Below are 55,110 nucleotides of genomic sequence, written 5' to 3'. Positions count from 1 at the left end.
CGGCCGCCCTGCGGCCGCCACGCCGGGGCGATCGTCCGGTGCAGGCCCGGTGGCGCCAGCGGTCGCACGCCCGGCGCCACCGCGGCGTCCCCGGCCACCATCCGCGGCACCAGCCCGGCCCCCGGACCGGCGCCCACCAGCGCGCACACCGTCACGTAGGCGGGCGTCCCGCACACCACCGGCATGCCCACCCCCGCCGCCCGCAGCGCCGCCTCGACGGCCCGCCGGTTCGGGTACGCCGCGGGGCTGCTGACCCAGTGGCTGCCCGTCGAGTTCCGGCCACCGCAGCGGCAGCGGGTCCGCGGACAGCGCGTGGCCGGGCGCGGTGATCGGTACCGGGCCCTCGACCAGCAGCGGCTCGACTCCTGGCAGGCGACTTGGCGCCGCCGCGGTGACCCGGCCGATGCCCTGCCGCGCCGGCCGGCGCGACCGGTCCGCACGCCGCCGGGCGCTCAGCCCCTGGCCGCGACCGACTCCACGAGCCGCTCCAGGTCGGCGACATCGGCCTCGAACTCGGCGTCCCAGTCGACCGGGCGCTCGAGCCAGGTGGCGAGCGCCTCGTGGCCGGGCAGCGGGCCCTGGTGGAGCCGGCCGCGGCGGCCGCGCGGGTCCGTCCCGCCCGGACCGAACCGGCCGCCGGACTCCGAGGCGATCCAGCCGAGCACGAAGGTGCCCACCAGGCGTTCCAGCCGCGGCACTTGGGCGGGCGGGACGCCGGCGTCGAGCAGCGCGCCGTAGAGCAGGTCGATGGTGGTGACCGCGTCGGCCGTGACCGCGGGCCGGGAGAAGACCAGGCTCGCGACCCAGGGGTGGCCGACGGACAGGGAGCGCGCGGTGAAGGCGAACACGCGCAGCCGTTCCCGCCAGCCGGTGTCGCCGGCCATCGCGGGGGCGGCCGCGTAGACCCCGGCGAGCAGCCGGCCCAGCATCGCGTCCAGCAGCCCCGCCTTGTCCTTCACGTGCGGGTACAGCGCCATCGGTGTGACGCCCACCGCCTGCGCCACGGCGCGCATCGACACCGCCCCGAGCCCGCGCTCGTCGGCGATGGCCAGGGCCGCGTCCAGGATCTCTTCCCGTTTCCCGCTCATGGCTCTACACTGTAGATCTCTACAGTGTAGATCATTTACTGGACCGGCGGATTCCAGGCAGGGGAGGACGGATGCTGAGGACCGAGGGGCTGGTGAAGAGCTACGGCGGCCGGCGGGTGCTCGACGGATTCGGTGTCGAGGTCGCGCCGGGTGAGATCGCCGGCCTGATCGGGCACAACGGCGCGGGGAAGACCACTTTGGTGGAGGTCGTCTCCGGACTGGTCAGGCCCGAGGCGGGCGCCGTCACGGTCTGCGGCGTCGACGCGCTGCGCGAACCGCGGGCCGCCCGCGCCCTGCTGGGCGTGGCGCCCCAGGAGCTGGCGCTCTATCCGACCGTCACGGTCCGCGAGCACCTGGGGCTCTTCGCCGGGCTCGCCGGGCTGCGGCGGGCGGCCGCCCGCCGGGCGGTGGCCACCGTCGCCGAGGAGCTGATGCTCGGCGACGTGCTCGACAGGCGGTGCGCGGTGCTCTCGGGAGGCCAGCGCCGGCGCGCGCAGGCGGCGTCGGCGATGGTCGGCGCACCGCGCCTGCTGCTGCTCGACGAGCCGACGGCGGGCGCCGACCCGCAGACCCGGCAGGCGCTGCTCACGGCCGTACGGGCGCGCGCCGCCGCCGGCGCGGCCGTCCTCTACACCACTCACTACCTGCCCGAACTGGTCGACCTGGACGCCACGTTGGTGGTCGCACGGGACGGCAGGGTGGTGGCGCGCGGCGACCGCGCGGCGCTCACCGCCGACCTGCCGGGGGAGATCCGGATCACCCTGGACCCCGCGCGGACCAGGCCGCGGCTCACCGACGCCCTGCGCCCCCGCACTCGCGAGGACGGAGACGACGCGCTGCGCGTCGCCACCTTCGACCCGCCGGCCGACCTCGCCGCACTGCTCTCCTGCGGCTACGCGCCGCTCACCGTCGACGTCCGCCGCCCCGACCTCGACGACCTGTACGCCGCCCTCGCCCAGCCCGCCGGCTGACGGACGCGCGGGTCCGCGTGCCGGACGTCCGGGCGCGACCGCCGCTTCACTCGATAGGGGACTGCTCATGCGTGTCGACACCAGCCCGGTCCGCGCCGCCGAGCCGCGGAAGGAGCACCGGGACGCCCGTCGGGACCACGTCCGGAACCGAGACCGGGAGGGGGACCTCGGCCGGGACCGGCGCACGGCGGCGTGGCGGGACGCCGCGCTGCGGACGTCCGTGCTGATCCGGCACAACACCGCCGTGCTGCTGCACGAACCCGGCCCGCTGATCGGCCGGCTGGTGATGCCGCTGATCCTGCTGCTCGCGCTGCGCCCGCTCTACGAGGCCGCGCGGGGGCCGAGCGGCACCGCGGACGCGGTGGTCGGCTCGCTGGTGACGTTCTCGCTGCTGGCCCTGTCGATCGTCGGGTCCTCGATCCTGTCCGAGCGCGCGTGGCGCACCTGGGACCGGCTGCGCTGCACCCCGGCGCGCCCCGCCGAGCTGCTGCTCGGCAAGGCGGTGCCGGTGCTCGGCGTGCTGGCGCTCCAGCAGACGGTGGTGCTCGTCTTCGGCGCGCTCGTCTTCGGGATGCCCGTCGCCGCGCCCGGTCTGCTGGTGCTGGCCTGCACCGCCTGGGGCCTGGCGCTGCTGGGCATCGGCACCGCCGCGGGACTGGTGGTGCGCAGCTACGGCCAGCTGTCCGCGGTCTTCGACATCGGCGCGCTGGTCCTCACCACGCTGGGCGGCGCGCTGGTGCCGCTGTCCACGCTGCCCGGCTGGGTGCGCGCGGTCAGCCCCGCGTCCCCCGGCTACTGGGCGGCCGACGGGCTGCGCCACGCCGCCGAGGGCGACACCGGCCGTACGCTCGTGTGCGCCTCCGTGCTGCTCGGCGTCGCGGCCGCCACCGGCGCCGTCGCGGCCTGGCGGGTCAGCCGCGGCTGGGGGCGCGCGCTGGCCGTATGACGCCGCCCGGCGACCGGGCCGGCCGGCTCACCCGACCCGCCCGTACCAGACGTCGCCGGTCCAGATCTTCTCCAGCCGGACCCGGGCGCCGGTCCTGGGCGCGTGCCAGATGCGGCCGCTGCCGGCGTAGATCCCGACGTGGTAGACGGACGCACCGGACCGTCCGGTGTGGAAGAACACCAGGTCGCCCACCCGGCGGGAGCCCGCGGTGACGTGCCGGGTGCTGTTGTACTGGGCCGCCGCGGTCCGTGGCAGCGCCTTGCCCGCGCTCTTGAACGAGTAGAGGGTCAGCCCCGAGCAGTCGAACCGGTAGGGCCCGGTGGCGCCCCACTGGTAGGGCGCGCCCCTCTTCGACGCGGCCACGTTGAGCGCCTTGACGGCCAGCGTGGCCGCCTCGGCGGACTGCACGGACCCCGGCAGCAGGGACGGCACCGCCACAGCCGCGGCGGTCAGCACCGAGGCGGCGCCGAGCCGGGACAGCCGTGTGCGGGCCGGATGACAGGAACGGCGGACCGCGGTCATGCGCAACCCTTCGTCGTCAGCCTGCGAAGGATGACCTGTCGGGTTCGAGCAGGCGAAGATGCCCGGCCGCGGAACTGCGGCTTCACCCCAAGGGGCGGTCCGGATCGGCTCCGGACCCGCCCCGTCGTGCTGGGTCCTCCGCTCCTGCCGTTGCACTCGTGTCGACCTGACATCCGCCGCGTCGGCAGGACTGGGCGTCCGCGCGGATCGCCCCGTCACGGCGACGGGGGCTTGTCGTCACCACGGATGGTTACGCACGGAACCGGCCGATGCGGCGCTGAAAACGCGCGGTGTGAGTCTCGTCACGTTTCACCTATCCGAGTGAACAGACGCTGCGGTGACGCTCTCCGGCCCCCATGGCACGTCGCTGACCAGGCGAGATGAGGTGATGATCCGACAGGTCCAGAGGACACGCGCAATTCCGGGCGCGAAAGTCAGGGCCTGTTCCGTACCGCCAACGGACTGATCAACTCGCGCCGCGTGTCGGGCGTGTCGCATCCGGACGGTGACGGATGCTCGGCAGGGCACGGATTCTGAGCGGCTCTCAGAGATCCGGCGGGGGCGCCGCGGGCTCGGGGAGCACCGTCACCAGGCCCGACCGGCGTTCGCCGTCCAGCACGCGCAGCGCCCGCGCGAGCGTGCCGTGGTGCAGGTCGGTCTCGCCGCGCAGGTGCATCACGGTCAACGCGTCCTTGAGCGCGGCGGCGCGGCCCACGAGTGCCTGGGCGGCCCGCAGCGCCGCGTAAGTGTCAGTGGTGCGCGAGGGGTTGATCCGGCCCAGCAGGTCGACGACCTCCAGGTAGCAGTCGACCAGCTCGCCCTCCGAGCGGGTCAGTGCGGGCAGCGGGGGGAGTTCGGGCACCACCGCGGGTCACCGCAGGCCGTACGGGACGGGGTTGGCCTTGCGGCTGGTGGTCAGCCGGTCCACCAGCCCGTAGTCGACGGCCGCCTGGGCGTCGAAGACCTTGTCGCGCTCGATGTCGGCGCTGATCCGCTCCGCGTCCTGGCCGGTGTGCAGGGTCAGCAGCGTCTCCAACCGCTCCCGGGTGCGCAGCAGTTCGTCGGCCTGGATCTCCAGGTCCGAGACGTCGCCCTGGACCACGTCGCCGAGCGACGGCTGGTGGATGAGCACACGGGCGCCGGGCGTCGCCATCCGCTTGCCCGGCGCGCCGGCCGCCAGCAGCACCGCCGCCGCGGAGGCGGCCTGGCCGATGCACACCGTCGCGACGTCGCAGGTGACGAACTGCATGGTGTCGTAGACGGCCGTCATCGCCGAGAAGGAGCCGCCGGGGGAGTTGATGTACAGGTGGATGTCCTGCTCGGGTGCGGCGCTCTCCAGGTGGACGAGCTGCGCCATCACGTCGTTCGCCGAGGTGTCGTCGATCTGCGTGCCGAGGAAGACGATCCGCTCCTGGAGCAGCTTGGAGTAGGGGTCCAGGGTGCGCACGCCGTTGCTGTTGCGCTCGGTGAACTGGGGCAGGACGTAGCGGGCTGTGGGTCCGGTCATCACGCACACCTCCGTCGATACAAAATGTACAGGACGTACATCTCGTTATGATGGGGAGCATGACCCACGACGTCCCGGTGACACAAGCGCGAGCGCAGTTCGCGGACCTCATCAACCGCGTGGTCTACGGCGGTGAACAGGTCGTCCTGACCCGGCACGGCAAGCCGCTCGTGGCCCTGGTCTCCGCGTCTGACCTGCAACGACTCCGCGATCTCGACGCGCAGGAAGAGGAGCAGGTGATCAGCACGGTCTCCTCGGTGGGCGGCCGGGCGTCCGCCACGGGCGAACGCCGCAGGTTCGGCATCGCCGCCGAGCACCGCGGCCCCGCCATCGGGGACTCCCGCCCGTAACAGCGGTTAACGCAGCCGAAACCGCGGCGAACTAACGTCGCGCACCCGACGACGGTGCGAGGTGCGGCTGTGCAGTTGACCCCCCACGAACAGGAACGCCTGCTCATCCATGTCGCCGCGGACGTGGCGGAGCGGCGGCGGGCCCGCGGCCTGCGGCTGAACCACCCCGAGGCGGTGGCGCTGATCACCGCGCACGTCCTGGAGGGCGCCCGCGACGGCAGGTCCGTCGCCGAGCTGATGGCGTCGGGACGGACCGTGCTCGGCCGCGCCGACGTCATGGACGGCATCCCCGAGATGGTGCACGACGTGCAGGTCGAGGCCACCTTCCCGGACGGCACCAAGCTCGTCACCGTGCACGAGCCGATCGTCTGAGGGGGCGGAGATGATCCCCGGAGGAATCCGTTACGGCGAGGGGCCCGTCGTGCTCAACGAGGGCCGCCCGGTCACCCGGCTGACCGTGCTCAACGCCGCCGACCGCCCGGTGCAGGTCGGCTCCCACTACCACTTCGCCGAGGCCAACCCCGGCCTGGACTTCGACCGCGCCGCCGCCCGCGGCCTGCGGCTGAACATCGCCGCGGGCACCGCGGTCCGCTTCGAGCCCGGCATCCCGCTGGACGTCGAACTGGTGCCGATCACCGGGCAGCGGATCGTGGCCGGACTGCGCGGCGCGATCGGAGGCCCGCTCGATGCCTGAGCTGTCCCGCGCCATATACGCCGACCTCTACGGGCCCACCACCGGCGACCGCATCCGGCTCGCCGACACCGACCTCCTGGTGGAGGTCGAACGCGACCTGGCGGGCGGCCCCGGCCACGCCGGCGACGAGGCCGTCTTCGGCGGCGGCAAGGTCATCCGCGAGTCCATGGGCCAGGGCCGGGCCACCCGCGCGGACGGCGCCCCCGACACCGTGATCACCGGAGCCGTCGTCCTGGACCACTGGGGCGTCGTCAAGGCCGACGTCGGGATAAGGGACGGGCGGATCACCGCGCTCGGCAAGGCCGGCAACCCCGAGACGATGGACGGCGTCCACCCCGACCTGGTGATCGGACCCGAGACCGAGGTCATCGCGGGCAACGGCAAGATCCTCACCGCCGGCACCGTCGACGCCCATGTGCACTTCATCTCGCCGACCCTGATGCACCAGGCGCTGTCCTCCGGCGTCACCACCGTCGTCGGCGGCGGCACCGGACCCGCAGAGGGCAGCAAGGCGACGACCGTCACGCCCGGCGGCTGGCACCTCGCCCGGATGTTCGCCGCGCTGGAGGCGTACCCGCTCAACGTCGGGCTGCTCGGCAAGGGCAACACGGTCTCCGAACGCTCCATGGAGGACCAACTGGCCGCCGGAGCGGTCGGCTTCAAGATCCACGAGGACTGGGGGGCGACGCCCGCCGCGATCGACGCCTGCCTGCGGGTGTGCGAGCGCAGCGGCGCCCAGATGGCCCTGCACACCGACACGCTGAACGAGGCGGGGTTCGTCGAGGACACCCTCGCCGCGATCGCGGGACGCGGCGTCCACGCCTACCACACCGAGGGAGCGGGCGGCGGGCACGCGCCGGACATCATCACCGTCGTCTCGCATCCGAACATCCTGCCGTCGTCCACCAACCCGACCCGCCCGCACACCGTCAACACCGTCGAGGAGCACCTCGACATGCTGATGGTCTGCCACCACCTCAACGCGGCGGTGCCCGAGGACCTGGCCTTCGCCGAGTCCCGCATCCGGCCCTCGACGATCGCCGCAGAGGACGTCCTGCACGACCTCGGCGCGATCAGCATCATCAGCTCGGACTCCCAGGCGATGGGCCGGATCGGCGAGATCGCGCTGCGCACCTGGCAGACCGCGCACGTCATGAAGCGGCGGCGCGGATCGCTGCCCGGCGACGGGCCGGCCGACAACCACAGGGCCCGCCGCTACGTCGCCAAGTACACCATCAACCCCGCCGCCGCCCAGGGCCTCGACGCCGAGATCGGCTCGGTGGAGGCCGGCAAGCTCGCCGACCTCGTGCTGTGGGAACCGGCGTTCTTCGGTGTCAAGCCGCAACTGGTCATCAAGGGCGGCCAGATCGCGTACGCGCAGATGGGCGACGCCAACGCGTCCATCCCCACGCCCCAGCCGGTGCTGCCCAGGCCGATGTTCGGCGGCGTGGGCGCGGCGCCGGCGGCGAACTCGGTCAACTTCGTCACCCAGGCCGCCCTCGACGACCGGCTGCCCGAACGCCTCGGCCTCGGCAAGCGGTTCACCGCCGTCCGGAGCACCCGCGGCGTCACCAAGGCCGACATGCGGGAGAACGACGCACTGCCGGACGTGCAGGTCGACGCCGACACCTTCACCGTGACCATCGACGGCGAGGTGGTGGAACCGGCGCCTGCCGCCGAACTCCCCATGGCACAGCGGTACTTCCTCTTCTGACCCCTTCTTGCCCTTCCTGCTCTGCTGACCCTTCTCACGTCGCTGACCGCTCTGACCGCTCTGAGCGCCGACCCGGACGGACCCCGCCATGACGACCAGCCGCGCCGCGCTCCTGCTGCTGGCCGACGGCCGCTTCCCGGCCGGCGGCCACGCCCACTCCGGCGGCGCCGAGGCCGCCGTCGCCGACGGCCGGATCACCGACATCGCCACGCTCGCGGACTTCTGCCGCGGCCGGCTGCACTCCACAGGACTGGTCGCCGCCGCACTGGCCGCGGCGGCGACCGCCGGGGTCGACCCGCTCGCCCTCGACGACGAGGCCGACGCGAGAACCCCCTCGGCGACGCTGCGCGCGGTGTCACGGCGGCTCGGCCGCCAGCTGATGCGCGCCGCGCGCGCGGCCTGGCCCGCGCCGGAGCTCGACCGGCTCGCCGCGGCCCGGCCGCGCGGCGCCCACCAGCCCGTGGTCCTCGGCGTCACCGCCCGCGCCGCCGGCCTGTCCCCGATCGACGCCGCCCACGCCGCCGCCTACGAAGCCGCGGGATCGCCCGCGACGGCCGCCGTCCGGCTGCTCGCCCTCAACCCCTTCGACACCACCGCCGTGCTGGCGCGCCTCGCTCCCGAGATCGACCAGGTCGCCGCCGCGGCCGCGCGGTCCGCCGCCCGCGCCGCGGCCGCGGCCGACCTCGGCGCCCTGCCGGCCGTCTGCGCGCCCCTGCTGGACCTCGGCGCGCAGGCGCACGCCGTCCGGCCCGTCCGCCTCTTCGCCTCATGACCGCCCCTCGCCTCGACGCCGCGGCAGGGCGCGCCGTCCGGCAGCACCGAAGGAGCTGAGCCATGCATCTGGACCATCCGCAGGTCTTTCCCGAGCGGTACACCCACTCCCGGCCCGACACGTCGCGGGCGCTGCGGGTGGGCCTCGGCGGCCCGGTCGGGTCGGGGAAGACGGCGACCGTGGCGGCGCTGTGCCGCGCGCTGCGCGACGAGGTGCGCATCGGCGTCGTCACCAACGACATCTACACCCGCGAGGACGCCGACTTCCTGCTCCGCAACGCCGTGCTGCCGCCGGAGCGCATCGTGGCCGTCGAGACCGGGGCGTGCCCGCACACCGCGATCAGGGACGACATCTCGGCCAACCTCGAAGCGGTCGAGGACCTGGAGCACGCGGTCGGGCCGCTGGACCTGGTGCTCGTGGAGTCCGGCGGCGACAACCTCACGGCGACCTTCTCCCGGGGCCTGGCCGACGCCCAGATCTTCGTGATCGACGTGGCCGGCGGCGACGACATCCCCCGCAAGGGCGGCCCCGGCGTCACCACCTCCGACCTGCTCGTGGTGAACAAGGTGGACCTCGCCCCGCACGTGGGCGCCGACCTGGACCGGATGGCGCGTGACGCCGCGGCGTCACGCGGCGGGCTGCCGGTGGTGTTCACCTCGGTGGCCCGTGGCGAGGGCATCGCGCCGGTCGCCGCCTGGGTCCGCGCACAGCTGGGCGCGTGGGCGCCCTGAGCGGCGTGCGGGCGACCGCACGCGTCCGCGCGGTGGCCGATCCGCCGCGCGGCACCGTGCTGCCGCTGCTGGCGGGCGACGGTCCGCTGGCGCTGCGCAGGACCCGGGCCGCGGGGCCCGGCGCCGCCGTCACCGTCGTCGGCGCGATGAGCGCGCCGCTGGGCGGCGACCGGCTGCGCATCGAGGCCGAGGTCGGCTCCGGCGCGCGGCTGACCGTGGGCTCGGCCGCCGCCACCGTCTCGCTGCCCGGCCGCGACGGCGAACCCGCCGCGTACGAGGTGCACCTGAGCGTCGGCGAGGGCGGCGTGCTGCACTGGCTGCCCGAGCCGGTGATCGCGGCCCGCGGCAGCGACCTGCTGCTGACCACCACCGTGGAGCTCGCCCCCACCGCACGGCTGGTGCTGCGCGAGGAGCAGATCCTCGGCCGCCACGGCGAGACGCCCGGCCGGCTCACCACCCGCCTGACCGTACGGCTCGGCGGCCGCCCCCTGCTCACTCAGGAACTGTCCTTCGGCCCCGGCGCCACCCCGGGCTGGGACGGCCCCGCCTGCCTGGGCGGCCACCGCGCGGTGGGCCAGCTGCTGCTCGTGGCACCGGAGTTCGCCGACAGCGCGCCCCTGCTGCTCGGCTCCGACCCGCGGCACGGGCAGGCGGTACGCACCGCGCTGCCGGGTCCCGCCGCGGTGGTCACCGCCCTGGCCCCGGACGGCAGGCGGCTGCGCGCCCTGCTCGACTCCGCCCTCGGCGCGGAGCACGATCCGCCGCGGTCCGGGCCCGCGGCGGCGTCAGATGCCCCCTCCTCGTCACGCTTTGATGAAGAATCACCCACTCGGCCTGTTCACAGCCGACACACAGGGGAAAGGATTCGCACCTCGTCACTGTGACGTCCGTGGCTGCAAACCACGGTTCTTCAGGGGGAGGTTCGAATCGTGAGACGCACGATCGTGCTCGTCTCCACCGGCGTCCTGCTCGCGGGCGCCCTCGCCACGGCGCCCGCGGCCACCGCCGGGCCGCCGCGCTCCGACCACCTGCGGACGGTCCGCGTCCCGGAGTCCGTGGGCGTCGTCATCGCCGCCGCGAACGCCGAGCGCCAGGGCATCCAGTGGGCGGCCTGCCCGACCGGGTGGGGCCTGGCCGCACCCGTGCAGTGCGGGTGGGTCACCGTCCCGATCGACTACACCCGGCCGTTCGGCGCCACCGTCAAGCTCGCCGTCGACCGGGCGGCCAGCACCGGCACGCCCACCGAGCGGCAGGGCTCGCTGGTCTACAACCCGGGCGGCCCCGGCGGCTCGGGACTGCGCTTCCCGCTGCGCGTCGCCACCGCCTCGCCGCTGTGGACCAAGACCGCGAAGGCGTACGACTTCGTCGGCTTCGACCCGCGCGGCGTCGGCCACTCGGCGCCGATCTCGTGCGAGGACCCGCAGGAGTTCGTCAAGGCCCCCAAGGCCGACCCGGTGCCGGACGACCGGGCCGACAAGCTGGCCCAGCGCAAGCTGGCCCGCGAGTACGCCGACGGCTGCCTGGAGCGGACCGGCGCGGCGATGCTCTCCCAGATGACCACCCCGAACACCGCCCGCGACCTCGACGTCATCAGGGCCGGGCTCGGCGAGCGCCAACTCAACTACCTGGGTGTCTCCTACGGCACGTACCTCGGCGCGGTGTACGCCGACCTCTTCCCGACGCACCTGCGCCGCATGATCGTGGACAGCGTGGTCGACCCCTCGCTCGACCAGATCTGGTACCGGAACAACCTGGACCAGGACGTCGCCTTCGAGGGCCGCTGGCACGACTGGCAGCAGTGGGTCGCCACGAACGACCCGGTCTACCACCTGGGCACCACCGCGGCGCAGGTCCAGGCGAAGTGGGTGCAGCTGCGCGCCACCGCCAAGGCGCACCCCGTCGGCGGCGTCGTCGGCCCCAACGAGCTGCTCGGCTTCTTCCAGAACGCCCCCTACTACGACTCCACCTGGGCCACCGTCGCCCGGGTCTTCAGCCGCTACGAGTCCGGTGACACGCAGGCGCTGGTCGACGCCGCGGCCCCCGACCTGTCGAACACCGCGGGGAACATCTCCTCGGAGAACAGCAACGCGGTGTACACGGCGGTGGAGTGCACCGACGCCAGGTGGCCGACGAGTTGGCGGGTCTGGGACCGGGACAACACCGCGCTCAACGCCCGCTACCCCTTTCTGACCTGGGCCAACGCCTGGCTGAACCTGCCGTGCGCGACCTGGCCGGTCAAGCAGCGCACGCCGGTCGACGTGGCCTCGCACCGCGGGCTGCCGCCGGTGCTGATCGTGCAGAGCGCCCGCGACGCGGCGACCCCGTACAGCGGAGCGCTCGCGCTGCACAGCCGGCTCGCCGGGTCGCGGATGATCACCGAGAGGGACGCCGGGTCCCACGGCGTCACCAACCTGGTCAACCCGTGCATCAACGACCGCGTGGACGCGTACCTGCTGAACGGCGCGCTCGACGCCCACGACGTCGTGTGCGGGCCGCACGCGACGCCGGTGCCGACCGCGCCGTAACCCGGCGCGGCAGCGGGCGGGCCGCCGCCGGCCGGGACTCCCGGCGCGGCGGCGGCCCGTCCGGACGCCGCCCTCAGGCGGCGATCCGCTCGGTGCGGGGGTGCGCGACCCGCACGTAGTCCTTGGCCGACAGGGCCAGCGAGCGGTCCAGCCGGGCGGCGTTGAAGAAGATCTCCTCCTGGGTCAACAGGGCCGGGTCCACGATGAGTTCGAGCCGCTCGTCGAAGGAGAAGGGCAGCACCGTGCCGCTGACGCTGCCCGCGAGGCGCTCGGCGACGTCCTGGGACGCGAAGGACACGTAGGTGCCCTCCAGCAGCGCCTTCACCGCGTTCAGGTCCACCCTGCGGTCGCCCGGCACCACCGCGAGGACGTGACGGGTCACCTTCTTGCCCACCTTGACCATCACCACGATGCACTTCGCCGCCTGCGCCAGGGAGTTGCCCCGCAGCGCGCTGACGTCCTCGGTCGCTCCCTGCGGCGCGTGGTCGATGGTGCGGTACTGCGCACCCTGCTCGTCCAGCAGTGCGATCAGCCGGTCGTACGTCTCGTGCTCGCTCATGTCCACCCACGGTCTCTCGACGTGCCCTGTCGCGTTGCCCCCTGCGCGGTGGCAACGCTCCGGCAGCGTACCGGCGGGGAGCCGCCTTGCCGCGACGGGCCCTGAGCGGTCGGCGCCCGGCCCGCTCAGCCGGCGGAGGACGCCAGCCAGGCGTCCTCCGCCGCGTAGTCGAACCAGTCGCCGTGCTCGTCCGACAGCCGGGCCACCAGCGGGAACAGCTCCCGCCAGCGCTCGGCCGCCCCCGCGGAGGCCAGCCACTCCACCGTGCCGGGCAGCGACTGCTCGTACGTCGTCACCGGCCGGTAGCCCAACTCCCGCTCCGCGGACGCCATGTCGAGCACCATGGGGTGCTCCAGCGCCCAGGGGTGGTCGCCGACCCCGTCCTTCCCGGCCGGACCCGCCAGCAGCACCTGCTCCGACCTGGCGCCCAGCACGGCGTCGACCGCCGCGGCGATGTCCGCCACGGTGGGCACCGCCGGGTCCCCGGCGTTCAGCACCCGGGACCCGGGCCTGTGGGACGCCAGCCGGACCAGCTCCGCGAGGTTCGACACGTGCACGGGATGGAAGCGGCTGGCGCCCCCGTAGGCCAGCACCCGCACCGGACGGCCGTCCAGAGCCCGCTTGGCGAAGAACAGTTCACGCGGCAACGGGCTGTGCCTGCCGTGGATCGCGCCGGCCCGCAGCAAGGTGGTGGGCAGCCGGTCGCCGGCGGCCAACAGAAGCCGCTCCAGCTCGACCTTGCGCGTGCCGTACGTCGCGGGGCCCGGCGCGACGGTGTCCAGCGTCTCGGGCGCGGGCACCGGATAGCGGGGCTGGCCGCCGGGCTCGTCCTGGGTGTCGAAGCTGTTGCCCCGCTCGTCCTGGTAGACCGCGGCGCTGGAGATCACCACGGCCGAACCGATCCGCCCGGACAGCGCGAGCAACTGCCGTGCGTGGCCCGCGTCGTAGGCCACGCAGTCCAGCAGCACGTCGCAGCCGTCGCCGAGGGCCGCGGCCAGCGCGGCGTCGTCCGCCCGGTCGACACGGACCGTGCGCACCCCCTCCGGCCAGCTCTCGTCGGCGCCGCCGCCACGCGAGGCCGCCGTCACCCTCCAGCCGTCCGCGGCGAGTGCGCGGACCGCCTGCCGCCCGATCTGTCCTGAAGCGCCGATCACGAACGCGGTTCCCGTCATGCCGCCGACGCTACGTGCCGCGCGGCGGCCCCGGCCAGGGACGTTCGCCGACCGCGGATTCCGCCGATGGCTCAAGGGACCGATCCGGCCCCGTCCCGGCGCCGGTTCGTCGACGGGGTCACCCCCTGCGGCGCAGCCGCCCGGTCACGCCCTGCGGGGTCTGCTGCGCCTGCCGGGCCTGTTCCGCCTTGACGTCGCCTGCGTAGCGGTCCACGTACTCCTGCCCGGACATGCCGAGGATCTCGTACATGATCTCGTCGGTGACCGCCCGCACCACGGCCCGCTGCTCGTCCATGCCCGCGAACCGGCTGAACTCCAGCGGCCGGCCGAAGCGGATGGTGACCCGGCCGATCCGCGGGAGCTTCCGGCCGGGCGGCTGCAGTTCGAAGGTGCCGACCATCGCGCACGGGATCACCGGCACACCGGCGCGCACCGCCATCACCGCGACGCCGGTCCTGCCGCGGTAGAGCCGGCCGTCGTGCGAGCGGGTGCCCTCCGGGTAGATGCCGAGCAGCTCGCCGCGGCCCAGCACCTCCAGGCCGGCGCCGATCGCGGACTGCGACGCCTTGCCGCCCGAGCGGTCCACCGGGATCTGCCCGGCGCTGCGGAAGAACGCCGCGGTCAGCCGCCCCTTCAGACCCGGCCCGGTGAAGTATTCGGCCTTCGCCAGGAAGGTGATGCGGCGCGGCAGGATCGCCGGCATGAGGAAGTGGTCGGAGAACGACAGGTGGTTGCCCGCGACGATCGCCGCGCCGCTCTCCGGAACGTTCTCCATGCCCTCGATGCGCGGCCGGAACAGCAGCTTCAGCAGCGGCCCGAGGAACACGTACTTGAGCAACCGGTAGAACACGGCGGCTGTCTCCCCCTCACACGGCCGTCCCGGCGGCCCCGGGGCGTCCCGGCAGAGTAGTGCCCGCGCCCGGCCCGTGACCAGGGGCGTCACACCGGGCGCGGCGCGCCGCCACCAGGTCCCTTCGCTACCACGTCCCGTCGCCGACGCTGCCGGGGTCGTCGCCCAGCTGCTGCACCTGGTGCGGCGCCACCGGCTGCCACGGCTGCTCGTCGTCGCCGAGCCAGTCGCCGACCGGCTTGACGCCGGCCAGCGGCTCCGCGGGCGCCAGGTCCTCGGCGTCGGCGTCGTAGTAGCCGAACCACGGCAGTCCCGCTGCGTTGTAGGCGGCGCGGTCCACCGGCGACCGCGGGGCGGGCTCGCCGGTGATCGTCCGCCACTGGGGGACCGTCGACAGGTGGACGAACACCCGCCCCGAGGGCTCCGTCCGCCAGTCGGACAGCGGCCGGTCGTCGCGGTAGACCTCCTGCACCATCCTCCCGCCGGCGCCCAGGCCCATCGCCGGCGCGGGCCGCGAGGCCGTCGGCGCCGGCGGCGGCACCGGCCCGCCGCCGGGAGCCATCGCGGGCAGGGCGGCGCCGAACGCGGTCTTCGCGGTCTTCGCGCTCTTGACGCCGCGGGTGTCGTAGGTCCGCGCCTGCTCCCTGCGCCAGCGCTGGAGCGCCTCCTCGCGCAGCTCGAACACCTGCAGCTGCACCCCGCCCCAGACCTCCTCGCCGGAGACCTGGCCCTCCACGGTGGCGCCCAGGCCCAGCGGCACCGCCACGAACTGGCGGATCGTGCCGTCGCCGGAGTTGATGCCGTCCAGCCAGGGCTGGAGGGGCAGCACCACGTAGTTCTGCGGGTCCCGGCCCAGCCGGTCGCTCCACGGCCGGCCGGAGACCGCGCACACCTTGCCGACCCCGATCTGGAGCGCGACGGGCACCGGCGAGGAGAAGCTCAGCCACATCGCCTCGCGCTGGTACACCGGCAGCAGCACGCCGCCGTGCCCCAGCCACTCGGCGGGCGCGCGGTCCGGGTGGTCGGCGACCCGCCGCAGCGGGAAGGCGCCGAGCCCCGGGGGCAGCGGATGCGTCCCCGTCTCCGGCAGCCGCAGCGTCCGCATGAAGCGGACCGTGGCGCCGCCGGGCAGTTCCAGGGCCGAGTCCGAGATCCGTACCTGCTCGCCCACCGCGAGCCCCCCTTCGTCCGCGCAGGACCGGCCGCTCAACCGCGGCCGCGTGCCTCCAAGGATGCCAAGTATGCGTTGTAGGCGACGAGTTCCGCGTCACCGTCGCGGTCCGCCGCGCGGTCGGAGCGGCGCGCCTGGCGCTGCTCGGAGGTGTACCACTGGAAGAGCAGCGCCACCAGCACGATGACCGACGGGATCTCGCTGAACGCCCAGGCGATGCCGCCGGCCATCGTCTGGTCCGTCAGCGGGTCCAGGCCCAGGGAGGCCGCGGGGTGCTTGAAGGTGGTGACCATCGGCTCGCTCGCCATCATCAGGGCGATGCCGAAGAAGGCGTGGAAGGGCATGCCGGCGAAGAGTTCGAGCATCCGCATCACGTAGCCCGGCCGGTGCGGGCCGGGATCGACGCCCATGATCGGCCAGAAGAACAGCAGCCCCACCGCGAGGAAGTGCACCATCATCGCGATGTGCCCGACCTTGCTGCCCATGAGCGTGTCGAACAGCGGCGTGAAGTACAGGCCGTACAGGCTCGCGATGAACAGCGGGATGGTGAAAGCCGGGTGCGTGACGATCCGCATGTACCGGCTGTGCAGCAGCTTCACCAGCAGCTCGCGCGGCCCGATCCGGCCCCGGCCGGCCGTGGGCAGCGCGCGCAGCGCCAGCGTCACCGGCGCGCCGAGCAGCAGCAGGATCGGGGAGAGCATGCTGAGGATCATGTGCTGGACCATGTGCACGCTGAACTGGACCATGCCGTAGTCGTTCAGCCCGGTGCACATCGTCACCCCGACGGTCAGCACACCCAGCACGAAGGCCGCGGTGCGGCCCACCGGCCAGCGGTCGCCGCGCCGCCACAGCCGCAGCGCGCCCCAGCCGTACAGCACCAGCAGCAGCACGCAGCCCACCAGGAAGAACGGGTCGCCGCCGCTGAAGGCCAGGCCCCGCCCGAGGGTGAACGGCGGCAGGTCCATGTGCATGCCGTGTCCGCCGTGATCCATCCGCCGCTCCTTCGACCACATCTGCCCGAACAAGAGTAGAACCGCCCCCGCCGGGGCTTTCGGGCGGGGGCGGTCAGGGCGGCAACGGGCCGTTCGGAGAGCGGCCCGGGGCGGGTCAGCGCGCCGCGGGGGCCGTCCGAGGCCGGCGGCGGGTCACAGCACGCACTCGGCCTCGACGTAGCGCTCGGCCGGGACGGTCTTGAGGTGCTCGACGGCCTCGGAGAGCGGCACCAGGGTGATGTCGGTGCCGCGCAGCGCGGTCATCATCCCGAACCGGCCGTGGTGCACCGCCTCCACCGCGTGCCAGCCGAACCGCGTGGCGAGCACCCTGTCGTACGCGGTGGGGGTGCCGCCGCGCTGCACGTGGCCGAGGATGACCGGCCTGGCCTCCTTGCCGAGGCGCTGCTCCAGCTCCACCGACAGCTGGTTGGCCACCCCGGTGAACCGCTCGTGGCCGTAGACGTCCGTCACGCCCGAGGTGAAGTCCATGCCGCCCTCGCGCGGCTTGGCGCCCTCGGAGACCACCACGATCGCGAACTTCTTGCCCGCCTCGAACCGCTTGCCGACGACCGCGGTCAGCTCCTCGATGTCGAAGGGCCGCTCCGGCACGACGATGGCGTGCGCGCCGGCCGCCATGCCCGAGTGCAGCGCGATCCACCCGGTGTGCCGGCCCATGACCTCCACGATCAGCACTCGCTGGTGCGACTCCGCGGTGGTCTTCAGCCGGTCCAGCGCCTCGGTGGCGACCATCACCGCGGTGTCGAAGCCGAAGGTGACGTCGGTGGAGGCGATGTCGTTGTCGATGGTCTTGGGCACGCCCACGATCGGCAGGCCCGCGTCCGACAGCAGCCGGGCGGCCTTGAGGGTGCCCTCACCGCCGATCGGGATGATCGCGTCGAGACCGAGGTCGGCCACGTGGCCCCGTGCCTGCTCCACGCCGCCGCGCAGGTGGGCGGGCTGCACCCGGGAGGAGCCGAGGATCGTCCCGCCGCGGGCCAGGATGCCGCTCACCGCGTCCAGGTCCAGCTTGCGGTAGTCGCACTCGAGCAGGCCCTTCCACCCGTCGTGGAAGCCGATGACCTCGTCACCGTGGTCCACCACGGCGCGGTGCACCACGGACCGGATGACGGCGTTGAGCCCGGGGCAGTCGCCGCCGCTGGTCAGCACACCAATACGCATTGCTCTCGCTACTCCCGCAACTCAACCGGACGGCCGGACCCCGTCGTCCGGATGGTTCACGGCCAGCTTACCGAGGCCGTCCGCCGCGCCTCCACGCCGACCGCACTGCGGACAGCTGACGATTACCCGAACTCCGGGATACGGGCACGGAGCGTGACCGCGGGCCCGCTACGCGGGCTGGACTGCCGCCGCGATCCGCTCGGCGCGCAGCGCGTCGTACCACTGGTCGTCGACCGGCGGCAGCGCGTTGACGTCCAGGGCCAGCTTGATCAGCATGTCGGCGATGTGCGGATTGCGGGCCATCACCGGGCCGTGCATGTACGTGCCGAACACCGTGTCGTTGAACGCGCCCTCGGTGCCGTCGCCGGTGCCGTTGCCCTTGCCGACCCGCAGCCGGGCCAGCGGGCGCGCGGCCGGGCCCAGATGCGTGACGCCCTGGTGGTTCTCGAAGCCGGTCAGCGGCGGCAGGCCCAGCTGCGGGTCGATGTCGGCCAGCACGTCGCCGACGCAGCGCTCGCCCTCGCCGCGCACGCTGACCACGTCCAGCAGGCCCAGCCCCGGCTCGGGGCGCCCCAGGTCGTTGACGAACTCGTGGCCCAGGATCTGGTAGCCGGCGCACACCGAGAACACGATCGCGCCGTTGGCCACCGCGCGGCTCAGCCCGCCGTCCCTGCGCAGCCGTTCGGCGGCCAGGCGCTGCGGGCGGTCCTCGCCGCCGCCGATCAGGTAGATGTCCCCCGAGGTCGGGATCTGCTGGTCGGAGCGGACGTCGACACGGGAGACCGGGACGCGCCGCTGCAGCGCGCGCCGCTCCACCACCAGCGCGTTGCCCTGGTCGCCGTAGGTGCTGAGCAGGTCGGGGTAGACCCAGACCAGGCGCAGGCTGGAATCACTCATGCGTGCTTCTCCTCAAGCCGGACCGCGGCGTCCCGCGGGCGGGTTCCCCGGGTCAGTTGCCGACCTTGCGGCGCAGGTCCTGGAAGGCGGTGTAGTTCGCGATGGTCTCGATCCGGCCGGGCGGCGCGGAGCGCACCGCCTCCTCCAGGTCGGCGCAGACCAGGAACTGCAGCCCGGCGACCTCCAGCCGGACCGCCAGGTCCAGCTTGCGGTCCCCGAGCACCAGGATCGGGTGCCCGGCCAGCCGGGTGTAGTCCACGTCCCACAGCCAGGACGTGTCGGTGCCGTCCGCGCCGCGGGCGTTGACCGAGAGGATCACCGGCGTGGGCGGACCGTCGATGAGCGAGAACGTCTCCAGCCAGCCGGCGGGGTTCTTCGCCAGCAACAGCCGCAGGTCGCGCCCCTGGTACGACACCACGTCGTAGCGTCCGGCGACGGCCTGCACCTTGTACATCCGCTCCAGGGCGATCTTCGGGTCCACCCCGAAGGCGGCCGCCGCGGCGGCCGAGACCGCCGCGTTCGACCGGTTCGCGCGGCCGGGCAGCTGGAGGTGGATCGGCCAGGCCACGCCGTACGGGTCCACCACGTGGTCGCCGGACAGCGCCCAGGTCGGGGTCGGCCGGCGGAAGCCGCACTCGGCGCAGAACCAGTCCTCGGAGGGGCGCTGGAGCACGCCGCCGCAGGACGGGCAGGACCAGGCGTCGTCCTTCCACTCCTGCCCGGCCGCCACCCAGACCACCGTCGGGCTGGACGAGGCGGCCCAGACGATCAGCGGGTCGTCCGCGTTGGCGATGACGATCGCCTCGACGCCGGCCAGCCCCTCGCGCCACTTCTCGGCGAGCATCCGGGTCTCCGCGGCGCGGTCCAGCTGGTCGCGGGAGAGGTTGAGCAGCGCGATGGCCTTGGGCGCCACGTCGCGGGCGACGCCGGCCAGGTACTTCTCGTCGACCTCGATCACGCCGTACCGCGCGTCGGAGCCGCCGGCCAGCGCGGAGGTGATGCCGGCCGGCATGTTGGCGCCCAGCGCGTTGGAGACGACCGGGCCGTTGGCCCGCAGCGCTTCGGCGAGCAGCCGGGTGGTGGTGGTCTTGCCGTTCGTGGCCGAGACGAGCACCACGTCGAGGTGCCGGGCGAGCCTGGCCAGCAGGTCGGGGTCGAACCTGAGGGCGACCTTGCCGCCGATCACCGACCCGCTGCCCTTGCCGGCCGCGCGCGAAACCGCCGCCGCGGCCCTGCCCGCCGTCACGGCCAGCTTGGCCCGCGGCGACAGCGGCTCCGAGTTGCCTGCCATCGTCTGTCTTCCTCCTCGACTCCGCCCGCGCCGCTGACCTGGCGACGGCCGGTTCTCCTCCCCTGCGGGCCGCGCGCGCGGCCGGGCAAGTTCCGGTCGGGGCCAGCCTATCGACTCCGCGCCCTGGCGCCGCACCGCGCCGCCCCGGCTGGTGCGCCACGCCGTACGCTGTCGGCCATGCGACGCGGCAGCATCCCCGGCAGCACCGGCACCGTCCACCCGGTACGGGTGCTGGGCGACCCCGGTCTGCACGCCGCGTGCGGCGAGGCGGCCGAGTTCGGGGCGCCGCTGGTGCGGCTGGTGGAGGACCTGTTCGCGACGATGTACGCGGCCTCCGGAGTGGGCTTGGCGGCCAACCAGATCGGGGTGCCGCTGCGGGTCTTCGTCTTCGACTGCCCGGACGACGAGGACCGCCGCCACCTCGGCCACCTGGTGAACCCGCGGCTGGTGCACACCGGCGGTCCCGAGATCAGCGGCGCGGAGGGCTGCCTGTCGCTGCCCGGCCTGGAGTACGGGACCCGCCGGCACGACGAGGCGGCGCTGGAGGGGTTCGACATGCTCGGCGCCCCGGTCAGGGTCGAGGGCAGCGGCTTCTTCGCGCGCTGCCTGCAGCACGAGTACGACCACCTGGAGGGCGCCGTCTACACCGAGCGGCTGCGCGGGCTGCGCCGGGTCCGCGCGCTGCGGGCCGCGCGCCGCGCGCCCTGGGGCCCGGGGCGCGCGTGAAGCCCCGGCAGGCTCCGCTACAGCCCGCGGCTGCCCGCCCTGTCGTCGGCCTCGCCGAGCCGCCCCCACAGCAGGCCGGCCAGGCTGCGCACCAGTTCGTCGCGCGAGCAGGGCCGCTCGCCCAGCCACCAGTCGCCGGCCGCGTACATCATGCCGACGATGCCGTGACCCCAGACGCGGGCGGTCAGCCGGCTGTCCTGGCCGAGGTCGAGGCGCTCGGCGATCACGTCGCCGAGGTCCTCGCCCATCCGCCGCAGCAGCGGCACCGAGTGGCGGCCGACGTCGAAGCCCTTCTCGGCGTCGGTGGCGGCCGACTCCGCCGGGTGCATCAGGAAGCGGTAGACCTGCGGCCGGGTCTCGATCGCCGAAAGGTAGGCGTGCAGGGTGGCCTCCACCCGGTCCCTGCGGTCGCCGGGGGAGTCCAGCGCGGTGCGCAGGGTGGCCAGCAGCGCGTCGGTGTGCCGCTTGGCGAGGGCGCGGTACAGCCCGCTCTTGTCGCCGAAGTGGCGGTAGAGGATGGGCTTGGTGATGCCCGCCTCGGCGGCGATGGCGTTCATCGACGCCTCGGGTCCGTCCCGCAGCACCACGCGGTCGGCGGCTTCGAGCAGCTCGTGGCGCCGCCGCTCGGTGGCCGTCCGCTGCTGCTCGCGCTGGCCGGTCTCCACCTGTGCCTCCCCGGTTGTTCGATTGCCGCTGGTCTGCGCAACGTAACATCCCGCGGACGGCCGGCCGCCCGCGGCGGGAGGAGTTGACACGGCTTACCGGTGGGTAACAGACTGCTGTTACCGCAAGTAACCACGTGGAGGGGACCATGGGCGACTTCACGCTCGAACTCAACGACGACCAGCAGTCCGTGCGCGATTGGATCCACGGCTTCGCCGCCGACGTGATGCGCCCGGCCGCGGCCGAGTGGGACGAGCGCGAGGAGACGCCCTGGCCCATCATCCAGGAGGCGGCCAAGATCGGGCTGTACTCGCTCGACTTCTACGCCCAGCAGTTCTTCGACCCCACCGGCCTCGGCATCCCGATGACCATGGAGGAGCTGTTCTGGGGCGACGCGGGCATCGCGCTGTCCATCGTCGGCACCGGCCTGGCCGCCGTCGGCGTGCTCGCCAACGGCACCGAGGAGCAGATCGGCACCTGGGTGCCGCAGATGTACGGCGACGCCGACGACGTGAAGGTCGCCGCCTTCTGCTCCTCCGAGCCCGACGCCGGCTCGGACGTCGGCGCCATGCGGACCCGCGCGGTCTACGACGAGGCCAAGGACGAGTGGGTGCTCAACGGCACCAAGACCTGGGCCACCAACGGCGGCATCGCCAACGTCCACGTGGTCGTCGCGGTGGTCGACCCGGACCTGGGCACCAGGGGCCACGCCTCCTTCATCGTGCCGCCCGGCACCCCGGGCCTGTCCCAGGGGCAGAAGTTCAAGAAGCACGGCATCCGCGCCTCGCACACCGCCGAGGTCGTCCTGGAGGACTGCCGGATTCCCGGCGACTGCCTGCTGGGCGGCAAGGACAAGCTCGACGAGCGACTCGCCCGCGCCCGCGAGCGCGCGAAGGCGCCGGGCGGCGAGCGCGTGAAGAACGCCGCCATGGCCACCTTCGAGGCGTCCCGTCCCGCGGTCGGCGCGATGGCCGTCGGCACCGCCCGCGCCGCCTACGAGTACGCCCTGGAGTACGCCAGGAGCCGCGAGCAGTTCGGCCGCCCCATCATCGACAACCAGGGCGTGGCCTTCCAGCTCGCCGACATGCGGACCCAGATCGACGCCGCCCGCCTGCTGGTGTGGCGCGCGTCCTGGATGGCCACCGCGGGCCGCCCGTTCACCTCGGCCGAGGGCTCGATGTCCAAGCTGTTCGCCAGCGAGACCGCCAAGAAGGTCACCGCGCAGGCCATCCAGATCCTCGGCGGCAACGGCTACACCCGGGAGTACCCGGTCGAGCGCATGCACCGGGACAGCGCGATCTACACGATCTTCGAGGGCACCAGCGAGATCCAGCGGCTGGTCATCGCCCGCACGCTGTCCGGACTGCCCATCCGCTGACCCGGACCGGCCCGCGCACGCGAACGCCCCCGTCCACGCGGCGGGGGCGTCGGTGCGGTCAGTCCTCGTAGCGGGCCAGTGCCAATCCCAGCCCGAAGAACGTCGGCGCCCACTCGCCGATGAAGATCCCCCACCGGTCCGCACGCGAGGTGCCGGTCGCCTCGGCCTGCATCGACGCCGTCCACGACAGCACCGCCAGGCCGATCGACCCGAACGCCGCCGCATAGCAGTGCTCGGACTTCAGACCGTTCTCGTGCAGCATCTTCACGATCACAGGAGACTCCTCGGAACGCGGGCCGGGAGACCACCATCACCCGCGCACCGCTCTGCCGCATCCCGTGCGCGCACACGAGTGAGCGGGGCGTGGCCCGCCCCGCGCGTGAAGCTCCCGTGTGCGCCGAGGTCGCCCTGCGCCGCGGCCGTCGTGCGCCGAGGCCGCCGCGCGCCGCTCAGTCGTTGCGGTAGCCGCGCAGCAGGAACCACGCCATCAGGGCCACGCCGACCACGGCGACCACGATGACGATGCGCATGATCGGGCTGCCCCCGGACGTCGAGTGGTTGAGCGCGAGGCTCGTCAGCCGGTGGGTGTGCATGGGGACTCCTCAGGGACCTGTCCGGCGGGTGCCCGTCGGGCTCGGCGAACCAGCCTAGTCCTCAGTCCCGGCCGCCCCCGGCACCGGGTCCGCGGCCGCGCGGTGCGCCGCCGCCAGCCGGGTGGCGCCGCCCCAGCGACCTGGGCCGCAGGGCCTCGGCGAGATCGTCCAGCGTCTCGCCGACCAGTTCGGCGCCGCGCCGCACGATCCGCTCCTCGCCCGGCGCCGCCTGCCAGCCCTCCAGCACCTCGCGCAGCGGCTGCCAGCTGGGCGCGCGGCGGTCCCGTACGTCGGCCGCCGCGGCCGCGGTGGTCTCCCGCAGCGCCCGCGCGAACCGCGCCGCGCCCGGCGACGGGGGAGCGTCGCGCGGCGGCAGATGCGCCTCCATCAGCAGACCGATCCGGCCGAGCCCGGACAGCGCCGCGTCGGCGTCGCGCACCGCGGTGCGCGACAGGCCCCGGTGCCGTACCGGCTCCACGTCCGCGCGGAAGACCGCCTGGTCCCAGGTGGTGCCCGCGGCCCGCACGTCGAGCAGCGCCCCGCGCACCGCCCCCGGCCGGCGGCTGCCCGGATCGCCGTACGCGTCCATCACCGCCGCCGTGTACGCCGCCGTCGCCTCCAGCCACTCCGCGAGCCGGTCCCGCAGCCGCGTCGTCTCCCAGGCGGGGAAGACCGCGTAGGCGGCCATCGCCAGCACACCGCCGAGCAGCGTCAGCAGCACCCGGTCGCGCACCGTCTGCTCCAGCTGGGTGCCGCCCATGCCGAGCAGGAAGACCACGTACCCTCCGACGCACGCCTGCGCCACCACGTACCCGGTGCTCAGCAGCAGGTACATCAGCCCGACGCACACCACCGCCAGCACCGCGAAGGTGTACGTGCCCGGGTGCGCGAACCTGGTCACGGCGGTGGCGACGCTGACGCCCACCAGGGTGCCGGTGAACCGGGCCACGCCCCGCTCGTAGGTCTGGGTGAAGTCCGGGCGCATCACCATCACCGAGGTCATCGGCGCCCAGTAGCCGTGCCCGAGCGGCAGCGCCGTGCCCAGCAGGTAGCCCGCCGAGGCGACCGCGGACAGCCGGACCGCGTGCCGGAGCACCGGCGAGTCCCAGTGGGCCTGCCGGCGCACCGCCCGCCAGGCCAGCGGCGCCAGCTCGCGCGGCGAGGGCCGCAGCAGATGGGCGGAGCCCGTGGTGTCGGCCGGCCCCGATCCGTCGGCCCGCTCGATCGCCGCGGCCAGCAGCGAGGCCAGCCGGGTCGCCGAGCGGGCGGCCGCCCCGGTCAGCTCCGCGTCCGTCTCCGGTGTCCGCAGCAGCTGCTGCACCTCGCCGGGCACCCGGACCCGGGTGCCGCTCCTGATCGCCCGCGCCACCGCGTCGAGCACGTCGGCCGCCACCGCGAGCATCTCCCTGGCCCGGTCCCGCTCGGGGCCCTCGGCCGCCGCGCCCACCCGCGGGTCGGCCAGCGACGCCAGCACCGGGCGGATGCGCTCGGCCAGCGCCCGGTTGCCGTGCAGCTCCTCGGGGCGCCGCCGTGCCTGCCAGGGGGAGACCACAGCGGCGCTGCGCGCGGTCATCAGCGGCGCCGGGTCGAAGGGCGCCAGCGGGTCGTGCCGCAGCCGCCGGGCGAAGTCGGCCTCGGCGGCGAAGGCGTCGGCCAGCGCGTCCCGCTGGCGGCCCCAGCGCCGCACCGGGAAGACCACGATCAGCAGCGCCTGCACCAGGCCGCCCACCGCGATGAGCGCCGCGTGGTGGAGCGCGCTGAGCACCGAGGTGGGCAGCGTCACCACGACCAGCATGACCACCACGGTCAGCGCGGAGACCGTGCCGGTGGTCGGCCCCAGCGCCCAGGCCATGCCCGCGCCGAACGCCCACACCGCGACCAGCAGCACGAACAGCACCGTGTGGGAGGCGGCCAGGTACCCCAGGAAGGTGCTCACCGCGAGCCCCGCCGCCGCGGCCATCGCCAGCACCGGCCGCGGCCGCCAACTGCGCTGCAGCGTCGCCACCCCCGCCGCGAACGCGCCGAACGCCGACGACGCCGCCACCGGCGGCGACCACAGCCACAGCGACAGCGCGATCACGATCGCCACGCCGCCGGCCGTGCGCAGCGCGACCAGCGGCTCCAGCCGCGTCCGCTCCACCCGCAGCCCGGACCTGGCGGTCCTGCGCAGCGCCCGCCACCACGTCATGCCCCAGAGAATAGGCGCAAACCGCCGCATAACCTCCGCCGTCTGCTCGCCGTCCGCGGGAACTCCCCGCAGCGGCCATTGTCCGGCGCGGCCACGGCGCACCGCGGACCGGCCCCACCCCCTCACGCGGCCCGCCCGGGTCTGCTTCAATAGGACACATGGCCAGCACTACTGACTCCGGGACAGGTCGCCACGACCTCGAGCCCTTCTGGCCGTCCCGGCAGGAGCACCACTTCGACCGCTGGTGTTGCCGCGCGATCCCCGCGCGGACCCGCATCTGCCGCTGACTCCTTCCGCAGCCCGGCCCTCCGGCCGCTGCCGTCGGCACCCGGTCCCGCGCAATACGGCGTCCTCTCCGACCCCTTCGCGCGAAAGAGCCGCAACCATGTCGAACGTCTCCTCCTTCCAGCCGTCCCCCTACCCGGCGCGCACCGCACCGGCCGCCGGCCAGGCGCCCACCGCGGCGAGCCGCCAGCGGCTGCGCGCCGTACGCCCCGACGAGGCGCCGCCCGCACCGGACTTCCTGCCGCCGGGCGCCACCTGGCTGCCCGCGCCCGGACACGTGCTGCCCGCGACCGCCGGCGGCGCCCCGATGGTCGGCTACCTGGTGCTGGTGCCCGCGGAACCCGGACTCGGCACGCCACCGCCGGTGGTGCGCCGCCGGCCCGAGGAGGGCGCCGCGGCGGCCTCCCCGGTGAGCATCGACGCCGAACGCCGCACCGCGGCCGTGGACGGGCGGCTGCTCGATCTGACCTACCTGGAGTTCGAGTTGCTCGCCCACCTGGTCGCGCACCCGCACCGGGTGCACTCCCGCGACCAGTTGGTCACCACCGTCTGGGGATACGGCCACGTCGGCGACGGCCGCACCGTGGACGTGCACGTCGCGCGGCTGCGCCGCAAGCTCGGCGCGGAGCACCGCGGGAGCATCGTCACGGTGCGCCGGGTCGGCTACAAGTACGCCCCCGCCGCCACCGCGGCGCTCGTCTGACCGCGGGCCGCGACCGCCGCCCGAGGGCGGACCGCGCCGGCCGCACCGGCCGGCGCGGTCACGGAACCACCGTGACCGGCCACTTGCCCGCCTTCACCAGGCGTACGGCGACCGAGCCGACGAAGCGGTGCCCGGCCCGCTCCGAGGCGCCGACCACCACCGCGTCCGCCTTGAGCTGGTCGGCGGCCATCGCCACGCCGTTGTACGGGTCGCCCCGGAAGGTGTGGAACTCCCACCGCACCTGGAAGACGCCCTTGAGCCGCTCCACCTGCGTCCTTATCTCGGTGAGCAGCTGCTCGGCGACGCCGGTGTCCGCCTCGGCGACCGGGACGCCCAGGGCCGCGCCGCCGGGCAGATAGGGCTGCACGTACACCAGCGCGAGCAGGGCGTTCTGGCGCCGGGCGAGGCCGGCCGCGTAGGCCGCCGCCCGCCAGGACGACTCCGAGCCGTCCAGTCCGGCGACGATCACCTTCGGTCCGTCCGTACCGCGCTCGAAACGTGCGGGCACCTGCTGTTCCTCCACCCGGCCAGGCTAGCGGCCGGCGGGCCCGCGGCCCATCCCCGGGACGGCCGAGCGGACACCCTTCGTTCTCACCCGAATGGACCCATTGCCACGACATGTGCACTTTTGCGGGGCACGCTGTGGGAGAGGAGTGAAGCAGGCGGCCTTCCACCCGCCCGGCGCACGCGCCGTCGGATCCGGTCCACCGGGTCGCGACCGGCCCGCGCCCGCGCGCACGGCAGGCCACCCACGCCGCTACCGGGGAGGTTCGTGATGCCGAGCGTTGCCGTCAACGTGTTCGTGCAGAGGCCGGCTGCCGAGGTCTTCGACTTTCTCGCCGACGCCCGCAACCTCGCCCTGTGGAGTTCAGGAGTCGCCTCCGTCGAGGCGGCGTACGTCGCGCCGGGGGCCGACGCGGTCTACCGCTACCGCTACCCGGGCCGGCGCCGGCCGCACCGCCTGGTGTGCGCCGACTTCGAGCCCTGCCGCCGGATAGCCTTCCGCGGCCAGCGGATGTGGAGTCCGCTGGGCACCCAGGTGCCGATCTACTCCTTCGACCTGCTGCCGCACGCCGACGGCACGTTGGTACGGCTGTCGGTCGACAGTTCGCTGAGCGCCGCGCTGATGCTTCTCGCGCCGCTGGTCGCGATGGCCTGGCGCCGCGATCTGCCGACGGACGGCCGCAAGCTGTGCGACCTCCTCGGCGGCGTCCAGCCCGCCACGGCCAAGCCTCCCGCCGCCTCGACGGCCGCGGCCGTGCCCTCGGCGACGCCGGTCCGGACTTCGTCCGCACCGAATGGCTTCGACTACGCTCATTGAGTGTTAAACTAACCATGTGAAGCAGCGAGCGTGATAATTACGCTGCTCCCGCAGAGACTGCCCCGGCCAGGTCCCCCCGTCCCGGCCGGGGCTCCTCTGCGTCCGGGGGCCGTCCGCGCGCTCCGGCCCGGCCCGTCACAGCGCCGGTTTCCACGCCCCGGGCCCGCACCCGCCCCGCGCTGTCGTACCCCCGCCGTACGGTGATCGACATGGACGACGCACCCACGCCCCCGCACGCCCCGGCCGGCGCCGCACCGGTACGGCTCAGGACCTGGTCGCCGGACGACCTCCGGCTGCTGCGCAGGACCAACGCCCCGGAGATGACCGAGCACCTGGGCGGCCCCGAGACCGAGGAGAAGCTCGCCGAGCGCCACGAGCGCTACCAGCGCATCGACGGCGACGCCGGGCGGATGTTCGCGATCGTGCTGGAGGCCACCGGCGAGGCGGTGGGGTCGATCGGCTTCTGGGGGCGGACCTGGCAGGACCAGCCGGTCTACGAGACGGGCTGGGGCGTGCTTCCCGAGTACCAGGGCCGCGGGATAGCCGCCGCCGCCGCGCGGCTGGTCGTCGTCGAGGCGCGCGAACGCGGCGACCGCCGATGGCTGCACGCCTTCCCGAAGGTCGAGCACGCCGCCTCCAACGCCGTGTGCCGCAAGGCGGGTTTCACCCTGATGGGGGAGTGCGCGTTCGAGTACCCCAAAGGCCATCCGATCAGGTCGAACGACTGGCGCACGGAGCTGAGTGCGCCGGAGATCTGAGCGGTGCTCAGGCGCGGCCCGGGGGTGGCGCCGGGGGTGCCGCCGGGGGTGGCGCCGGGGTGCGGGACTGGCGCGCCGGCCCTCCGGGAAAGGATGCTTCGGTTCACGGCTCGCACCCCGGACTGCGAGCCGGGCCCGACGGCGGTGGCCCCGGCCCCCGCCGCCCGGCCGGCGCGGTCACCGCACCGCGCGCACCCGCCGTCCGATCAGCAGGAGGTCCCGTGATCGCCCGTTCCGCCCCCGCCCGTGCCCTCGTCGCCGCGGCCGCGCTCGGCCTGAGCGCGCTCGGCGCCGCCGGCCCGGTGCACGCCGAGGGCCGGATCTCCGCGCCCGCGCACGGCCTCGGCCCGGCGGTGCCGCTGCCCCGGCTGATGGCCGACACCGGCGGCGGGACCCAGCTGATCACCGCGATCGCCCCGCTGCTGGGCGCCACCACCGGCACGCTGACCTGGTGGGAGCAGACGGGCGGCACCTGGCACGCGGTCGGCAGCGCCCCGGCCCGCTTCGGCGCGCACGGACTCGTCGACGGACCCACCCGCAAGCAGGGCACCAGCACCACGCCCACCGGCCTGTACGGCCTGCCCTTCGCCTTCGGCAACGCGGCCGCGCCCAGCGGCACCACGCTGCCGTACCGCAAGGTCACCCCCACCGCCTGGTGGTGCGAGGACGTGAACTCCACCGCGTACAACCGCTGGGTGAGCCCGCTGCCGCACGACTGCCGGGCGAGCGAGTCCGAGCAGCTCGCGAGCTACCCGACGCAGTACGCCCACGCCGTCGTCATCGACTACAACTACGCCACGCCGGTCAAGGGACGCGGCGCGGGCATCTTCCTGCACGTCAACGGCAGCGGGGCGACCGCGGGTTGCGTGTCGGTGCCCGCCGACGCGATGAACCGCATCACCGCCTGGCTGCGGCCCGGCGCCCACCCGCACATCGCGATCGGCACCACGGGCGGCGACACCGCGGTGGCCCGCTACTGACCGGGCCGGACCACCACGGAGCCGCCGCACCGGACAGGGTCACGGAAGCCAGTTGCGCGCGCTCATCGCCCGTCCTCCTGTGCCTCGTCGGGGGCTGACGCGCCGTCCGGCGGGGCGGCGGCGTCGTCGAGCCGCACCCCGGACAGCTTGTCCGGATTGGTGACCAGGAAGATGTCCGTCACGCGGTCGTTGTCCGGGCTGAGGTCCACGACCATCACCGCGTACGGCGAGTCGCCGGAGAAGACGACGGCCGACGGGTCGCCGTTGACGTGCCGGTACTGGATGTCCAGGGTCCGCGGCCGCTGCCGGCTCGCGTAGCCGTTGAGCATCCGCGCGACCTTCTCGCGCCCCCGCACCGGGTGCAGCGCCGAGCGCGCCTTGCCGCCGCCGTCCGACCACATCGTGACCTCCGGCGCGAGCAGGCTCATCAGCGCCGCCAGGTCGCCGCCGAGCGCCGCGGCGATGAACCGCTCCGTCACCTCCTGCTGCACCCTCGGGTCGGCCTGGTAGCGCGGCCGCCGCGCGTGCACGTGCTCGCGCGCCCGGTGCGCCAACTGCCGTACCGCCGACGGGCTGCGGCCCAGGATCTCGGCGATCTCGGTGTGCGCGTAGCCGAACACCTCGTGCAGCACGAACACCGCGCGCTCCAGCGGCGTGAGCGTCTCCAGCACCACCAGCAGCGCCATCGAGACGGACTCCCCGCGCAGCGCGGGCTCCGCCGGGTCCGCGGCCCGCGCGCCCTCCCCCTCCTGCGGCGCGCGGGTGACCAGCGGCTCCGGCAGCCACGGCCCGACGTACGTCTCACGGCGCCGGCTGATCACCGCCTGCCGGGCCAGCGCCTGGTTGACCGCGATGCGCACCAGGTACGCGCGCGGGTTGTCGATCTCCTCGACGGGAGAGCGGCTGCTCCGCCCTGACCAGGCCAGCCAGGTCTCCTGCAGCACGTCCTCGGTGTCGGCGACGCTGCCGAGCATGTTGTGAACGACCGAGAAGAGCAGTTCGCGGTGGCCCACGAACACCTCGGTCGCGCGGTCGCCGGCCGCTTCGGCCGGCCGGGCCGGAGTGTCGGACACGATGGAGCCTCCCTGATGCGTTTCCCCTGAGAGGGCCCGCGGCCTCCCCAGCGTGACATCCGCCGCGCGGATGTGACGCACGTCTCGCCGTCCGGCCGATCGGCGCCGGGGGTGGGCGCGCGCCCACCGCGGCCGCCGGGCGGGCAGGCCGTAGCGTGGGACCGTGGCGCGGCCGGCGGATGCGTGCGGCCGGGCCGGGCCGGGACCGGAACCGCGAGGTGACCCATGTGCTGGAGCGCGACCGCCGACCTGGCCGCGGGAGCGGTCGTCACGGCCCTCGGCGCCGGCTGCCTCGCCCGGGTCCGCCGCCCCCGCGAGCTGCCGCTCGCCGCCCTGCCGGTGCTGCTCGGCGCACACCAGCTGATCGAGGCGGCGGTCTGGCGGCAGGGCGGCGGCACCGGGCCCGCGGTCACCGCCTGGACGGTCGTCGCGATGCCGCTGCTGGCCGCGTGGGTTCCGCTCGCGGTGCTGGCCGCCGCGCCGCCGCGGGCCCGCGCCCGGGCGGCCGTCCCGGCCGCGCTCGGCGTGGCCACGGCCGCCGTCCTCGCGGTCTCCCTCGCCGCGCGGGCGCCCGCCGCCGACATCCGCGGCCACACCGTCGGCTACGCCGTTCGCGTGCCGTACCCGCCGCTCGTCGTCGCCGGCTACCTGCTGGCCACGGTCGGCGCGCTGCTGCTGTCCGCCGACCCCCTGCTGCGCCTGCTCGGCGCCCTCACGGCGGCGGGCGCCGTGCTGTGCGCCGCGCTGTGGCGGCTTGAGTTCGTCTCCACGTGGTGCGCCCTGGCCGCGGTCGCCTCCCTCGTCCTGCTGGCGCGCGCCTGGCGGCCGGCCCCGGCGTGACCCTGGGCCCCGTGCGGGCCCTCCAGCGGCCGGGCGCGCCGAGCCCGCCGGGCGCCGGGTGCGCGCACGGCGGGCTCGGGCCGGCGGGGGAGGTCAGAAGCGCAGGACGGCGGCGATGCGGCCGGAGCCGGCGAGGCTGTCGTCGGGCACGAAGTGCACGCGGGCGCCGGTGTCGAGAGCCTGCTCGGCGATCTCGTCGACGATGTCGTCGCGCGCGCCGCGCTCGGTGCGGTCCGCCGGCACCAGATGGTCGCCCTCGGTGCGCACGGTCGTCCGGTAGCCGTCCTCGATGGCCACGAGCGCGGCGCGGCCCTCGGAGACGCAGCTCCACACCTCGTCGACGCCGCCGGCGAACGCCTTGCGGCCGCGCGCCCGGTCCAGGTCGGCCAGCACCGAGACGACGACCTGCTCGTCCCGCTCGCGGTCGGCCTCCCGCACGGCGTGGCCGAGGGCCTGGGCGGGACCCTGAGCGAGCCCGCCCTGCGCGACCCGGGCGACGGCGCCGTGGGTGACGCCTCCCGTGTCGTCCAGCGCGGACAGCGCCTCGACCTCGCCGACCAGGTAGAGGGGCCGCGGGTCGGCCGCGAGCGCGACGCCCGCCGCCTCGGTGACCTCGCGCAGGAAGCGCCGGGTCTCCTCGTCGTTGAAGGTGCTCGGCGTGTCGCCGACCTGCTCCTGGTGCTCGGGGTCGAAGTCGATCTGCGGGCGGTGCACCGGGAACGCGCCGTTCACCTGCTCGGGCGCGTGCAGCTTGCCGCCGCTCCACAGGGTGGCGACCTCGGAGTCCACGGCGAGCACCCAGTACGGCTGCTCGGCCGCGTAGGCGGCGACCAGGTTGCGGGTCAGGAAGGTCTGCGCGAGCAGCACCCGGGCCGGCACCGAACGCCCGAGCGACCACACCTGGTGCTCGCCGGGCGCGGCGAAGATCGCCAGGCCGTCCTCCGCGTGCACCAGGTCGACCTCGCCCATCGCCAGGTCGAGCTGCTTGATCACGTCGATCCGGTCGGCCCTGGACACCTCGGGATCGTCGTGGACGGCCTCCTTCGCCTCCTCCAGCAGATTGCGCAGGCGCACGGGATCCTGGGCGTTCTCCGGCTCGCGCCGGTGGGTGGGGAGCAGGACCGACACCGCGGGGTACTTCCTGGGGCGGCGCAGATCGGCGAGTACGGCGGGGGTCAGCGGTGTGGACGGCATGGGCGGACCTTTCCGGCGGCGGAGCGCAGCGGAAATCGCTTTGTCTCTACCTGGATATCCCAATGTCCCGACATCCGCAGCCGGACCCCGCCCCACCTGGGCTTTCTTCTCCGGGGCCGATCGCTCCCCGCGCCGCCCCTCACCCGCCCGGCCCCCCGCGGGCTGCGGCCCGGCGGCCGGCACCGCAGCGTGGAGGGCGCCGGCGCTCCTCCCGAGCGGGCCTCCCGCGTCCTCCTGCCGCGGGTGGCCCCGGGGCCCGGCGGTGCCGAACGGCCGGCCGCCCAGGTCCCGGGCGGCCGGCGGTCCGTACGCCTGCGACCTGCGGGTCCGCCGGCCGGGACGGCCCCGGATCGGAGGCGCGCATTCCGCCGCGCGCCCGCAGGGCTGCTGCTGACAGGGCGGTTGCGGGTGTGCGAAGCTGCCGACGGCAAGGGAGGGGCGAGGCGTTGGGGTGGGAGAAGCCGACGGACGCGGACCGGCGGAGCGCGGCGGCGGGAGCCGGAGCGGCCGCGACGGCCGCGCTGGCCGTCGTGGTGATCGCGGGGGTGGTGCTCGGCGCGGTGCTGCTGCGCCCGGACGGGCACCTCTTCGTCCGCGGTCACGGGCTGCTCGGCGGCAACGTGGCCATCGCGGTCGGCCTGGCCGCGCTCGCCCTGGTCGGCGGGCTGCTGCTCCACGGCCGCCTGCAGGAACTGTCCTCGGACGGCCGCGAGCTCAGCCCGGTCGAGCAGCGACTGGCGGACGCCACCGGGTACGTGACGATGTTCGCCCCGTTCGCGGTGTCGCTGCTGCTGCTCGCCATGCACGCCTTCCACACCTCCGGCGGCTCGGACCACGGCTCGAACACGCCGACGCCCATCGCCACCGGGACCGCGGTGGCGACCCAGACGGCGACCATGACACCGCCGCCGCACCTTCGCCACACGCACCACTACGGGCTGGTGCGGATCCTGACCGGGATCGCCATCGCGCTGGCGGCGGCGCTCGTGGTGGTCGCGGGGGTGTTCCTGTGGCGGCAGGTCCGGCGGATGGCGCCGCACGAGGCGCAGGAGCCCTACGACGCGGTGGACGACGACGAGCGCGAACTGCTCGCCCAGGCCGTCGACTCCGGGCGGCGGGCACTGCTGGCCGGCGACGACCCGCGGGCCGCGGTCATCGCCTGCTACGCCGCGATGGAGGAGTCGCTCGCCGCCTCCGGTGTGGTCAGACGCGCCTCGGACAGTCCGCAGGACCTGCTGGAGCGGGCGGTGGCCAAGGGACTGCCGGCCGGTGACGCCGCCGCCGACCTCACCGCCCTGTTCCGTGAGGCCCGCTACTCCCGCCATCCCATGGACGCCGGGCACCGGGAGCGCGCGCAGGCCGCACTCACCGCGATCGCCGACCGGCTCGAAGCGCTCGCGCCGGCCACCGAGGGCACGTCATGAGCCTCCCTGGCACCGGCGCCCCCCCGCCCGGCGGCCGGCCGCCCGGGGCGGTGAAGCCGGGGGCGGCGCCGCCCAGGACCGCGAAGCCGGGGGCGGCGCCGTCCGGGAGCCCCAAGCCCGGGGCGGTGAAGCGCCTGATGCAGGAGCCGGGTTCGGTCCGCCACTCGCTGACCGTGCTGGGCACCGTCGCCGTCACCGCCGTCGTGCTGCTGGGCCTCGCCGACGGCGCGGCCGCCGCCGCGACGGGGCTCGCACTGATCACCGTCGTCGCGCTGGCCGTCGTCCGCTACGTCGCGGGCGCCGACTCCCAGGACAGCGGCTACCGCAAGTCCGTCCGCCTGCTGGGCGGCCAGCGGCTCGCGGTCGGCGACTGGCAGCTGATCGTCCGCAGGACGCTCGGCGAGGACGCCGAGATCCACTTCGGCACCACCATGCGCCCGCAGCTGCAACGGCTGTTCGCCGCGCGGCTCGCCGAGGTGCACGGCGTCGAACTGCACCGCGACCCGCGGCGCGCCGCCGCGCTGGTCGGCCCCGACCTGTGGCCGTGGATCGACCCGCAGGCCGGACCGCCGCAGCCGGTGCTGACCGAGCAGGTGCTCCGCACCCTGCTCGACCGCCTCGAAACACTGTCAACCGCGCGGCCGCTGCCGCGCCACGACCAGGCACAGTGAGGACCGTTCCGTGACCAGCAGCCAGCCCAGCATCCATGACGGCTCCGACGCGCCGCACGCCGGCGAGGACCAGGCGACCGCTGCGGCGCCCGCGGTCGCCGACTCCCTGACGCCGGAGCAGGCCGGTGCGCTGGCCGCGGAGGTGCTCACCGAGATCCGCCGCGCGGTGGTCGGCAAGCCGGAGCCGCTGGCGCTGGTGATGCTCGGCATCCTGGCCGGCGGCCACGTCCTGATCGAGGACCTGCCGGGCCTGGGCAAGACGCTGCTGGCGCGGTCCTTCGCCACCACGCTCGGACTGGACTTCCGGCGCATCCAGTTCACCCCCGACCTGCTGCCCTCCGACGTCACCGGCGCGCCCTTCTACGACCAGCGCAGCGGCGACATGGTCTTCCGCCCGGGGCCGGTCTTCACCCACCTGCTGCTGGCCGACGAGATCAACCGCACCCCGCCCAAGACGCAGGCCGCGCTGCTGGAGGCGATGGCCGAGTCCCAGGTGACCATCGACGGCAGCACCCGGGCGCTGCCCGACCCGTTCGTGGTCGTCGCCACCGCCAACCCCATCGAGTACGAGGGCACGTACACGCTTCCTGAGGCGCAGCTCGACCGGTTCCTGCTGCGGGTGCGGATGGGCTACCTGACGGCCCCGCAGGAGACCGGCATGCTGCGGGCGCGGATCGACCGGGCGGCCCCCGAAGCGGCGCTGCGCACCCTGAGCGGGCCGGCGCAGGTGCTCGCCATGCGGGCGGCCGTCGAACGCGTCGAGGTCGAGGACGACCTGCTGGACTACGTCATCGCCCTGGTCGGCGCCACCCGCGCGCACCCGCACATCCAGGTCGGCGCCTCGCCGCGCGGCGGGCTCGCGCTTGTGCAGCTGGCCCGCGCCCGCGCCGTCCTTGAACTGCGCGACTACGTGACCCCCGAGGACGTCAAGTCCGTCGCGGTGCCCGCCCTCGCGCACCGGGTCACCCTCAGGCCCGAGCTGTGGGTGCGGCAGATCGCGGCCGACGACGTGCTGCACGAGATCGTCCGCTCGGTGCCCGCGCCGCAGACCATGCCGCGCGCCGTCGTCGCCTCATGACCGCCCCGGCATCCGCCGCCGCGGACCCGGCGCCCGCTCCCGGCGCGGGACCCGGGGCCGCCGGGGCCGCGGCGCCCGGCGGGCCGCGCCGGATGCCGCCGAGCGTCGAACGGGCCCTCGGCGGGAACCACGCGACCCCCGCCGAACCGCCGCCCGCACCGCCGGCGCACTGGCGGGTCGGCGAACGGGCGCTGCGCTACGGCACGGTGGCCGCCGTGGCGCTGTCCGCCGCGCTCGTCACCGGGCGGCCCTGGCTGCTGGCGCTGGCCGCGGGACCGCTGGCGCTGCTGGCCATGGCCACGCCGCTGCGCGGCCGGCCGCAGCGGATCGAGGCGACCGCCGAGGTCGGGTCCCGGCGCTGCTTCGAGGGCGAGGAGGTCACCGCCAGGATCGCGGTCGCCCATGACGGCGAGGCGGGCCGGCTGGACCCCGGCGTCACCCTCGGCCCCGGCGTCCGGCTGGACGCCCTGACCGTCGGCCGCCACCACCTCGACCTGCGCTTCACCGCGGAGCGCTGGGGCCGCTGGACGCTCGGCACCGTCGACATCGACGTCTACGACACCGGCGGCCTCGCCCGCCGCACCGTACGCGTCCCCCTCGGCGAGGTCGCGGTCTTCCCGGTGCCCTCGCACGCCGGGCTGACCCCCATCCCGGTGCGGCTGCCGCAGCGCTTGGGCGAGCACACCGCGGTCCAGCGCGGCGAGGGCGTGGAGGTCACCGGCGTCCACCCGTACGTGCGCGGCGAGCGGCAGCGGCGCATCCACTGGCCGGCCACCACGCGGCGCGGGTCGCTGCAGCTGAACCAGTTCGCCGCCGAGCGCACCGCCGACACCGTGGTGCTGCTCGACGTGCTGACCGACGTGGTCGAGCCCGACACCGGGACCTCGTCCCTCGACGAGACCTTCCGCGCCGCCGCCGGGCTGGTCCGCGCCTACCTGCGCACCCACGACCGGGTGGGCGTGGTCTCCGTCGGCGGCGCCACCCGGTGGCTGCAGCCCGGCAGCGGCGACACGTACTTCTACCGGATCGTCGAGACCGTGCTGGAAGTCCGCAAGGACCTCGCCTACCGGTCGGCAGGACTCGACCGGCTGCCGCCGCCCGCCCTGCCGGAGGGCGCCCTGGTGTACGTCTTCACCCCGCTCACCGACCAGCGCATCCTCGACGTGCTGCACCAGGTGCGCGCCGGGACCAACCCGATGGTCGTGGTGGAGATCGCCACCGGCGACCCGTACGTCGACCCGGACGACCCGCAGGCGCAGCTCGCGCTGCGGCTGTGGCGCGCCGACCGGCAGGCGATGCGGTTCGCGCTCGCGGAGCGGGGCATCGCGGTGGTCGCCCACCAGCCGGGGGAGACCCTCGACCTGCCCCTCGCGCCGCTGCTGCGCACCCGCATCCACGGAGGCACCCGATGAGCGCGCGCCTGGACCGGTTCACCGCGCGGCTGCTGGGCGCGGGCCTGGTGATCGCCGCCTGCGACCCCACCGGGGGCAGCCGCCCCGGGCTGGACTGGGCGTTCACGGCGGTCGCGGCGGGCGCCGCGTGGTGGGCAGGCCCGATGGTCGACACCCGGCCGGTGCAGACCTCGCTGCGCTGGTACCGGATCGCCGCCCGCCGGCGCACCACCGTGCTCCCGGTCGCCGCGGTGGTGATCGCCGCGCTCACCACGCCGCCCGGCTGGCTCGCCGCCTGCACCGCGGCGCTGCTCGTGGCCTACCTGCTGGTCACCGACCTGTGGACGCGCGGTGTGACCGCGCCGCGCGGGTCGCGCCCGGTCGCGCCGGCCCTCGCGGCGGCGGCCGCCACGGCGGTGGTCTTCCTCGCCGCGCGGATCCCGGTCGCCGGCACGTCCTGGGGGCGGCTGCCCGCGGCGCTCGCGCTGACCGCCGCGATGGCCTGCCTCGGCCTCGCGCTGGTCCGGCGCCGCACCGCCCGCTGACCCCGGGCGGTCCTCCGGCGTTCCCGGCCGGTTCTCGCCCGGATCCGGATCGGTTCTGGATCGGTTCTGGATCGGTTCAGCGAACACGCCGTATCGGGTCAACGACCCGCTTCCCGTCTGCTCTCGCCGTGCTTTACCGTTTAACCGATCGTGGCAGCCCGGTTCCACCGGACGCCGGAACCGCGGGGCAAGGAGCAGGGATGAAGGACGTCACGCCGGTCGTCGACGGGTGGAGGCTCCGCCTTCCCGAGGGCGGCACCGTCCCCGCTGCCGTACCCGGCTGCGTGCACACCGACCTGATGGCCGCGGGACTGCTCGCGGACCCGTTCCTCGACCGCAACGAGACCGAGGCGGCCTGGGTCGGACGCGCCGACTGGACGTACGAGACCGCACTCCCACCGGGCGGCACCGCGCACGAGCGCACCGACCTGGTCTTCGACGGCCTGGACACGGTCGCCGAGGTGCGGCTCGGCGGAACCGTGCTCGGCGCCACCCGCAACATGCACCGCGGCCACCGCTTCGACGTCACCGACGCGCTGGCCGCCGCGGGCCCCGCGCGGACGCCGCTGACCGTGGCGTTCACCTCCGCGTACACCGAGGCCGAGCGGGTCCGCGCGCTCGTCGGCGACCGGCCGAACTCGTACCCCGAGCCGTTTCAGTACGTCCGCAAGATGGCCTGCTCCTTCGGCTGGGACTGGGGGCCGACGCTGGTCACCGCGGGGATCTGGAAGCAGGCCAGGCTGGAGCGCTGGTCCACCGCGCGGCTCGCCCGGGTCACCCCGCTGGCCACCGTGGACGGCGCCGCGGGGCGCGTCGAGGCCAGGCTGGCGATCGAGCGCACCGCCGCGGGCGCCGGGCACCCGCTGACCGTGCGGCTGCGGGTGGGGGAGAGCGCCGTCGAGGCCGAGGTGCCCGCCGGCGCGGACACGTTATCGGTCACCGCCGAGGTCGCCGACGCCGCCCTGTGGTGGCCCCGCGGCTACGGCGAACAGCCGCTCCACGACTGCGAGATCACCCTGCTCGACGGCGCGGCGGAGCTCGACCGCAGCCGGCACCGGATCGGCTTTCGCAGCGTCACGGTCGACACCTCCGGCGACGCGCACGGCAGCGCCTTCACCCTGGTCGTCAACGGCGTCCCGATCTTCGCCCGCGGCGTCAACTGGATACCCGACGACGTCTTCCCCTCCCGCGTCACCCCCGCCCGCTACCGCCGCCGGCTGGAACAGGCCGCCGCGGCCGGCGTGGACCTGATCCGGGTCTGGGGCGGTGGCATCTACGAGAGCGACGACTTCTACGACGCCTGCGACGAACTCGGCCTGCTGGTCTGGCAGGACTTCCCCTTCGCCTGCGCCGCCTACCCCGAGGAGCAGCCGCTGCGCTCGGAGGTCGAGGCGGAGGCGCGCGAGAACGTCGCCCGGCTCGCCCCGCACCCCAGCCTCGCGCTGTGGAACGGCAACAACGAGAACCTGTGGGGCTTCCGCGACTGGGACTGGGAGCAGGACCTCGCCGGGGACTCCTGGGGCGAGGGCTACTACCTGGGCCTGCTGCCGCGCGTCGTCGCCGAGACCGACCCGACCCGGCCGTACTGGGCTGGCAGCCCCTGGTCCGGCTCGTGGGACCACCACCCGAACGACCCCGGCCACGGCACCGCGCACTCCTGGGAGGTGTGGAACCGCCGCGACTACGGCGACTACCTCGCCGAAGTGCCGCGGTTCGTCGCCGAGTTCGGCTGGCAGGCGCCGCCCGCGTACGCCACCGTGCGCCGCGCCGTCAGCGACCGGCCGCTGGCCCCGGACTCGCCCGGCATGCTCCACCACCAGAAGGCCGCCGACGGCAACGGCAAGCTCGACCGCGGCCTGGCCCACCACTTCCCGGTCCCGGCGGACTTCGACACCTGGCACTACCTGACGCAGGTCAACCAGGCCCGCGCGATCTCCACCGGCGTCGAGCACTGGCGCTCGCACTGGCCGCGCTGCGCCGGCACCGTCCTGTGGCAGCTCAACGACTGCTGGCCGGTGACCTCCTGGGCCGCCGTCGACGGCGACGAACGGGAGAAGCCGCTCTACCACGAGCTGAAGCGGCTCTACGCCGACCGGCTGCTCACCGTCCAGGAGCGTCCCGGCGGCCTGACCGCGGTCCTGGTCAACCAGAGCGCCGAGGAGTGGACGGGCACGGTGGTGCTGCGCAGGGTCGCGGTGGACGGCACCGTGCTCGCCGAGGCGCGGCAGGAGTTCACCGCCGGCGCGCGCACCGTCGCCCAGGCCCCGGTGCCGCCGGACCTGCGGCCTCCGGCGGGCGCCGACAAGGAGCTGCTCGTCGCGGTGGCGGACGGCCTGCGCGCCCACTGGTTCGCGGTGCCGGACAAGGACTTCGCCTATCCGGCGCCGCGCTGGGACATCGAGGTGGCCGCCGCGGGCGGCACCGCCGAGGTCACTGTGACCGCCCGCACCCTGCTGCGCGACCTACTGCTTCAGGCGGACCGGCTCGGCCCGCACGCCGCCGCGGACCGCGGCCTGGCCACCCTGCTGCCGGGCGAGAGCACGACGATCACGGTGCGCGGCTGGGAGCGGCCCGGCCCCGACGCCGCGGCGGCAGCCCTCTTCACCGTCAACGACGCGGTGGCCGGCCGGCAGCGCCCCGCCGGCTGACCGCCCCTCCCGGCCGCCGCCACGGCAGGGTCACCCGACCGTGTCGAGGAACCCCAGCACCCGCTCGGTGAGCAGCTCCGCCGCGGGCCGGTCGTACGAGGGCAGGCCGCGGTCGGCGAACAGGTGGCCGTCGCCGGGGTAGAGGTACAGCTCCGCGGCGTCGGCCGCGGCGACCAGCTCGCGCGCCGCGTCGAGGTCGCCCTCGCCGGCGAAGGAGGCGTCCCGCTCCATGCCGTGCACCTGGACCGGGACGCCCTTCGGCCAGGCGCCGCCGAACTCCGCGAGCGGGACGCACGCCTCCATGAACAGCGCGCCGACCGCTCCCTCCCTGGTCTGCGCGAGCAGCTGCGCGGGCAGCACGCCGAGTGAGAACCCGGCGTAGACGAGACCGGCCGGCAGCTCCTGCGCGACGGCCCGGCCGCGTTCGGCGATCGTCCCGAAGCCGATCTCCCGGGCGTGCCCGACGCCCGCCTCCAGGTCGCCGAAGACCCGTCCCTCGTAGAGGTCGGGGAGGTGGACGGTGTGGCCGGCCTGCTCCAGCCCCGCGGCGAACTCCCGGACGCCGGGCGTCAGTCCCTGCGCGTGATGGAACAACAGCACCTCGGCCATGGCGCGCTCCTCTTCTGCGCGGCGCCCCCGCGGCGCCGTCGACGGCACGAGTATCGCCCGGGCCTGTGACAACCGGCCGGCGCGGCGCTCCGGCCCGGCGCCCACCCGGAGGTCGGTCCGCTGGGTGGGGACCTTGATGTCGCCGGTCACGGTGGACGGGTCGGCGGGGGAGGCGGCGGAACCGCCGCCCGAGGAGCCGCCGCCGCAGGCCGTCGCCAGCAGCGCCATGGCGGCGAGCAGCGAGCCGGTCGGTGCTCTGCGCTCCCCGGGCACCATCTCCGTTGTCACGACGTCGGGCCGACCCCGCCCGGGAGGGGACGAGTCGCGCGGGGCGCTGCTCAAGCGATTGAGTAGGCGGACGGCGTTGCTGTCACGCTGGTTTGCGGGGCATCACTGGGAGCGAATCGGCGCTGATGCTTAACCGTTCCATTACCCTGGCGGCGGGTATCCGGCCGTGCCGGCCCGGCCGTGGCCGCGGCCGGCGCGGTGCGGTAGGTTGAGGCCCGCGGCGCGCCCTGTGCGCCGCCCGCGACGAGCCGAGGAGGTGGGACCGATCACCGCAACCGCAGACCGGACACTCCCGCCCCGCGGCCGCGCCGACTGAGCGCGACACCTTCGCGCCGCAGGCCGGGGAGCGTCCACAGGCTCCCGAAAGGCTTCCCATGCCCGACTCCACGGCACCGCGATCCACCGCCGCCTCCGCACCCGCCTCCGCCGCTGACCGCACCGGCCCGCCGGCGTCCCGCCCCCCGACGCCCCGCCCGCTCGCGGGTGCCACCGCGCAGACGGTCGCCGCGCTGCGGGCCGCCGGCTGCGTCTTCGCCGAGGAGGAGGCGCGGCTGCTGATCGAGGCCGCGGACGGCCCGGCCGACCTCGCCGCCAAGGTCGCCCTGCGCGCGTCCGGGCTGCCGCTCGAACACGTCGTCGGCTGGGCCGAGTTCGCCGGGCTGAGGATCGCGGTGGACCCCGGGGTGTTCGTCCCCCGCCGCCGCACCGAGTTCCTGGTCGACCGCGCCCTCGCGCTCGGCCGCGAGGGCGCCGTCGTGCTCGACCTGTGCTGCGGCTCGGGTGCGGTCGGCGCCGCCCTCGCCACCGGCCTGCGCGGCGTGGAGCTGCACGCCGCCGACCTCGACGCGGCCGCCGTCCGCTGCGCCCGCCGCAACGTCGCCCCGCTCGGCGGTACCGCCTACGAGGGCGACCTCTACGCCCCGCTGCCCGGCCGGCTGCGCGGCCGCGTGGACCTGCTGGCCGCCAACGTGCCGTACGTCCCCACCGCCGAGGTCCCGCTGCTGCCCGCCGAGGCGCGCGACCACGAGGCGCCGCTCGCCCTGGACGGCGGCCCCGACGGGCTGGACGTGCTGCGCCGCGTCGTCGCCGGGGCCCCGCGGTGGCTCGCCCCCGGCGGCGCCCTCCTCTTCGAGACCACCGAGCGCCAGGCCCGGGAGGCCGTACGCATCCTGCGCCGGGCCGGCCTGACCCCGGACGTCGCCACCGACGAGGACATGCACGCCACGGTGGTGGTGGGCCGCGCGTCCGCGCAGCGGGCACCGGGAACGGACTGACGCGCGGCGTGCCCGCCGGGCGAGCGGCCGGGCCGAGCCGCCGGCTGAACCGCCCCCGAGTTGTGGAATGCCCCGGTTGTGCTGCGATGGATAGCGGGCACGGAAGGACCGCTCATGACAGAGGGCTGGATGTGGCGGTACGAGGGTTACGACGCAGCCCAGGAACGACTGCGCGAGTCCCTGTGCACGCTCGGCAACGGATACGTCGCCACGCGCGGCGCGGCCGCTGAGGCGCGCGCCGGACCGGTGCACTACCCGGGCACCTACGCGGCCGGCTGCTACGACCGGCTGGCCTCGAAGGGCCGGGGCCCGGACGAGGGGAGCGAGGGCGCCCGGGGCCCGGACGCCGACGGCCCGGAGCGCGAGGGCGCGGCGGTCGGGCGCGAGGAGCTCGTGAACCTGCCCAACTGGCTGCCGGTGCGGGTGCGGGCCAGGGGCGGCACCTGGGTGTCGCCGGACGACTGCGCCGTGCTCGGCTACCGGCAGGACGTCCACCTGCGGCACGGCACGATGACCCGGCGGATGCGGCTGCGCGACGACGACGGCCGGACCATCGTCGTCGAGGAGGCGCGGCTGGTGCACATGGGCGACCCGCACCTCGCCGCCCAGCGGATACGCGTCGAGGCCGACGGCTGGGCCGGCCTGGTCGAGGTCGAGTCCGCGCTGGACGGCGACGTCGCCAACCAGGGCGCCGAGCGCCACCAGGACTCCGACGGCCGCCACCTCGCCGGCCTGCGCACCGGCGCAGCGCCGCCCGCCACCGTCTGGCTGAGCTGCCGCACCGCCTCCTCCGGCGTCGAGGTCGCGCTGGCCGCCCGCACCCGCGTCGAGGAGGGCACCGAGGTCACCTCGTGGGACGCCGCCGGGCCGGACGGCGCGACGCACACCGTGGTCCTGCCGATCGCCCCCGGCCGGCCTGTCGTGGTGGAGAAGACGGTCGCCGTGCACACCTCGCGCGACCCGGGGATCGGCGACCCCCTGCGCGCGGCGCTCGACCGGCTGGCCCGGGCGCCCGGCTACGCGGCGCTGCTCGACGGGCACGTATCGGCCTGGGAGCGGATCTGGCGGCGCGCCGAGCTGGAGGTCCCCGGCCGGGCCGGCCACCTGCTGCGGCTGCACCTCTTCCACGTCCTGCAGACCCTGTCGCCGCACACCGCGGGGCTCGACACCGGCGTCCCCGCCCGCGGCCTGCACGGCGAGGCGTATCAGGGCCACGTCCTGTGGGACGAGCTGTTCGTGCTGCCGTTCCTGAACCTGCACCTGCCGGAGGTGTCGCGGGCGCTGCTGCTCTACCGCCACCGCCGCCTGGGCGCCGCCTGCCGGGCCGCGAGCGAGGCCGGGGAGCAAGGCGCGATGTATCCCTGGCGCAGCGGCGGCGACGGCCGTGAGGAGACGCGGAGCGCCTCCCTGGACCCGCGCTCGGGCCGCCGGGTGCCGGACCGCCTGCACCTCCAGCGGCACGTCGGCTCCGCGGTCGCGTACAACGTCTGGCAGTACTGCCTGGCCAGCGGCGACACCGACTTCCTGCACCGGCAGGGTGCCGAGATGCTGCTGCAGATCGCCAGGTTCTGGGCGCACACCGCCGTCTGGGACCCGCCGACCGGGAGCTACCGGATCCGCGGCGTCGTCGGCCCCGACGAGTTCCACGACGGCTACCCCGGCGTGCGGGAGGCGGGGCTCGACGACAACACGTACACGAACGTCACCGCCGCGTGGGTGCTCAGCCGCGCCCTGGAGCTGTCCGCCATGCTGCCGGCGCCGCACCGTGACGAGCTGCTGGGGCGGCTGGGCATCGACGGCACCGAGACCGCGCTGTGGGAGGACGTCGCACACCGGCTGCGCGTCCCGTTCCACGACGGCGTGATCAGCCAGTTCGACGGCTACGGCCGGCTCGCCGAGCTCGACTGGGACGCCTACCGCGGGAGGTACGGCGACATTCGCCGACTCGACCGCATCCTGGCGGCCGAGGGCGACAGCGTCAACCGCTACCAGGTCTCCAAACAGGCTGACGTGCTGATGCTGGGCTACCTCTTTCCCCCGGCCGAACTGGCCGCCTTGTTCGCCCAGTTGGGGCACCGGCTGGACGAGGGCACCTGGACGGCCACCGTCGACCACTACCTGCGGCGGACCAGCCACGGCTCGGCTCTCAGCGGTCTGGTGCACGGCTGGGTGCTGGCCCGCTCCCGGCGGGCCGAGGCGTGGTCGTACGTCCACGAGGCCCTGATCGGCGACGTGGCCGACGTCCAGGGCGGCACCACCGGGGAGGGCATCCACCTGGGCGCGATGGCCGGCACGCTGGACCTGGTGCAGCGCGGTCTGACCGGCCTGGAGCCGCGCGCCGACGCGCTGCGCCTCGACCCGGCGCCACTGCCCGAACTCTCCCGCTACCACCTCTCGTTGCGCTACCGCGGCCACCGGGGAATCGGACTGACCGTGAAGCAGGGGCGGTTGCACCTGCGGCTGCCGGACTCGGGAGAGGACCCGCTCGCGGTCGTCGTGGGCGACGCCGGCCCGGCCCGGCGGACGGCGAGCGTCGCCCCGGGACACGAGATCACCGTGGACCTCGCCGACGGGTCCGGCTCGGAACGCGCCGACGGCGCCGGCTCAGGACGGCGGCCCGGCCCGGCCGGCCCGGCCCGCGCCGGACACCCGCGGGAAGCGGCCCGGCCGGCCGGTCCCGCTCAGGCGTCCGGCGGAGACGGCGTCACGAGCAGAGGGCAGTAGGTGCGATGCACCAGCGAGCGGCTGGTCGAGCCGAGCATCGTGCCGCGGAAGCCGCCGCGGCCGCGGGAGCCGACGACCAGGCAGCGGGCGTACCGGGCCGCGGAGGCGAGCGAGGCGGCCGGCTCACCGCTGAGGATCTCGTGCCGCACCGCGACGTCCGGGTACCGCTCGCGGTGGCCGGCCAGCAGATCCGACAGGTGCAGCGCGGAGTCCTCCAGGAACTCCGGCCACGCCGCGTCCCTGCGCCGGCGCACCTCGACCGCGGGCCCGGTCCGCACCGCGTCAGGCCGGCCGCGCCGCCGTCGGCCGGGCGCCGCGGAGACACCCCGCGGCCCGGTCCCGGCCGCTCGGGAGCACCGGGCCCGACCGCGCCCGCGGGCGCGGCGCGTCCTGACCACGACAAGGCGGTGGCGATGATGACGCATCCCGTGGTGGCCGCGGTGGACGGATCGCCGGAGAGCCTGGCGGCAGCCGCCTGGGCGGGCGCGGAGGCGCAGCTGCGCGCGGCGCCGCTGCGGCTGCTCACCGTCTGGCAGCCGCCGATGAGCAGCGCCCGGTTCACATCGAGCCACGAGCGGCTGCGGTCCTGGGAGGAGAACCGGATGCGGGAGGCCGCCGACGCGCTCGCCGCGCGCCGCCCCGGCCTCGACGTCACGATCGAGCAGGCCGCCGGCACCCCGATCAGGCTGCTGCTCGACGCCGGAGCGGGCGCCGAGATGATCGTCCTCGGCTCGCGCGGCCTCGGCGGCACCGCCGGCTTCTTCTACGGTTCCGTCGGCCTGCACCTGCTCGCGTCCTGCGAGCGGCCGGTCGTCCTGGTCAGGGCGACCGACACGACGGGCTGCACGGTGGACCGCGGGGGCGCCGACGGCGCCGGGGCCGCCGGCGGCAGGCCAGCGCCGTGCGTGGTGCTCGGCCTGGACCTCGGGCGCAGCTGCGGACCCGTGCTGTCCTTCGCCTTCGAGGAGGCGGCCGCCCGCCGCGGGGCACTGCGCGTGGTGCACGTGTGGAACGTGCACCAGAGGTACGGCTACGGAGCCCCCGCCCTCGACGCCGCCGCGGCGCGCGAACTCCACGCCGAGCAGCAGCAGGCGCTGACCGCGCTGCTCGATCCCTGGCGCGCCCGCCACCCCGGCGTGGACGTCACGGCGGACGTCGTCGACGGACCCGTCGCCGGACGGCTGGTCGAGGCGGCGCACGGAGCCCACCTGCTGGTCGTCGGCCGGCGCTCGCGGCACGCCGCGGCCGCCACGCACATCGGCCCCGTCACCCACGGGGTGGTGCACCACGCGGCCACTCCGGTGGCCGTCGTCCCGCACACCTGACAGCGAAGCAGGATGCTGGGAGGGAGACCGACGAAGGAGGCGGACATCATGCGCCGCACCGTCATCGCCGCAGTCGACGGCTCCTCCGCGAGCATGGCGGCGGCAGAATGGGCCGCCGGGGAAGCCCTGCACCGCGGCACCTCGCTGCACCTGCTGAACGCCGTCGCGCCCCGGCCGGGCAGCAGCAGCCTCGTGGCACCCACCGACCCGCACACCCGCCCGAAGAACCCGGGGTGGTCGCCGTTCGAAGCGGCGGACGACCTCGGCCGGGCCCATCCCGGGCTTCGGGTCACCGCCGACCAGGTGGCCGGGCAGACGCTGCCGGTGCTCTTCGGCGCCGCCGACCGGGCGGACCTGCTGGTGCTCGGATCGCACGGCACCGGCGCGGTGTCCGGGTTCCTGCTCGGCTCGGTCGCGCTCACCGTCGTCGGCCAGTCGCCCGTGCCGGTGATCCTGGTCAGGGCCGGCCACCAGGCGGCCGGCGAGCACCGCCCCGACGACCGGCACCGGGCCACGACCGGCACGCCGTTCCTCGACGTCGTCCTGGGACTGGACCTGGTACGGCCCAGCGAGCGGCTGATCGAGTTCGGCTTCGAGGCGGCCGCCCGCCGCGCCGCCACCCTGCGCGTGGTGCACGGCTGGAACGCCCAGGTGCCGTACGGGTTCGGCGACGGCGAGCCGGACGACGGCAGCGGGAACCGCCTGGCCACGCAGGTGACCGGCGCCCTCGCGGCCATCCTGGAGCCGTGGCGTTCGAAGTTCCCGCACACCGACGTGGTGGGGGAGACCATGGTGGGCCGCGCCGACCGGCATCTGCTCGACGCCGCCTCCCAGGCGTCGCTGCTCGTCATCGGCCGCCGCCCGCGCGCCTCCCGGGTCGCCGCGCACATCGGCGCGACCTCGCACTCGGTGCTGCACCGTGCGCTGACGCCGGTGGCGGTGGTGCCGCACGAGTGAGGCCGCGCGGGCCCGCCCGGTCGTGCGGGCGCGCGGTGGCGTCAGGTGTCCGCCCGGCGGAGGTGCCCGACGGAGGTTCAGTCGAGGCCGAGGTCGTCCGGCAGCAGCGCCGTGCTGAGCGCGGCGGGCCCGTGCGCCGCCGCGCCGCGCGCGTACGCGGCCGCGTAGCCGTCGTCGCCCAGGGCCTCCCGCGCGGTCTGCTCGCAGCGCTCGCGGACGAACTGCAGCTCCGGGGCGCCGCGCTGCGGATGGCCCACGCTGCGCCAGTACGCCCCGCCGGTCCCGTACACGACGGCGGCCTGCTCCGGGCGGCTGTCCGCGGCCAGCGCGGCGGCCAGCACGTCCAGACCCAGCGCGATCCCGAAGGCGTCGCCGAGCAGGCGCTTGCTCTCCAGCATGGTGCGGGCGTAGCCGACCGCGTCGGTCGGGGAGGACGAGAAAAGCGCCACCACGGAGAGCTGGTAGTCCAGATAGGAGCGGGTCCAGACCTCGCCGGTGCGCACGCACTGCTCGCGTAACGCCAGCGCCAGCGTGCGGCCTTCGTCGAAGGACCCCAGCGCGGTCAGCGACAGCACCTCCACCAGGGCGCAGCGCAGCCGGTCGGGGGAGTCGAAGGGGCTGCCGGGGGCCGCCGCCAGCGCGTCGCGCACCGCGGCGAGGGCCTTGGCCGGCTCTCCCATGAGCATGCCGAGCAGCCCGGTGAGGCAGGCCGCGCCGATGCGCTCCTCGACCTGGTCGCCGCCCGCCTCGACGGCCGCGCGCACCTCGGCGCTGATCGCGGCGGCGGTCTCGTAGTCCCCTTGCAGGGTGATGGTCGCGCCGAGTCCGATCAGCGCGCGGGTGCGGTCGGGGCCGGGCGCGGTATGCAGCTCCAGGGCGCGTTCGAGGTAGTCGCGGGCCTCCTTCAGATGGCCGCAGCAGGTCCAGAAGTACACAAGCAGGCCCCCGAGTTCGGCGGCCGTCGCCGGGTCGTGGGCGAGCCAGTGGTCGAGGGCGCCGCACAGGTCGGGGTACGCGTCCTCGATCAGCCGGTAGCCGAGGAGCTGGGAGCTGCCCGACCACCGGGCGTCGGCCCAGCGGGCCAGCGCGGTGAAGTGGTCGGCGTGGCGCCGTGCGGTCGCCTCGGCCTCGCCCAGCTCGCCCAGCCAGTCCTGGCCGTACTCGCGGATGGTGTCGAGCATCCGGAACCGCTCACCGGACTCGCCGTCCGTACGGGCCACCACCGACTGGGCGACCAGCCGCCGCAGGGCCGGCGCCACGTCGGCGGCGCCGAGCGGCCCGCCGACCGCGACGGCCCTGGCGGCGGCGAGGTCGAAGGACCCGCGGAAGACGCTGAGCCGGGCCCACAGCAACCGCTCCAGCGGCGCGCACAGTTCGTGGCTCCAGCCGATCGCGGTGCGCAGCGTCTGGTGGCGACGCGGCCAGACGAAGTCCGAGCGGGCCAGCACGTCGAAGCGGGAGCCGAGCCGCTCGGACACGTCGGCGACCGAGGCGGGCCCGACCTGGGCCGCCGCCAGCTCGATGGCCAGCGGAATGCCCTCCAGCCGCCGGCAGACGCTCCTGGCCGCCGCGTCCGCACCGGGCGCCTCCAGCGGGGCCCTGCCCAGCCGCCCGGCGACCCGCTCGGTGAACAGCGCCAGCGCGTCCGGCCCACCGGAGGGCAGCGGCGCGACCTCGACGACCTCCTCGCCGCGCGAGGACAGCGAGCGGCGGCTGGTGGCCAGCACGGTCAGCCCCGGCGCGGCGGTCAGCAGCTCGCCCACCAGGTGCGCACACGCCTCGACCAGGTGCTCGCAGGAGTCCAGCACCAGCAGCAGCCGCTTGTCGGCCAGCCATTCGCACAGCGCCTCGACGGGCATCCGCGGCGAGTGGTCGGCGAGGTCGACGGCGTCGCTCACGGTGGGCAGCAGCAGATGGGGGCCGTCCAGCGTGCTCAGGTCGGCCCACCAGGCGCCGTCGGGGAAGCGTTCGGCCGCGCGGTCGTTGTCGTGTGCGGAACCGATTCGCCCGTAGGCGCTGTACTCCCGCTCCACGGAGGCCGGAGCGGCGCTCAGTCCCCTCGCCGCCCGCTGCGCCAGCCGGGTCTTGCCGACCCCGCCGGCCCCGGTCAGGGTGATCAGCCGGTGCCGCGCCAACGCCGTTCCCAGCACGGACAGTTCCGGCCCCCGGCCGACGAAGCTGGTGGTCTCCTGTGGAACATTGCCCTCCATGGTCACAGCTTCGCATCACCGGCGCACGGGTTGGGCCGTCGCGGATCGACCGCGACCGGTTTGAGCCAATGACGTGCGAAAGCATCACCGCAGGCGTGCGGAAGGGGTAGGGACGCTCCGTCAGTCGCGCCGCAGTACGCAGTCCCCGCAGAGCGCCCCGGCGGCGTCGGGCGCCGCGCGGTAGATGAGGCAGCAGCTGCGCCGGCGGAAGGCGCCTGACGGGGTGCGGGTCGCCGCGCCGCGCAGCGGGGGCCGTTCCAGGAGCAGCGTGGCGAGGGTACGGGCCCGGTGCGCGAGGCCGGGAGCGGCGGACGCGGCCATGGCCGCGGCGCCGTTGACCGCGGAGGCTGTGTTGCCGCGCACGATGTGCGGTGACACGCCCAGGTCGGCGAAGGGGGCGGCGAGTTCCCGCAGCGGACCGTCCAGCAGCCCGGCGGCGAGTGCGTCGGCCAGTGCGTCGGCGGGCGCGGCGGCCTCGGCGGGCGCGGCTGCCCCCTGGCCGGTGACGGAGCGCGGCAGCGACAGCGGGAACGGCCGGCCCAGGACCGGCTGCCAGCGCAGGGCGGCCAGCGGCGGCACGGGCGGGACCCGCCCGTGCAGCAGGGCGTGCGCGAGGAACGGGGAGAGCACCCGGGCCACGAGGCCCAGGTGTGTCACGGAGGCGGCCACCCGCGACTCCACCGCCTCGGCGGGCTGCCCGCCGCCCGCGGCCAGCCGGGCGCGGACGGCGGCGACCCGCTCGCCGAGCACCGGCGAACCGTCGGCCAGTTCGGCCATCGACCGCCACGGCGGGCGGACGGGCCCGCCGTGGCGGCCGTCGTCGTGCCACTCGACGGCGAAGAACGGTCCGAGCGCCGCCGACTCCGCCTGCCAGGCGTCCGCCGACGGCGCGTCGCCCGGCGACGGGCTCACGCCCCGACCGGGTCCGGCTCGCGTACGCGCCGCGCACTGGTCACCGGCTCCAGCACCCGATCCGCGAGGGGCCCGAAGACCAGCCCGATCGCGCCCCACAGCAGCAACTGCGCGGCGACCGAGTAGAGCCGGAAGGAGAACAGCACGTCCGCGGGGAAGCCCGGGTAGACGATCCTCCCCCGCGCGTCGGTCAGCGGCAGCGGCGTCTCCGTCGCGTGGCGGCCGTACTCGCGCGTGTTGGCGGACAGTTCGCCCAGCGACGGCAGCAGCGCCATCACCGCGCCGATCGCCACCACGAAGCCGGCCGCCGCCATCAGCGTCGCGTTGCGGTTGCCGAACCGCGGTGCGAGCCGCCGGCCCCACCACACGGCGAGGCCCAGGAAGAGCAACGAGCAGACCACCATGATCAGATAGAGACCGGTGCGCGCTCTGATGGTCTCCTCGTGGCCGATCGCCGGCGGATTGGCCGGATACTTCAGGAACGGCACGAGGTACAGGCCGAGAAAGCCGCCGCCGGCCACCAGCAGCGCCAGGTTGCGGGCGCGCAGCCCGCCGACCCGGCCCAGGCACACGGTGTAGACGACGGCGAACATCGCCCCCATCGCCATGCCGAACAGCACCAGCCCGACGCCGATGCCGACATCGGCCTGGACGGTACGGCTGAAGAGGTCGGGATCCGCGGCCTCGGCGGGCAAGCCCGCGGCCTTGTCGAGTGCGGCCTGCGCCGCGTCCCTGCCGCTCTCGTAGTCAATTGCCCTGGCGATCTGGGGTTCCGCGAAGATCCGCGCGAACGTGAATGCGAGAATCCCGGCGATTGCGCCGGCCAGCAGGCCGCGCAGAATGAGCCGCTTTTCCATGTCGAGTTGTCCGCTCTGCCTGTCGGTGGGGATCAGTGGCAGGGGAAACCGAGGAAGTGCCGGGCGTCGTGGACGAACTCGTGGACGTGCATGTCCTTGCCGAAGACCGACACGGCGCCTTGGTCGACGCCGATGAAGTAGTAGGCGGCGAGCGCGAATATCGCGGTGCCGACCAGCCAGAACACGGCCTTGGAGACGGGCAGGACGACCGGAGTGGCCGAGGTGGTGGGAGCGGACACAGTGCTCACGGGGTGGGCCTCCTTCAGGGATCAGGCGTCCCTCGATCATTGGGGCGTCGTGACGGCGGAGTGTCTGACTCTCCGATCACCTGCGGTGAGCGGAACACAGTGGCGCGACCGTGCCGGAATCACACCGGCTTCCTCATGCCATCACGAACGGCAAGCGTAGGGGGACCCGAACAAGCCCGTCAATGCGTGCCGCGTGCCGTGTGCCACACTCCGGTTCGTGCAACGGACGAAAATGATCCACGTCATCGGAATCGGAGCCGGCGACCCCGAGCAGCTCACCGTGCGGGCGGCCCGCGTGATCGGGCGCACCGATGTCTTCTTCCTCGTCGACAAGGGCAGCGCCAAGTCCCAACTCAACGAGGTGCGCGAGGGAATCCTCGCCGAGCACGCCTCCGGCGCGCACCGCGTGGTGGTCGTCCGCGACCCCGACCGCGACCGCACGGCGGCCACGCCCGGATACGCGCCCGCCGTCGGCGACTGGCGGAGCCGCCGCGCCGACGCCTTCGAGCGCGTGATCGGCGAGGAGTTGGCGGACGGTCAGAGCGGCGCGTTCCTGGTCTGGGGCGATCCGGCCCTGTACGACAGCACGTTGGCGGTTCTGGAGGAGGTGCACGCGCGCGGCGCGGTCGCCTTCGACTGGGCCGTCGAGCCCGGCATCAGCAGCGTCTCCACCCTCGCCGCGCGGCACCGCACCGGCCTCAACCAGGTCGGCCGGCCGGTGCAGATCACCACCGGCCGGCGGATCGCGGACGGCGGCCTGCCCGCCGGCGTGGACGACGTGGTGGTGATGCTCGACGCCCACCAGGGCTTCACCGCGCTGACCGGCCTCGGCCTGCACATCTACTGGGGCGCCTACCTCGGCACCGAGGACGAGATCCTCGTCGAGGGGCTGCTGGACGAGGATCTCGCCCTGCGGATCTCCGAGGTCAGGGCGCAGGCCCGCGCCCGCAAGGGCTGGATCATGGACACGTACCTGCTGCGCCGGCCTGCCGCGCGATGACGGCGGCGCGACGGCGGTGACCGAAGGGCACGTGCTGATCCTCGGCGGCACCACCGAGGCCCGCTCGCTCGCCGAACTCCTCTGCGGGCAATCGGCGTTGAGGGTCACCACCTCGCTGGCCGGCCGGACGGCCGCGCCCCGCGGCGGTACGCCCGGCGCCATCCGCAGCGGCGGCTTCGGCGGTGCGGACGGCCTGGCGGCGTGGCTGCGCGAGCACCGCGTCGCCGCGGTGGTGGACGCCACGCACCCCTTCGCCGCCGCGATCAGCGCGCACGCCGCCGACGCCGCCGCGCGCCGCGGCGTCCCGCTGCTCGCCCTGCGCAGGCCCGGCTGGACGGCCGCGCCCGGCGACCGCTGGCACCGGACCGACAGCCTCGCCGAGGCGGCCGACCTGCTGCCGCGGCTCGGCGCGCGCGCCTTCCTCAGCACCGGCCGCCAGGACCTCGCGGCCTTCGCCGCGGTGGACCTGTTCTGCCTGATCCGCTGCGTCGAGCCGCCCGCCGCGCCGCTGCCGGCCCGGCGTCATGTCCTGCTCGCCCGCGGCCCGTTCACCCTGGACGCCGAGCGTGCGCTGCTGCGTGAGCACCGGATCGACGTCCTGGTCACGAAGGACAGCGGCGGCGAGGCCACCGCGGCGAAACTGACCGCCGCCCGCGAGCGGTCCCTGCCGGTGGTCGTGGTGCGACGCCCGCCGCCCCCGCCGGGCGTCCCGCTCGCGACCACCGTCGCCCAGGCGGCGTCGTGGCTGGCGCCTCTGACCCGGCCCGCGAACGCCTGACCGCGGGGCACGCCCAGGGCCGCGGCACCGTCGTCGCCCCGACGCCATGTCCGGATCTGTGGGCTGTACGGCCCCACGGCCATGGCACGGCGGCCGCACACCGCCGATGCTAGAGGAGGGGCGGCCGGCCGGCCGCCCTCGTATCCGACGGAAGGCGCAGGTGGCAGCCATGACCAGCGACACGACCTCCGAGACGGCACCCGCCGGCGTGTCCGTGCCCGACACCAAGCTGGCCAGGGAGGCCACCGCGCTGGTGCGCGACACCGTCAGCGAGCTGATCTACCACCACTCGCGCCGCGTCTTCTTCTTCGGCAGCCTCCAGGGCCGCAACCGCGACCTGAGCTTCGACCCCGAACTGCTCTACATCGGCGCGATGTTCCACGACCTGGGCCTCGGCGAGGCGTTCCACGGCAGCGGCCGGCGGTTCGAGGTGGACAGCGCCGACGAGGCCAGGAGGTTCCTGCGCGGTCACGGCGTTCCCGAGGACAGCATCCGCCGGGTCTGGACGGCCATCGCCCTGCACACCACCCCGGGCGTCCCGGAGTACATGGAGCCCGAGGTCGCCCTGGTGACCGCGGGCGTCGAGTACGACGTGCTCGGCATCGGCTACGGGGACGTCGGCGACGCCGACCGCGCCGCGATCACCACGCTGCACCCCCGCCCCGACTTCAAGCGGCGCATCCTGGGCGCCTTCACGGACGGGGTGCGGGCCAAGCCCGAGACCACCTTCGGCAACGTCAAGGCCGACGTCCTCGCCGCCTACCTGCCGGGCTTCGAGCGCGGCGACTTCGTGACGACGATCCTCGACTCCCCGTGGCCCGAGTGACCCCGGCGCGGCGCGCCCCGGATGAGCGGCGTCGAGGCGATCCGTCGCCCAGAAGCTGATCGGCCACGTCAGGGCGCCCGCCGCCGAGCCGCGCGAGGCGGTCACCGACCGGGAGCTGGAAGTGCTCCGGCTGGTCGCCGCCGGCACCACCAACAGGGAGGCGGCCAGGCGGCTGTTCATCAGCGAGGCGACGGTCAAGACCCATCTGCTGCACCTGTACGCGAAGTTGGGCGTCCGCGACCGCGCCGCCGCGGTGGCCGCCGGCTACGAGGCCGGCCTGCTCGGCTGAGCCCCCCACGGTCACCCTCCGCACGCGGCGGTTGCTCTGGGTCGTCGTCGAGGGGGGGGCGACATGCCGCCGTGGCCCGTATGCGCCTTGGCTTCCGGCCGGCGGGGAGGCGCTCGCGGGGCGGCGGGTGGAAAATCGGTAGGAGCCCAGAGAGGCAGGCCCGACGGTGCACCGCGCCCACGGCCTGGTCGGGAGGCACCATGGAGTACCCCGAACGGTACGAGCTGGTATTCGAGGAGCCCGCTGCGAACGAGGGCGACACCGTCGTCGTCCACCGCACCGGGACCTCCGGCGCCGGCGGCAGCCCCGTATACGAGGACGACACCGGGATCGTCCGCGCGGAGATCAACGCGGACGGCGAGATCCGCATGATGGCCAGCGGCGGCCACCAGGTGCTCGCGGAGCCGCGGGCCGTGCGGTCCA

58 protein-coding genes, 1 pseudogene and 2 riboswitches (1 of these 61 only partly in view) are annotated in these 55,110 nt (G+C 75.0%); of the genes and pseudogenes, 33 read left to right on the top strand and 26 right to left on the bottom strand.

Annotated elements, in window-relative coordinates; genetic code table 11:
* Together V2S66_RS34535 and V2S66_RS17810 are read right to left on the bottom strand one after the other, a co-directional pair.
* On the bottom strand, positions 1-440 hold the 5' portion of the coding sequence (locus tag V2S66_RS34535) for a LysR family transcriptional regulator substrate-binding protein (protein ID WP_413966418.1). The gene continues 109 nt to the left of window position 1, outside the view; the window shows 440 of its 549 coding nt (coding positions 1-440); the start codon lies at positions 438-440; its stop codon lies beyond the left edge, outside the window.
* 12 nt (positions 441-452) lie between these two features.
* Positions 453-1,088, bottom strand: coding sequence for a TetR/AcrR family transcriptional regulator (locus tag V2S66_RS17810; RefSeq protein WP_330796582.1), 636 nt, complete (start codon positions 1,086-1,088; stop codon positions 453-455).
* Between the two features lie 71 nt (positions 1,089-1,159).
* Here V2S66_RS17810 and V2S66_RS17805 point away from each other — a divergent pair, with 71 nt between their 5' ends.
* Both V2S66_RS17805 and V2S66_RS17800 read left to right on the top strand, forming a co-directional pair.
* Positions 1,160-2,059, top strand: a complete 900-nt coding sequence (locus tag V2S66_RS17805; RefSeq protein WP_330796581.1) for an ABC transporter ATP-binding protein — start codon at positions 1,160-1,162, stop codon at positions 2,057-2,059.
* A gap of 67 nt (positions 2,060-2,126) precedes the next feature.
* Positions 2,127-3,005, top strand: a complete 879-nt coding sequence (locus V2S66_RS17800; RefSeq protein WP_330796579.1) for an ABC transporter permease — start codon at positions 2,127-2,129, stop codon at positions 3,003-3,005.
* A 27-nt stretch (positions 3,006-3,032) separates the two neighbouring features.
* On the opposite strand, the gene V2S66_RS17795 is transcribed toward V2S66_RS17800, so the two are convergent.
* The 3 genes from V2S66_RS17795 to V2S66_RS17785 all read right to left on the bottom strand — a co-directional run bounded on the left by V2S66_RS17795 (position 3,033) and on the right by V2S66_RS17785 (position 5,034).
* A complete protein-coding gene (locus V2S66_RS17795; RefSeq protein ID WP_330796577.1) occupies positions 3,033-3,527 on the bottom strand; it encodes a C40 family peptidase in 495 nt (164 codons plus the stop codon).
* 3 nt (positions 3,528-3,530) lie between these two features.
* Positions 3,531-3,699: riboswitch (cyclic di-AMP (ydaO/yuaA leader) on the bottom strand.
* 372 nt (positions 3,700-4,071) lie between these two features.
* Positions 4,072-4,392 carry a hypothetical protein gene (locus V2S66_RS17790; protein WP_330796575.1) on the bottom strand — a complete coding sequence of 107 codons (321 nt, stop codon included), beginning with the start codon at positions 4,390-4,392 and terminating at the stop codon, positions 4,072-4,074.
* Positions 4,393-4,398: 6 nt separating this feature from the next.
* Positions 4,399-5,034, bottom strand: coding sequence for an ATP-dependent Clp protease proteolytic subunit (locus V2S66_RS17785; protein ID WP_330796573.1), 636 nt, complete (start codon positions 5,032-5,034; stop codon positions 4,399-4,401).
* Between the two features lie 59 nt (positions 5,035-5,093).
* Between V2S66_RS17785 and V2S66_RS17780 the strand changes: the two genes are divergently transcribed.
* From V2S66_RS17780 to V2S66_RS17745, 8 genes are all read left to right on the top strand, one after another.
* The gene (locus V2S66_RS17780) at positions 5,094-5,384 is read left to right on the top strand and encodes a type II toxin-antitoxin system Phd/YefM family antitoxin (protein WP_330796571.1); all 291 of its coding nucleotides are present in this window, start codon (positions 5,094-5,096) and stop codon (positions 5,382-5,384) included.
* A 69-nt stretch (positions 5,385-5,453) separates the two neighbouring features.
* Entirely contained in the window at positions 5,454-5,756 is a 303-nt protein-coding gene (locus V2S66_RS17775; RefSeq protein WP_330796569.1) for an urease subunit gamma, read from the top strand.
* Positions 5,757-5,766: 10 nt separating this feature from the next.
* Positions 5,767-6,078 carry an urease subunit beta gene (locus V2S66_RS17770; protein WP_330796568.1) on the top strand — a complete coding sequence of 104 codons (312 nt, stop codon included), beginning with the start codon at positions 5,767-5,769 and terminating at the stop codon, positions 6,076-6,078.
* A complete protein-coding gene (locus tag V2S66_RS17765) occupies positions 6,071-7,792 on the top strand; it encodes an urease subunit alpha (protein ID WP_330796566.1) in 1,722 nt (573 codons plus the stop codon). The genes V2S66_RS17770 and V2S66_RS17765 overlap by 8 nt, the downstream gene beginning before the upstream one ends.
* A gap of 88 nt (positions 7,793-7,880) precedes the next feature.
* Positions 7,881-8,564 carry an urease accessory protein UreF gene (locus V2S66_RS17760; protein ID WP_330796564.1) on the top strand — a complete coding sequence of 228 codons (684 nt, stop codon included), beginning with the start codon at positions 7,881-7,883 and terminating at the stop codon, positions 8,562-8,564.
* Positions 8,565-8,626: 62 nt separating this feature from the next.
* On the top strand, positions 8,627-9,295 hold the full coding sequence (gene ureG, locus V2S66_RS17755) for an urease accessory protein UreG (RefSeq protein WP_330796563.1): 669 nt from the start codon (positions 8,627-8,629) through the stop codon (positions 9,293-9,295).
* Positions 9,283-10,179, top strand: a complete 897-nt coding sequence (locus V2S66_RS17750; RefSeq protein ID WP_330796561.1) for an urease accessory protein UreD — start codon at positions 9,283-9,285, stop codon at positions 10,177-10,179. The genes ureG and V2S66_RS17750 overlap by 13 nt, the downstream gene beginning before the upstream one ends.
* A gap of 42 nt (positions 10,180-10,221) precedes the next feature.
* On the top strand, positions 10,222-11,820 hold the full coding sequence (locus tag V2S66_RS17745) for an alpha/beta hydrolase (RefSeq protein WP_330796783.1): 1,599 nt from the start codon (positions 10,222-10,224) through the stop codon (positions 11,818-11,820).
* Between the two features lie 73 nt (positions 11,821-11,893).
* On the opposite strand, the gene V2S66_RS17740 is transcribed toward V2S66_RS17745, so the two are convergent.
* The 8 genes from V2S66_RS17740 to V2S66_RS17705 all read right to left on the bottom strand — a co-directional run bounded on the left by V2S66_RS17740 (position 11,894) and on the right by V2S66_RS17705 (position 19,931).
* The gene (locus tag V2S66_RS17740) at positions 11,894-12,379 is read right to left on the bottom strand and encodes a YbaK/EbsC family protein (protein WP_330796559.1); all 486 of its coding nucleotides are present in this window, start codon (positions 12,377-12,379) and stop codon (positions 11,894-11,896) included.
* Positions 12,380-12,504: 125 nt separating this feature from the next.
* Positions 12,505-13,551, bottom strand: a complete 1,047-nt coding sequence (locus V2S66_RS17735) for an NAD-dependent epimerase/dehydratase family protein (protein ID WP_330796557.1) — start codon at positions 13,549-13,551, stop codon at positions 12,505-12,507.
* 118 nt (positions 13,552-13,669) lie between these two features.
* Positions 13,670-14,401 (bottom strand): lysophospholipid acyltransferase family protein, encoded by a 732-nt coding sequence (locus tag V2S66_RS17730; RefSeq protein ID WP_330796556.1) that lies wholly within the window; start codon positions 14,399-14,401, stop codon positions 13,670-13,672.
* A 127-nt stretch (positions 14,402-14,528) separates the two neighbouring features.
* A complete protein-coding gene (locus V2S66_RS17725) occupies positions 14,529-15,572 on the bottom strand; it encodes a hypothetical protein (RefSeq protein ID WP_330796554.1) in 1,044 nt (347 codons plus the stop codon).
* Positions 15,573-15,607: 35 nt separating this feature from the next.
* Complete coding sequence (locus tag V2S66_RS17720) at positions 15,608-16,564, bottom strand: cytochrome c oxidase assembly protein (protein WP_330796552.1); 957 nt, start codon at positions 16,562-16,564, stop codon at positions 15,608-15,610.
* 153 nt (positions 16,565-16,717) lie between these two features.
* A complete protein-coding gene (locus V2S66_RS17715) occupies positions 16,718-17,743 on the bottom strand; it encodes a 6-phosphofructokinase (RefSeq protein ID WP_330796550.1) in 1,026 nt (341 codons plus the stop codon).
* Positions 17,744-17,911: 168 nt separating this feature from the next.
* Positions 17,912-18,640, bottom strand: a complete 729-nt coding sequence (locus V2S66_RS17710) for a type 1 glutamine amidotransferase (protein WP_330796548.1) — start codon at positions 18,638-18,640, stop codon at positions 17,912-17,914.
* 52 nt (positions 18,641-18,692) lie between these two features.
* The gene (locus tag V2S66_RS17705; RefSeq protein ID WP_330796546.1) at positions 18,693-19,931 is read right to left on the bottom strand and encodes a MurT ligase domain-containing protein; all 1,239 of its coding nucleotides are present in this window, start codon (positions 19,929-19,931) and stop codon (positions 18,693-18,695) included.
* Between the two features lie 177 nt (positions 19,932-20,108).
* Between V2S66_RS17705 and def the strand changes: the two genes are divergently transcribed.
* Positions 20,109-20,657 carry a peptide deformylase gene (def, locus tag V2S66_RS17700; protein WP_330796544.1) on the top strand — a complete coding sequence of 183 codons (549 nt, stop codon included), beginning with the start codon at positions 20,109-20,111 and terminating at the stop codon, positions 20,655-20,657.
* Between the two features lie 17 nt (positions 20,658-20,674).
* On the opposite strand, the gene V2S66_RS17695 is transcribed toward def, so the two are convergent.
* A complete protein-coding gene (locus V2S66_RS17695) occupies positions 20,675-21,322 on the bottom strand; it encodes a TetR family transcriptional regulator (protein WP_330796543.1) in 648 nt (215 codons plus the stop codon).
* A gap of 146 nt (positions 21,323-21,468) precedes the next feature.
* Here V2S66_RS17695 and V2S66_RS17690 point away from each other — a divergent pair, with 146 nt between their 5' ends.
* Positions 21,469-22,698, top strand: coding sequence for an acyl-CoA dehydrogenase family protein (locus tag V2S66_RS17690; RefSeq protein ID WP_330796541.1), 1,230 nt, complete (start codon positions 21,469-21,471; stop codon positions 22,696-22,698).
* A gap of 58 nt (positions 22,699-22,756) precedes the next feature.
* Here the strand turns inward: V2S66_RS17690 and V2S66_RS17685 are convergent, their stop codons facing one another.
* From V2S66_RS17685 to V2S66_RS17675, 3 genes are all read right to left on the bottom strand, one after another.
* On the bottom strand, positions 22,757-22,972 hold the full coding sequence (locus V2S66_RS17685; RefSeq protein ID WP_330796539.1) for a hypothetical protein: 216 nt from the start codon (positions 22,970-22,972) through the stop codon (positions 22,757-22,759).
* A 175-nt stretch (positions 22,973-23,147) separates the two neighbouring features.
* Positions 23,148-23,291 carry a hypothetical protein gene (locus V2S66_RS17680; RefSeq protein ID WP_330796538.1) on the bottom strand — a complete coding sequence of 48 codons (144 nt, stop codon included), beginning with the start codon at positions 23,289-23,291 and terminating at the stop codon, positions 23,148-23,150.
* Between the two features lie 61 nt (positions 23,292-23,352).
* Positions 23,353-25,479: an FUSC family protein gene (locus V2S66_RS17675; protein ID WP_330796537.1), complete on the bottom strand. Its 2,127-nt coding sequence runs from the start codon at positions 25,477-25,479 to the stop codon at positions 23,353-23,355.
* Positions 25,480-25,637: 158 nt separating this feature from the next.
* Between V2S66_RS17675 and V2S66_RS17670 the strand changes: the two genes are divergently transcribed.
* Together V2S66_RS17670 and V2S66_RS17665 are read left to right on the top strand one after the other, a co-directional pair.
* Entirely contained in the window at positions 25,638-25,766 is a 129-nt protein-coding gene (locus V2S66_RS17670) for a hypothetical protein (protein WP_330796535.1), read from the top strand.
* A 98-nt stretch (positions 25,767-25,864) separates the two neighbouring features.
* Entirely contained in the window at positions 25,865-26,467 is a 603-nt protein-coding gene (locus V2S66_RS17665) for a winged helix-turn-helix domain-containing protein (RefSeq protein WP_330796533.1), read from the top strand.
* 58 nt (positions 26,468-26,525) lie between these two features.
* Here V2S66_RS17665 and V2S66_RS17660 read toward each other — a convergent pair whose 3' ends face one another.
* A complete protein-coding gene (locus tag V2S66_RS17660) occupies positions 26,526-26,990 on the bottom strand; it encodes a universal stress protein (RefSeq protein WP_330796531.1) in 465 nt (154 codons plus the stop codon).
* Between the two features lie 252 nt (positions 26,991-27,242).
* Between V2S66_RS17660 and V2S66_RS17655 the strand changes: the two genes are divergently transcribed.
* From V2S66_RS17655 to V2S66_RS17645, 3 genes are all read left to right on the top strand, one after another.
* On the top strand, positions 27,243-27,788 hold the full coding sequence (locus V2S66_RS17655; protein WP_330796529.1) for an SRPBCC family protein: 546 nt from the start codon (positions 27,243-27,245) through the stop codon (positions 27,786-27,788).
* Positions 27,789-27,997: 209 nt separating this feature from the next.
* Positions 27,998-28,546: a GNAT family N-acetyltransferase gene (locus V2S66_RS17650; RefSeq protein ID WP_330796527.1), complete on the top strand. Its 549-nt coding sequence runs from the start codon at positions 27,998-28,000 to the stop codon at positions 28,544-28,546.
* A 224-nt stretch (positions 28,547-28,770) separates the two neighbouring features.
* Complete coding sequence (locus V2S66_RS17645) at positions 28,771-29,526, top strand: L,D-transpeptidase family protein (RefSeq protein ID WP_413966423.1); 756 nt, start codon at positions 28,771-28,773, stop codon at positions 29,524-29,526.
* Between the two features lie 62 nt (positions 29,527-29,588).
* On the opposite strand, the gene sigJ is transcribed toward V2S66_RS17645, so the two are convergent.
* Positions 29,589-30,599 (bottom strand): RNA polymerase sigma factor SigJ, encoded by a 1,011-nt coding sequence (gene sigJ, locus V2S66_RS17640; RefSeq protein ID WP_330796526.1) that lies wholly within the window; start codon positions 30,597-30,599, stop codon positions 29,589-29,591.
* Between the two features lie 225 nt (positions 30,600-30,824).
* Between sigJ and V2S66_RS17635 the strand changes: the two genes are divergently transcribed.
* Positions 30,825-31,439, top strand: a complete 615-nt coding sequence (locus tag V2S66_RS17635; RefSeq protein WP_330796523.1) for a DUF6629 family protein — start codon at positions 30,825-30,827, stop codon at positions 31,437-31,439.
* A gap of 93 nt (positions 31,440-31,532) precedes the next feature.
* Here V2S66_RS17635 and V2S66_RS17630 read toward each other — a convergent pair whose 3' ends face one another.
* Positions 31,533-32,633 (bottom strand): baeRF3 domain-containing protein, encoded by a 1,101-nt coding sequence (locus V2S66_RS17630; RefSeq protein ID WP_330796522.1) that lies wholly within the window; start codon positions 32,631-32,633, stop codon positions 31,533-31,535.
* Between the two features lie 446 nt (positions 32,634-33,079).
* Between V2S66_RS17630 and V2S66_RS17625 the strand changes: the two genes are divergently transcribed.
* The 6 genes from V2S66_RS17625 (at position 33,080) to V2S66_RS17600 (ending at position 40,390) form a co-directional block, all read left to right on the top strand.
* Positions 33,080-34,057 (top strand): DUF4129 domain-containing protein, encoded by a 978-nt coding sequence (locus tag V2S66_RS17625; RefSeq protein WP_330796520.1) that lies wholly within the window; start codon positions 33,080-33,082, stop codon positions 34,055-34,057.
* Between the two features lie 125 nt (positions 34,058-34,182).
* Complete coding sequence (locus V2S66_RS17620) at positions 34,183-34,728, top strand: hypothetical protein (RefSeq protein WP_330796519.1); 546 nt, start codon at positions 34,183-34,185, stop codon at positions 34,726-34,728.
* Positions 34,729-34,834: 106 nt separating this feature from the next.
* Positions 34,835-35,806: an AAA family ATPase gene (locus V2S66_RS17615; protein ID WP_330796780.1), complete on the top strand. Its 972-nt coding sequence runs from the start codon at positions 34,835-34,837 to the stop codon at positions 35,804-35,806.
* Positions 35,803-37,218: a DUF58 domain-containing protein gene (locus V2S66_RS17610; RefSeq protein ID WP_330796518.1), complete on the top strand. Its 1,416-nt coding sequence runs from the start codon at positions 35,803-35,805 to the stop codon at positions 37,216-37,218. Before V2S66_RS17615 ends, V2S66_RS17610 begins: the two co-directional genes overlap by 4 nt.
* Complete coding sequence (locus tag V2S66_RS17605) at positions 37,215-37,742, top strand: hypothetical protein (protein ID WP_330796516.1); 528 nt, start codon at positions 37,215-37,217, stop codon at positions 37,740-37,742. Before V2S66_RS17610 ends, V2S66_RS17605 begins: the two co-directional genes overlap by 4 nt.
* Positions 37,743-37,942: 200 nt before the next feature.
* Positions 37,943-40,390, top strand: a complete 2,448-nt coding sequence (locus tag V2S66_RS17600) for a glycoside hydrolase family 2 protein (RefSeq protein ID WP_330796514.1) — start codon at positions 37,943-37,945, stop codon at positions 40,388-40,390.
* 30 nt (positions 40,391-40,420) lie between these two features.
* On the opposite strand, the gene V2S66_RS17595 is transcribed toward V2S66_RS17600, so the two are convergent.
* Positions 40,421-40,999: a dienelactone hydrolase family protein gene (locus tag V2S66_RS17595; RefSeq protein WP_330796778.1), complete on the bottom strand. Its 579-nt coding sequence runs from the start codon at positions 40,997-40,999 to the stop codon at positions 40,421-40,423.
* A 662-nt stretch (positions 41,000-41,661) separates the two neighbouring features.
* On the opposite strand from V2S66_RS17595, the gene V2S66_RS17590 reads away from it, so the two are divergent.
* The gene (locus V2S66_RS17590; RefSeq protein WP_330796512.1) at positions 41,662-42,561 is read left to right on the top strand and encodes a putative protein N(5)-glutamine methyltransferase; all 900 of its coding nucleotides are present in this window, start codon (positions 41,662-41,664) and stop codon (positions 42,559-42,561) included.
* Positions 42,562-42,675: 114 nt separating this feature from the next.
* Positions 42,676-45,285 carry a glycoside hydrolase family 65 protein gene (locus tag V2S66_RS17585; RefSeq protein ID WP_330796510.1) on the top strand — a complete coding sequence of 870 codons (2,610 nt, stop codon included), beginning with the start codon at positions 42,676-42,678 and terminating at the stop codon, positions 45,283-45,285.
* Here the strand turns inward: V2S66_RS17585 and V2S66_RS17580 are convergent.
* Positions 45,243-45,563 carry a universal stress protein gene (locus V2S66_RS17580; RefSeq protein ID WP_330796509.1) on the bottom strand — a complete coding sequence of 107 codons (321 nt, stop codon included), beginning with the start codon at positions 45,561-45,563 and terminating at the stop codon, positions 45,243-45,245. The genes V2S66_RS17585 and V2S66_RS17580 overlap by 43 nt on opposite strands.
* 135 nt (positions 45,564-45,698) lie before the next feature.
* Here V2S66_RS17580 and V2S66_RS17575 point away from each other — a divergent pair, with 135 nt between their 5' ends.
* Positions 45,699-46,610, top strand: a complete 912-nt coding sequence (locus tag V2S66_RS17575) for a universal stress protein (RefSeq protein ID WP_330796507.1) — start codon at positions 45,699-45,701, stop codon at positions 46,608-46,610.
* 48 nt (positions 46,611-46,658) lie between these two features.
* Positions 46,659-47,567, top strand: coding sequence for a universal stress protein (locus V2S66_RS17570; protein WP_330796505.1), 909 nt, complete (start codon positions 46,659-46,661; stop codon positions 47,565-47,567).
* 77 nt (positions 47,568-47,644) lie between these two features.
* Here the strand turns inward: V2S66_RS17570 and V2S66_RS17565 are convergent, their stop codons facing one another.
* From V2S66_RS17565 to V2S66_RS17550, 4 genes are all read right to left on the bottom strand, one after another.
* Positions 47,645-49,777, bottom strand: a complete 2,133-nt coding sequence (locus tag V2S66_RS17565) for an ATP-binding protein (RefSeq protein ID WP_330796503.1) — start codon at positions 49,775-49,777, stop codon at positions 47,645-47,647.
* Positions 49,778-49,897: 120 nt separating this feature from the next.
* A complete protein-coding gene (locus V2S66_RS17560; protein ID WP_330796501.1) occupies positions 49,898-50,689 on the bottom strand; it encodes a (2Fe-2S)-binding protein in 792 nt (263 codons plus the stop codon).
* A complete protein-coding gene (locus V2S66_RS17555; RefSeq protein ID WP_330796499.1) occupies positions 50,686-51,546 on the bottom strand; it encodes a CbtA family protein in 861 nt (286 codons plus the stop codon). The genes V2S66_RS17560 and V2S66_RS17555 overlap by 4 nt, the downstream gene beginning before the upstream one ends.
* 32 nt (positions 51,547-51,578) lie before the next feature.
* The gene (locus V2S66_RS17550) at positions 51,579-51,794 is read right to left on the bottom strand and encodes a CbtB domain-containing protein (protein ID WP_413966417.1); all 216 of its coding nucleotides are present in this window, start codon (positions 51,792-51,794) and stop codon (positions 51,579-51,581) included.
* A 37-nt stretch (positions 51,795-51,831) separates the two neighbouring features.
* A riboswitch (cobalamin riboswitch) is annotated at positions 51,832-51,979 on the bottom strand.
* Positions 51,980-52,026: 47 nt separating this feature from the next.
* Here V2S66_RS17550 and cobF point away from each other — a divergent pair.
* The 5 genes and pseudogenes from cobF to V2S66_RS17525 form a co-directional block, all read left to right on the top strand.
* Positions 52,027-52,794 (top strand): precorrin-6A synthase (deacetylating), encoded by a 768-nt coding sequence (gene cobF / locus V2S66_RS17545; protein ID WP_330796774.1) that lies wholly within the window; start codon positions 52,027-52,029, stop codon positions 52,792-52,794.
* 16 nt (positions 52,795-52,810) lie between these two features.
* Complete coding sequence (locus V2S66_RS17540; RefSeq protein ID WP_330796497.1) at positions 52,811-53,572, top strand: cobalt-precorrin-6A reductase; 762 nt, start codon at positions 52,811-52,813, stop codon at positions 53,570-53,572.
* Positions 53,573-53,741: 169 nt separating this feature from the next.
* The gene (locus V2S66_RS17535) at positions 53,742-54,398 is read left to right on the top strand and encodes an HD domain-containing protein (RefSeq protein ID WP_330796495.1); all 657 of its coding nucleotides are present in this window, start codon (positions 53,742-53,744) and stop codon (positions 54,396-54,398) included.
* Positions 54,399-54,438: 40 nt separating this feature from the next.
* Positions 54,439-54,687: pseudogene (locus V2S66_RS17530) on the top strand (response regulator transcription factor); the annotation flags it as partial.
* Between the two features lie 200 nt (positions 54,688-54,887).
* On the top strand, positions 54,888-55,110 hold a 223-nt coding region (locus V2S66_RS17525; protein WP_330796493.1), incomplete at its 3' end, for a DUF6296 family protein.

Source organism: Actinacidiphila polyblastidii (assembly GCF_036353415.1).
Classification (GTDB): domain Bacteria; phylum Actinomycetota; class Actinomycetes; order Streptomycetales; family Streptomycetaceae; genus Actinacidiphila; species Actinacidiphila polyblastidii.
This window is presented reverse-complemented; position numbering and strand designations above follow the sequence as displayed.

Bases quoted from the DNA above. Each gene is read 5' to 3' on its own strand.
- V2S66_RS17810 (WP_330796582.1), bottom strand. From the start codon at position 1,088: ATGAGCGGGAAACGGGAAGAGATCCTGGACGCGGCCCTGGCCATCGCC.
- V2S66_RS17805 (WP_330796581.1), top strand. From the start codon at position 1,160: ATGCTGAGGACCGAGGGGCTGGTGAAGAGCTACGGCGGCCGGCGGGTG.
- V2S66_RS17800 (WP_330796579.1), top strand. From the start codon at position 2,127: ATGCGTGTCGACACCAGCCCGGTCCGCGCCGCCGAGCCGCGGAAGGAG.
- V2S66_RS17795 (WP_330796577.1), bottom strand. From the start codon at position 3,527: ATGACCGCGGTCCGCCGTTCCTGTCATCCGGCCCGCACACGGCTGTCC.
- V2S66_RS17785 (WP_330796573.1), bottom strand. From the start codon at position 5,034: ATGACCGGACCCACAGCCCGCTACGTCCTGCCCCAGTTCACCGAGCGC.
- V2S66_RS17780 (WP_330796571.1), top strand. From the start codon at position 5,094: ATGACCCACGACGTCCCGGTGACACAAGCGCGAGCGCAGTTCGCGGAC.
- V2S66_RS17770 (WP_330796568.1), top strand. From the start codon at position 5,767: ATGATCCCCGGAGGAATCCGTTACGGCGAGGGGCCCGTCGTGCTCAAC.
- V2S66_RS17765 (WP_330796566.1), top strand. From the start codon at position 6,071: ATGCCTGAGCTGTCCCGCGCCATATACGCCGACCTCTACGGGCCCACC.
- V2S66_RS17760 (WP_330796564.1), top strand. From the start codon at position 7,881: ATGACGACCAGCCGCGCCGCGCTCCTGCTGCTGGCCGACGGCCGCTTC.
- ureG (WP_330796563.1), top strand. From the start codon at position 8,627: ATGCATCTGGACCATCCGCAGGTCTTTCCCGAGCGGTACACCCACTCC.
- V2S66_RS17740 (WP_330796559.1), bottom strand. From the start codon at position 12,379: ATGAGCGAGCACGAGACGTACGACCGGCTGATCGCACTGCTGGACGAG.
- V2S66_RS17735 (WP_330796557.1), bottom strand. From the start codon at position 13,551: ATGACGGGAACCGCGTTCGTGATCGGCGCTTCAGGACAGATCGGGCGG.
- V2S66_RS17720 (WP_330796552.1), bottom strand. From the start codon at position 16,564: ATGGATCACGGCGGACACGGCATGCACATGGACCTGCCGCCGTTCACC.
- V2S66_RS17715 (WP_330796550.1), bottom strand. From the start codon at position 17,743: ATGCGTATTGGTGTGCTGACCAGCGGCGGCGACTGCCCCGGGCTCAAC.
- V2S66_RS17710 (WP_330796548.1), bottom strand. From the start codon at position 18,640: ATGAGTGATTCCAGCCTGCGCCTGGTCTGGGTCTACCCCGACCTGCTC.
- V2S66_RS17705 (WP_330796546.1), bottom strand. From the start codon at position 19,931: ATGGCAGGCAACTCGGAGCCGCTGTCGCCGCGGGCCAAGCTGGCCGTG.
- def (WP_330796544.1), top strand. From the start codon at position 20,109: ATGCGACGCGGCAGCATCCCCGGCAGCACCGGCACCGTCCACCCGGTA.
- V2S66_RS17690 (WP_330796541.1), top strand. From the start codon at position 21,469: ATGGGCGACTTCACGCTCGAACTCAACGACGACCAGCAGTCCGTGCGC.
- V2S66_RS17680 (WP_330796538.1), bottom strand. From the start codon at position 23,291: ATGCACACCCACCGGCTGACGAGCCTCGCGCTCAACCACTCGACGTCC.
- V2S66_RS17675 (WP_330796537.1), bottom strand. From the start codon at position 25,479: ATGACGTGGTGGCGGGCGCTGCGCAGGACCGCCAGGTCCGGGCTGCGG.
- V2S66_RS17670 (WP_330796535.1), top strand. From the start codon at position 25,638: ATGGCCAGCACTACTGACTCCGGGACAGGTCGCCACGACCTCGAGCCC.
- V2S66_RS17665 (WP_330796533.1), top strand. From the start codon at position 25,865: ATGTCGAACGTCTCCTCCTTCCAGCCGTCCCCCTACCCGGCGCGCACC.
- V2S66_RS17655 (WP_330796529.1), top strand. From the start codon at position 27,243: ATGCCGAGCGTTGCCGTCAACGTGTTCGTGCAGAGGCCGGCTGCCGAG.
- V2S66_RS17650 (WP_330796527.1), top strand. From the start codon at position 27,998: ATGGACGACGCACCCACGCCCCCGCACGCCCCGGCCGGCGCCGCACCG.
- V2S66_RS17635 (WP_330796523.1), top strand. From the start codon at position 30,825: ATGTGCTGGAGCGCGACCGCCGACCTGGCCGCGGGAGCGGTCGTCACG.
- V2S66_RS17630 (WP_330796522.1), bottom strand. From the start codon at position 32,633: ATGCCGTCCACACCGCTGACCCCCGCCGTACTCGCCGATCTGCGCCGC.
- V2S66_RS17610 (WP_330796518.1), top strand. From the start codon at position 35,803: ATGACCGCCCCGGCATCCGCCGCCGCGGACCCGGCGCCCGCTCCCGGC.
- V2S66_RS17605 (WP_330796516.1), top strand. From the start codon at position 37,215: ATGAGCGCGCGCCTGGACCGGTTCACCGCGCGGCTGCTGGGCGCGGGC.
- V2S66_RS17600 (WP_330796514.1), top strand. From the start codon at position 37,943: ATGAAGGACGTCACGCCGGTCGTCGACGGGTGGAGGCTCCGCCTTCCC.
- V2S66_RS17595 (WP_330796778.1), bottom strand. From the start codon at position 40,999: ATGGCCGAGGTGCTGTTGTTCCATCACGCGCAGGGACTGACGCCCGGC.
- V2S66_RS17590 (WP_330796512.1), top strand. From the start codon at position 41,662: ATGCCCGACTCCACGGCACCGCGATCCACCGCCGCCTCCGCACCCGCC.
- V2S66_RS17585 (WP_330796510.1), top strand. From the start codon at position 42,676: ATGACAGAGGGCTGGATGTGGCGGTACGAGGGTTACGACGCAGCCCAG.
- V2S66_RS17575 (WP_330796507.1), top strand. From the start codon at position 45,699: ATGATGACGCATCCCGTGGTGGCCGCGGTGGACGGATCGCCGGAGAGC.
- V2S66_RS17570 (WP_330796505.1), top strand. From the start codon at position 46,659: ATGCGCCGCACCGTCATCGCCGCAGTCGACGGCTCCTCCGCGAGCATG.
- V2S66_RS17565 (WP_330796503.1), bottom strand. From the start codon at position 49,777: ATGGAGGGCAATGTTCCACAGGAGACCACCAGCTTCGTCGGCCGGGGG.
- V2S66_RS17555 (WP_330796499.1), bottom strand. From the start codon at position 51,546: ATGGAAAAGCGGCTCATTCTGCGCGGCCTGCTGGCCGGCGCAATCGCC.
- cobF (WP_330796774.1), top strand. From the start codon at position 52,027: ATGATCCACGTCATCGGAATCGGAGCCGGCGACCCCGAGCAGCTCACC.
- V2S66_RS17535 (WP_330796495.1), top strand. From the start codon at position 53,742: ATGACCAGCGACACGACCTCCGAGACGGCACCCGCCGGCGTGTCCGTG.